Annotated in this window: 57 protein-coding genes (1 of these 57 only partly in view); 24 read left to right on the top strand and 33 right to left on the bottom strand. The window is 72.0% G+C overall.

The genetic code is table 11. The features are described from left to right. The coding region (locus tag ACFVT1_RS01945; protein ID WP_389791593.1) for a hypothetical protein at positions 1 to 707 on the bottom strand (707 nt) is incomplete at its 3' end. 495 nt (positions 708 to 1202) lie between these two features. Then, positions 1203 to 1643 carry an ATP-binding protein gene (locus tag ACFVT1_RS01950; protein ID WP_389791594.1) on the bottom strand — a complete coding sequence of 147 codons (441 nt, stop codon included), beginning with the start codon at positions 1641 to 1643 and terminating at the stop codon, positions 1203 to 1205. 157 nt (positions 1644 to 1800) lie between these two features. Between ACFVT1_RS01950 and ACFVT1_RS01955 the strand changes: the two genes are divergently transcribed. The 3 genes from ACFVT1_RS01955 to ACFVT1_RS01965 all read left to right on the top strand — a co-directional run bounded on the left by ACFVT1_RS01955 (position 1801) and on the right by ACFVT1_RS01965 (position 3697). Continuing rightward, a complete protein-coding gene (locus ACFVT1_RS01955; protein ID WP_389791596.1) occupies positions 1801 to 2679 on the top strand; it encodes a helix-turn-helix domain-containing protein in 879 nt (292 codons plus the stop codon). Beyond that, a complete protein-coding gene (locus ACFVT1_RS01960; RefSeq protein ID WP_389791598.1) occupies positions 2676 to 2885 on the top strand; it encodes a DUF397 domain-containing protein in 210 nt (69 codons plus the stop codon). Before ACFVT1_RS01955 ends, ACFVT1_RS01960 begins: the two co-directional genes overlap by 4 nt. A gap of 197 nt (positions 2886 to 3082) precedes the next feature. After that, positions 3083 to 3697, top strand: coding sequence for a flavin reductase family protein (locus ACFVT1_RS01965; RefSeq protein WP_389792229.1), 615 nt, complete (start codon positions 3083 to 3085; stop codon positions 3695 to 3697). Positions 3698 to 3922: 225 nt separating this feature from the next. On the opposite strand, the gene ACFVT1_RS01970 is transcribed toward ACFVT1_RS01965, so the two are convergent. After that, positions 3923 to 4807: a LysR family transcriptional regulator gene (locus ACFVT1_RS01970; protein ID WP_389791601.1), complete on the bottom strand. Its 885-nt coding sequence runs from the start codon at positions 4805 to 4807 to the stop codon at positions 3923 to 3925. 231 nt (positions 4808 to 5038) lie between these two features. On the opposite strand from ACFVT1_RS01970, the gene ACFVT1_RS01975 reads away from it, so the two are divergent. Next, on the top strand, positions 5039 to 6175 hold the full coding sequence (locus ACFVT1_RS01975; protein ID WP_389791603.1) for a M20 family metallopeptidase: 1137 nt from the start codon (positions 5039 to 5041) through the stop codon (positions 6173 to 6175). Next, a complete protein-coding gene (locus ACFVT1_RS01980) occupies positions 6172 to 6909 on the top strand; it encodes a DUF6585 family protein (RefSeq protein WP_389791605.1) in 738 nt (245 codons plus the stop codon). The genes ACFVT1_RS01975 and ACFVT1_RS01980 overlap by 4 nt, the downstream gene beginning before the upstream one ends. A gap of 13 nt (positions 6910 to 6922) precedes the next feature. Here the strand turns inward: ACFVT1_RS01980 and ACFVT1_RS01985 are convergent, their stop codons facing one another. Then, positions 6923 to 8272 (bottom strand): MFS transporter, encoded by a 1350-nt coding sequence (locus ACFVT1_RS01985; RefSeq protein WP_389791607.1) that lies wholly within the window; start codon positions 8270 to 8272, stop codon positions 6923 to 6925. 192 nt (positions 8273 to 8464) lie between these two features. Here ACFVT1_RS01985 and ACFVT1_RS01990 point away from each other — a divergent pair, with 192 nt between their 5' ends. Then, a complete protein-coding gene (locus tag ACFVT1_RS01990) occupies positions 8465 to 8791 on the top strand; it encodes a hypothetical protein (protein ID WP_389791609.1) in 327 nt (108 codons plus the stop codon). Here ACFVT1_RS01990 and ACFVT1_RS01995 read toward each other — a convergent pair. Together ACFVT1_RS01995 and ACFVT1_RS02000 are read right to left on the bottom strand one after the other, a co-directional pair. After that, entirely contained in the window at positions 8748 to 9146 is a 399-nt protein-coding gene (locus ACFVT1_RS01995; protein ID WP_389791611.1) for a DUF2809 domain-containing protein, read from the bottom strand. The genes ACFVT1_RS01990 and ACFVT1_RS01995 overlap by 44 nt on opposite strands. A gap of 81 nt (positions 9147 to 9227) precedes the next feature. Further along, positions 9228 to 10565, bottom strand: coding sequence for an MFS transporter (locus tag ACFVT1_RS02000; RefSeq protein WP_389791613.1), 1338 nt, complete (start codon positions 10563 to 10565; stop codon positions 9228 to 9230). A 58-nt stretch (positions 10566 to 10623) separates the two neighbouring features. On the opposite strand from ACFVT1_RS02000, the gene ACFVT1_RS02005 reads away from it, so the two are divergent. The 3 genes from ACFVT1_RS02005 to ACFVT1_RS02015 all read left to right on the top strand — a co-directional run bounded on the left by ACFVT1_RS02005 (position 10624) and on the right by ACFVT1_RS02015 (position 12357). Continuing rightward, positions 10624 to 11607: a GlxA family transcriptional regulator gene (locus tag ACFVT1_RS02005; protein WP_389791615.1), complete on the top strand. Its 984-nt coding sequence runs from the start codon at positions 10624 to 10626 to the stop codon at positions 11605 to 11607. 269 nt (positions 11608 to 11876) lie between these two features. Continuing rightward, positions 11877 to 12128, top strand: a complete 252-nt coding sequence (locus ACFVT1_RS02010) for a DUF6400 family protein (protein ID WP_389791617.1) — start codon at positions 11877 to 11879, stop codon at positions 12126 to 12128. Continuing rightward, positions 12112 to 12357, top strand: coding sequence for a hypothetical protein (locus ACFVT1_RS02015; RefSeq protein WP_389791619.1), 246 nt, complete (start codon positions 12112 to 12114; stop codon positions 12355 to 12357). Before ACFVT1_RS02010 ends, ACFVT1_RS02015 begins: the two co-directional genes overlap by 17 nt. 165 nt (positions 12358 to 12522) lie before the next feature. Here the strand turns inward: ACFVT1_RS02015 and ACFVT1_RS02020 are convergent, their stop codons facing one another. The 3 genes from ACFVT1_RS02020 to ACFVT1_RS02030 form a co-directional block, all read right to left on the bottom strand. Continuing rightward, complete coding sequence (locus tag ACFVT1_RS02020; protein WP_389791621.1) at positions 12523 to 13572, bottom strand: Zn-dependent alcohol dehydrogenase; 1050 nt, start codon at positions 13570 to 13572, stop codon at positions 12523 to 12525. Next, positions 13569 to 14765: an acyl-CoA dehydrogenase family protein gene (locus tag ACFVT1_RS02025; protein ID WP_389791623.1), complete on the bottom strand. Its 1197-nt coding sequence runs from the start codon at positions 14763 to 14765 to the stop codon at positions 13569 to 13571. The genes ACFVT1_RS02020 and ACFVT1_RS02025 overlap by 4 nt, the downstream gene beginning before the upstream one ends. Positions 14766 to 14874: 109 nt before the next feature. Then, the gene (locus ACFVT1_RS02030) at positions 14875 to 15789 is read right to left on the bottom strand and encodes an SDR family oxidoreductase (RefSeq protein ID WP_389791625.1); all 915 of its coding nucleotides are present in this window, start codon (positions 15787 to 15789) and stop codon (positions 14875 to 14877) included. 83 nt (positions 15790 to 15872) lie between these two features. Between ACFVT1_RS02030 and ACFVT1_RS02035 the strand changes: the two genes are divergently transcribed. Beyond that, on the top strand, positions 15873 to 16799 hold the full coding sequence (locus tag ACFVT1_RS02035) for a cyclase family protein (protein WP_389791627.1): 927 nt from the start codon (positions 15873 to 15875) through the stop codon (positions 16797 to 16799). Positions 16800 to 16862: 63 nt separating this feature from the next. Here ACFVT1_RS02035 and ACFVT1_RS02040 read toward each other — a convergent pair whose 3' ends face one another. The 4 genes from ACFVT1_RS02040 to ACFVT1_RS02055 form a co-directional block, all read right to left on the bottom strand. After that, positions 16863 to 17405, bottom strand: coding sequence for an ATP-binding protein (locus ACFVT1_RS02040; protein ID WP_389791629.1), 543 nt, complete (start codon positions 17403 to 17405; stop codon positions 16863 to 16865). A 517-nt stretch (positions 17406 to 17922) separates the two neighbouring features. Continuing rightward, positions 17923 to 18960: an acyl-CoA dehydrogenase family protein gene (locus ACFVT1_RS02045; RefSeq protein WP_389791631.1), complete on the bottom strand. Its 1038-nt coding sequence runs from the start codon at positions 18958 to 18960 to the stop codon at positions 17923 to 17925. 7 nt (positions 18961 to 18967) lie between these two features. Next, complete coding sequence (locus ACFVT1_RS02050; RefSeq protein WP_389791633.1) at positions 18968 to 20122, bottom strand: acyl-CoA dehydrogenase; 1155 nt, start codon at positions 20120 to 20122, stop codon at positions 18968 to 18970. A gap of 7 nt (positions 20123 to 20129) precedes the next feature. Continuing rightward, positions 20130 to 21323 (bottom strand): amidohydrolase family protein, encoded by a 1194-nt coding sequence (locus tag ACFVT1_RS02055; RefSeq protein ID WP_389791634.1) that lies wholly within the window; start codon positions 21321 to 21323, stop codon positions 20130 to 20132. Positions 21324 to 21473: 150 nt separating this feature from the next. Between ACFVT1_RS02055 and ACFVT1_RS02060 the strand changes: the two genes are divergently transcribed. Beyond that, the gene (locus ACFVT1_RS02060) at positions 21474 to 23018 is read left to right on the top strand and encodes a class I adenylate-forming enzyme family protein (RefSeq protein WP_389791635.1); all 1545 of its coding nucleotides are present in this window, start codon (positions 21474 to 21476) and stop codon (positions 23016 to 23018) included. A gap of 154 nt (positions 23019 to 23172) precedes the next feature. Here ACFVT1_RS02060 and ACFVT1_RS02065 read toward each other — a convergent pair whose 3' ends face one another. Both ACFVT1_RS02065 and ACFVT1_RS02070 read right to left on the bottom strand, forming a co-directional pair. Beyond that, positions 23173 to 23694 (bottom strand): EF-hand domain-containing protein, encoded by a 522-nt coding sequence (locus tag ACFVT1_RS02065; protein ID WP_389791637.1) that lies wholly within the window; start codon positions 23692 to 23694, stop codon positions 23173 to 23175. Positions 23695 to 23798: 104 nt separating this feature from the next. Further along, positions 23799 to 24173: an STAS domain-containing protein gene (locus ACFVT1_RS02070; RefSeq protein WP_389791639.1), complete on the bottom strand. Its 375-nt coding sequence runs from the start codon at positions 24171 to 24173 to the stop codon at positions 23799 to 23801. A 279-nt stretch (positions 24174 to 24452) separates the two neighbouring features. On the opposite strand from ACFVT1_RS02070, the gene ACFVT1_RS02075 reads away from it, so the two are divergent. Next, entirely contained in the window at positions 24453 to 25082 is a 630-nt protein-coding gene (locus ACFVT1_RS02075; RefSeq protein WP_389791641.1) for an RNA polymerase sigma factor, read from the top strand. Continuing rightward, on the top strand, positions 25079 to 26464 hold the full coding sequence (locus tag ACFVT1_RS02080) for a zf-HC2 domain-containing protein (protein WP_389791643.1): 1386 nt from the start codon (positions 25079 to 25081) through the stop codon (positions 26462 to 26464). The genes ACFVT1_RS02075 and ACFVT1_RS02080 overlap by 4 nt, the downstream gene beginning before the upstream one ends. 124 nt (positions 26465 to 26588) lie before the next feature. Here ACFVT1_RS02080 and purU read toward each other — a convergent pair whose 3' ends face one another. Together purU and ACFVT1_RS02090 are read right to left on the bottom strand one after the other, a co-directional pair. Beyond that, positions 26589 to 27467: a formyltetrahydrofolate deformylase gene (gene purU / locus ACFVT1_RS02085; RefSeq protein ID WP_389791645.1), complete on the bottom strand. Its 879-nt coding sequence runs from the start codon at positions 27465 to 27467 to the stop codon at positions 26589 to 26591. A gap of 28 nt (positions 27468 to 27495) precedes the next feature. Then, positions 27496 to 27933 (bottom strand): hypothetical protein, encoded by a 438-nt coding sequence (locus tag ACFVT1_RS02090; RefSeq protein WP_362195509.1) that lies wholly within the window; start codon positions 27931 to 27933, stop codon positions 27496 to 27498. Positions 27934 to 28116: 183 nt separating this feature from the next. Between ACFVT1_RS02090 and ACFVT1_RS02095 the strand changes: the two genes are divergently transcribed. Next, on the top strand, positions 28117 to 29406 hold the full coding sequence (locus ACFVT1_RS02095) for an ABC transporter substrate-binding protein (RefSeq protein ID WP_389791647.1): 1290 nt from the start codon (positions 28117 to 28119) through the stop codon (positions 29404 to 29406). Positions 29407 to 29502: 96 nt separating this feature from the next. On the opposite strand, the gene ACFVT1_RS02100 is transcribed toward ACFVT1_RS02095, so the two are convergent. Beyond that, complete coding sequence (locus ACFVT1_RS02100) at positions 29503 to 30951, bottom strand: hypothetical protein (protein ID WP_389791649.1); 1449 nt, start codon at positions 30949 to 30951, stop codon at positions 29503 to 29505. 174 nt (positions 30952 to 31125) lie between these two features. Next, entirely contained in the window at positions 31126 to 32508 is a 1383-nt protein-coding gene (locus ACFVT1_RS02105) for a transcriptional regulator (RefSeq protein WP_389791650.1), read from the bottom strand. A gap of 268 nt (positions 32509 to 32776) precedes the next feature. On the opposite strand from ACFVT1_RS02105, the gene ACFVT1_RS02110 reads away from it, so the two are divergent. Genes ACFVT1_RS02110 through ACFVT1_RS02120 form a run of 3 tightly spaced genes read left to right on the top strand, consistent with a single transcriptional unit; the run spans position 32777 to position 36040 of the window. Then, positions 32777 to 33496, top strand: a complete 720-nt coding sequence (locus ACFVT1_RS02110) for a bifunctional DNA primase/polymerase (protein WP_389791652.1) — start codon at positions 32777 to 32779, stop codon at positions 33494 to 33496. A 55-nt stretch (positions 33497 to 33551) separates the two neighbouring features. Next, a complete protein-coding gene (locus ACFVT1_RS02115) occupies positions 33552 to 34391 on the top strand; it encodes an ABC transporter ATP-binding protein (RefSeq protein ID WP_389791654.1) in 840 nt (279 codons plus the stop codon). Beyond that, on the top strand, positions 34388 to 36040 hold the full coding sequence (locus ACFVT1_RS02120) for a transporter (protein WP_389791656.1): 1653 nt from the start codon (positions 34388 to 34390) through the stop codon (positions 36038 to 36040). The genes ACFVT1_RS02115 and ACFVT1_RS02120 overlap by 4 nt, the downstream gene beginning before the upstream one ends. Positions 36041 to 36166: 126 nt before the next feature. Here the strand turns inward: ACFVT1_RS02120 and ACFVT1_RS02125 are convergent, their stop codons facing one another. Together ACFVT1_RS02125 and ACFVT1_RS02130 are read right to left on the bottom strand one after the other, a co-directional pair. Further along, complete coding sequence (locus ACFVT1_RS02125) at positions 36167 to 37060, bottom strand: alpha/beta fold hydrolase (RefSeq protein WP_389791658.1); 894 nt, start codon at positions 37058 to 37060, stop codon at positions 36167 to 36169. A 637-nt stretch (positions 37061 to 37697) separates the two neighbouring features. Continuing rightward, the gene (locus ACFVT1_RS02130; protein WP_362195488.1) at positions 37698 to 38390 is read right to left on the bottom strand and encodes a metal-dependent transcriptional regulator; all 693 of its coding nucleotides are present in this window, start codon (positions 38388 to 38390) and stop codon (positions 37698 to 37700) included. A 223-nt stretch (positions 38391 to 38613) separates the two neighbouring features. Here ACFVT1_RS02130 and ACFVT1_RS02135 point away from each other — a divergent pair, with 223 nt between their 5' ends. Beyond that, positions 38614 to 39369, top strand: a complete 756-nt coding sequence (locus tag ACFVT1_RS02135) for an SIS domain-containing protein (RefSeq protein ID WP_389791660.1) — start codon at positions 38614 to 38616, stop codon at positions 39367 to 39369. A gap of 16 nt (positions 39370 to 39385) precedes the next feature. On the opposite strand, the gene ACFVT1_RS02140 is transcribed toward ACFVT1_RS02135, so the two are convergent. Beyond that, on the bottom strand, positions 39386 to 40561 hold the full coding sequence (locus ACFVT1_RS02140; RefSeq protein ID WP_389791662.1) for a sensor histidine kinase: 1176 nt from the start codon (positions 40559 to 40561) through the stop codon (positions 39386 to 39388). Continuing rightward, the gene (locus ACFVT1_RS02145) at positions 40558 to 41346 is read right to left on the bottom strand and encodes a response regulator transcription factor (protein ID WP_389791664.1); all 789 of its coding nucleotides are present in this window, start codon (positions 41344 to 41346) and stop codon (positions 40558 to 40560) included. Before ACFVT1_RS02145 ends, ACFVT1_RS02140 begins: the two co-directional genes overlap by 4 nt. Before the next feature lie 127 nt (positions 41347 to 41473). Here ACFVT1_RS02145 and ACFVT1_RS02150 point away from each other — a divergent pair, with 127 nt between their 5' ends. The 4 genes from ACFVT1_RS02150 to ACFVT1_RS02165 are packed head-to-tail and all read left to right on the top strand — an operon-like array spanning position 41474 to position 45142. Next, a complete protein-coding gene (locus tag ACFVT1_RS02150) occupies positions 41474 to 42007 on the top strand; it encodes a hypothetical protein (protein WP_389791666.1) in 534 nt (177 codons plus the stop codon). Next, on the top strand, positions 41986 to 43062 hold the full coding sequence (locus tag ACFVT1_RS02155; protein WP_389791668.1) for a peptidoglycan-binding protein: 1077 nt from the start codon (positions 41986 to 41988) through the stop codon (positions 43060 to 43062). The genes ACFVT1_RS02150 and ACFVT1_RS02155 overlap by 22 nt, the downstream gene beginning before the upstream one ends. Further along, positions 43059 to 43904: an ABC transporter ATP-binding protein gene (locus tag ACFVT1_RS02160; RefSeq protein WP_389791670.1), complete on the top strand. Its 846-nt coding sequence runs from the start codon at positions 43059 to 43061 to the stop codon at positions 43902 to 43904. The genes ACFVT1_RS02155 and ACFVT1_RS02160 overlap by 4 nt, the downstream gene beginning before the upstream one ends. Continuing rightward, entirely contained in the window at positions 43901 to 45142 is a 1242-nt protein-coding gene (locus ACFVT1_RS02165; protein ID WP_389791672.1) for an ABC transporter permease, read from the top strand. The genes ACFVT1_RS02160 and ACFVT1_RS02165 overlap by 4 nt, the downstream gene beginning before the upstream one ends. A 180-nt stretch (positions 45143 to 45322) precedes the next feature. Here the strand turns inward: ACFVT1_RS02165 and ACFVT1_RS02170 are convergent, their stop codons facing one another. Continuing rightward, a complete protein-coding gene (locus ACFVT1_RS02170; protein ID WP_389791674.1) occupies positions 45323 to 45742 on the bottom strand; it encodes a hypothetical protein in 420 nt (139 codons plus the stop codon). A 53-nt stretch (positions 45743 to 45795) separates the two neighbouring features. Continuing rightward, positions 45796 to 46413, bottom strand: coding sequence for a TetR/AcrR family transcriptional regulator (locus tag ACFVT1_RS02175; RefSeq protein WP_389791676.1), 618 nt, complete (start codon positions 46411 to 46413; stop codon positions 45796 to 45798). A 68-nt stretch (positions 46414 to 46481) separates the two neighbouring features. Here ACFVT1_RS02175 and ACFVT1_RS02180 point away from each other — a divergent pair, with 68 nt between their 5' ends. Continuing rightward, positions 46482 to 47816 (top strand): alpha/beta fold hydrolase, encoded by a 1335-nt coding sequence (locus ACFVT1_RS02180; RefSeq protein WP_389791678.1) that lies wholly within the window; start codon positions 46482 to 46484, stop codon positions 47814 to 47816. Positions 47817 to 48044: 228 nt separating this feature from the next. On the opposite strand, the gene ACFVT1_RS02185 is transcribed toward ACFVT1_RS02180, so the two are convergent. The 6 genes from ACFVT1_RS02185 to pdxH form a co-directional block, all read right to left on the bottom strand. After that, positions 48045 to 48953 (bottom strand): oxygenase MpaB family protein, encoded by a 909-nt coding sequence (locus tag ACFVT1_RS02185; RefSeq protein ID WP_389791680.1) that lies wholly within the window; start codon positions 48951 to 48953, stop codon positions 48045 to 48047. Between the two features lie 18 nt (positions 48954 to 48971). Further along, positions 48972 to 49928, bottom strand: coding sequence for a 4-hydroxybenzoate octaprenyltransferase (locus ACFVT1_RS02190; protein WP_389791682.1), 957 nt, complete (start codon positions 49926 to 49928; stop codon positions 48972 to 48974). A gap of 186 nt (positions 49929 to 50114) precedes the next feature. Then, the gene (locus ACFVT1_RS02195; RefSeq protein WP_389791684.1) at positions 50115 to 51026 is read right to left on the bottom strand and encodes a phosphatase PAP2 family protein; all 912 of its coding nucleotides are present in this window, start codon (positions 51024 to 51026) and stop codon (positions 50115 to 50117) included. Positions 51027 to 51125: 99 nt separating this feature from the next. Further along, entirely contained in the window at positions 51126 to 52085 is a 960-nt protein-coding gene (locus ACFVT1_RS02200) for a hypothetical protein (RefSeq protein ID WP_389791686.1), read from the bottom strand. Further along, positions 52082 to 52426: a PadR family transcriptional regulator gene (locus ACFVT1_RS02205; RefSeq protein ID WP_389791688.1), complete on the bottom strand. Its 345-nt coding sequence runs from the start codon at positions 52424 to 52426 to the stop codon at positions 52082 to 52084. Before ACFVT1_RS02205 ends, ACFVT1_RS02200 begins: the two co-directional genes overlap by 4 nt. Positions 52427 to 52843: 417 nt before the next feature. Continuing rightward, entirely contained in the window at positions 52844 to 53470 is a 627-nt protein-coding gene (pdxH, locus tag ACFVT1_RS02210) for a pyridoxamine 5'-phosphate oxidase (protein WP_389792231.1), read from the bottom strand. A 221-nt stretch (positions 53471 to 53691) separates the two neighbouring features. Between pdxH and ACFVT1_RS02215 the strand changes: the two genes are divergently transcribed. Then, complete coding sequence (locus ACFVT1_RS02215) at positions 53692 to 54801, top strand: citrate synthase 2 (protein WP_389791690.1); 1110 nt, start codon at positions 53692 to 53694, stop codon at positions 54799 to 54801. Between the two features lie 45 nt (positions 54802 to 54846). Here ACFVT1_RS02215 and ACFVT1_RS02220 read toward each other — a convergent pair whose 3' ends face one another. Beyond that, positions 54847 to 55440, bottom strand: coding sequence for a TetR/AcrR family transcriptional regulator (locus tag ACFVT1_RS02220; protein WP_389791691.1), 594 nt, complete (start codon positions 55438 to 55440; stop codon positions 54847 to 54849). Further along, positions 55428 to 55596: the end of an enoyl-CoA hydratase family protein gene (locus ACFVT1_RS02225; RefSeq protein WP_389792233.1), read on the bottom strand. Its footprint extends 572 nt past the window's final position; 169 of the gene's 741 nt are visible here — the last part of the coding sequence; its start codon lies off the right edge, out of view; the stop codon is at positions 55428 to 55430. The genes ACFVT1_RS02220 and ACFVT1_RS02225 overlap by 13 nt, the downstream gene beginning before the upstream one ends.

Genomic DNA, 55596 nt, shown 5'->3' on the forward strand with positions numbered 1-55596 from the left:
TCCGCACGGCCCTCGTCTCGGATTTCTTCCGAAAGAGCTGACTTGTAGAAAGAAAGGTCCACGGCCACCAGGTTCCTCCACTGTTGTGCGGCCGGACGATTGCCCAGGCCCTGTGCGGTGAGTTCGACGATGGGGTCGGCGATGGTTTCCGGTACGTCCCGCAGAGCGGTCGACAGCGTTTTCAGTATGGCACCGATGTCCGGATCGCCTGCGTGTGTGATCGCCGCCAGCGTGGCCAGTGCCAGGTCCTTGCGGGCCTCGGCCACGTCGGTGATCACCGGCATGTTGTGCGGGCCCGCGACAAGGGCTCTCAGGGTGAGCACGGGCGATTGCGGGTGGCCGACCGTGAACGGGCGTGCCGCCCACTCGGCGGTGGCCCGGTCCTGGCAGACGACCAGCAGCATGGGCGGCAGTTTGTACTTCGCCTGGAGATACGACAGGTAGTACATCCAGCTCGCCGGCTTCTCCGGGTCCTTCTTGCCCTGGGCCTCGATCGCCAGGAGGTAGGACCTGTCGTCCTCCATGTCGATGCGCAGCAAGGTGTCGACACGGCGTTCGAGCGGCCGGTTCTCGGTGAGGTCCGTGGGCATGACAGTGGCCGAGGCAGGTGGGCCGATCGCCACCCCCAGTACCTCGGAGACGCGGGTGAAGAGTCCCGGGTACTCCTGAAAGATGCGGTGCATCGCCTCGTGGGACGAGCTGACCATATGGATTTCCTTGGGTTGTCGAATAGTCGGGGCGGGGTATCGGCCGGGCCGCGGAACGGCGGCGGTACGGGTGGGAGCCGGGTGGCCAGCCGATGGGCCGGGAGGCCGACGGGGCGGCGCAGCCCGTCGGGCGGAAGGTCGATGGTCGGTGCGTGTTGTACGGCAGCGGGTCCGGGCCTGGCCCCGCATTCCAGCCATGCGGCGCCCCGGTACCAGGGCGTCCACATCCGGGGCGGAGATGTTGTCAGGCCGTCGATCGACATTGCCGTCCCCGCCAGGGGCCCGTCGCATGTCCGGGCCTTGTTCGTCGCGGTGAGCATATGCCGGACAACCAGCCCGATTTCCAGCTAAGTTGTCTCAGTTCCCCCATATGGGTGACGACAGGCGGGGTGGGTCCGGAAGGAGCATTGCCCAAGTTGTTCACGGCATTCGATGTCCCACGGCGCCACGCTGCGGACCACCGGATCGCGGATGTCCGCGACCCGGTGGCGGCGGTCACGGTACGAGGTCGAGCTCGGCCCAGACGGTCTTGCGGGGGACGGGACCGGGGCTGACGCCCCAACGGTCGGCAAGCGCCTCGACGATCAGCAGGCCACGTCCGGACTCGCAGTCGTCATCCGGGACGGCCGTGCCGCCCGGACCGGGCGGCAGGCGCTCGCCACGTGCGTCGCTCACCTCGATCCGCAGGAGCGCGCCGCCGTCGTGGATCGCGAGGCCGAGCCGGAAGTCCCTGCCCGGCACGCGGCCGTGCACCATGGCGTTGGCCGCCAGTTCGGCGACGATCTGCGCGGCGGCCTCCGAGGGGATCCCCCACTCGCCGAGATGCGCAGTGGTGAGCAGCCGGGCCAGCCTGGCTCCCCGGCGAGTGGGCGAGAGCAACACGCTGAACGCGCGGCCGGCAGCGGTGGGTTGAGGGAGGGCGATTTCTTGTTTCACGTCACTCAGCGTGGCCGCGCACGCCTACGCCGACCAGTGATCAGTCGGATGCGTACGGTGACTGTCCGGTGGTTGTCCGGGGCTGTCCGGGCTGTCCGGAGCAGGCGTGCGGGTATGTGGCGCCGCAAGGGTGACGGCACGTCGGAGGTGGCGCGAGATGCGGGTGGATACGAGCAGTACGGAACGGCCCGGGAACGAGGCGGACGAGCCCGGTTGGGACGTCGACCCGGACGACGAGTCGGGTGCGGCGGTCGTCGCCACGGTGGGGCGGCAATTGAAGCTGCGGCGGGAGGCGGCCGGCATGCGGGCGGTCGAGTTCGGCGTCGCGATCGGGTACGGGGAGGACCAGGTCTACAAGGTCGAGGCCGGAAAACGGATCCCGCGCCAGGAGTATCTGGACAGAGCGGACGAGGTACTGGGGGCCGGTGGGCTGATCGCCGCGATGAAGAAGGACGTGGCCGAGGTCCGATACCCGAAGAAGATTCGGGATCTGGCACGGATGGAGGCGCGGGCGGTCGAGTTGCTGTCGTACGGAAGCCACGCCATGCACGGCCTCCTGCAAACGGAGGCCCATGCCCGAGCACTGCTACGAACACGACGTCCTGCCTACTCGGCCCCCGAGTTGGAACGAATGCTGGCAGCCCGCATGGCCCGGCAGTCCATTTTCGACCGGTCGCCTGCACCGGAACTCAGCTTTGTGCTGGAAGAGGTGACACTGCGCCGCCCGTTCGGCGGCACAATGGTGCAACGCCAGCAGCTCGAACGCCTGTTGGAGGTGGGGCAGATGCAGAACGTAGAGATCCAGGTGATGCCGACCGACCGCTGGGACCATCCCGGAACAGGCGGGAGGATCCAGGTGCTCAAGTTTGACGATGGCTCGGCAGTTGGCCGCATCGACGACGAGTTCGGCGGTCGCCCTGTCTCCGGCCCGAAGCAACTCCGGGTGCTTGAGCTGCGCTATGGCATCATCCGGGCCGAGGCTCTCACTTCACGGGAGTCGTTGGACTTCATCGAGCAAGTGCTGGGAGAGACATGATCCGCAAGCCCTCTGCCGGGGAATCCGACCAGCTCAGCTGGTTCAAGAGCAGCTACAGCGATACCAGCAATGGCAACGACTGCGTCGAGGTCGCCACCACCCTCAGCACGGTCCACGTCCGCGACTCGAAGAACACCCAGGGCCCCCGCTTCGCCATAGCCCCGGACGCCTGGGCGGACTTCGTCATGTACGCCGCCGGGAGCTGATCACCGGCAGCTCCCGGATCCCGGCCTATATCAGCATGCACGCCCCCTCCCCATGCACGTCCTCGCGCACCGGGAAGGCCCACCCCGGCCCGGCTCCGCGGCGGGACTCACTGCCCTTTTCCTCCGGAACTCTCCCCGCCCCCTTCCTATCTGACGTAGCGTCAGTTTCAATGGAAGGCGTGATGGGACACGCAGGCATGGCCGCCACCGCCGTCCGGTACCTCAGGTCCGTCGGCGCCGCCACCACCGGAGGGCCGGCGCCGGTCGATCCGCTGCCGCGCCCGGATCTGCGGGCCGTCGCGGACGATGAGCGGCTGCCGGTCGATCCGGCCGAATTCCGGCGCGTACTGGGGCACTTCGCGAGCGGTGTCACCGTCGTCACCGCACACGACCCGGACGACACACAGGGGCCGGCGGGCTTCGCCTGCCAGTCGTTCGCGTCGCTCTCCCTCGACCCGCCGCTGGTCACCTTCATGGTCGCCCGTACGTCGACGACCTGGCCACGCATCGCCCGCGCCGGGGCCTTCTGCGTCAACATCCTCGGTGCGGACCAGGGCGCGCTGTGCCGGAGCTTCGCGGTGAGCGGGGCCGACAAGTTCGCGGGGGTGGGCTACACGGCGGCCCCCGCGACCGGGTCGCCGCTGCTGGACTCCGTACCGGCCTGGGTCGACTGCCGCATCCAGGCCGTCCACACCGGCGGCGACCACCTGATCGTGGTCGGCCGGGTGGAGGCGCTGGGGGCAGCGGGCGGGGACGGTCCGCTGGTGTTCCACCGGGGCGTGTTCGGGCGGTTCGGGCCTCTGGGCGAGTGAGCGGGCACGAATCAGCGGCCCGGCCGGGCGCCGCGGGCGACGGACGATACGCGGCGGGCGATACGCGGCGGGCGACGAGAGGCAGGCAGCGGCGGCAAGCAGCAAAGGGCGAGCAGCAGAGGACCGGCGGCGAGCAGCGGGCGACCATCGACGACCGGCAAGCAGCAACCAGCGAGCGGCAACCGACAAGCCGCAAGCCGCACACACCAAGCCGGGAACCGCGGTTCAGCCGACGGCCTCGTGGAGCAGGTCCCGCAGGTCGAGTGCGGCCGGAAGCGGGGCGGCGGGCAGTGCCGCGTATACGGTCCGGCGCGGGGCGAGATCGCCGAGCCGGCAGAGGGAGAGTCCGGCCGGAACCGCCCAGGCCGCCAGCGAGGGAACCAGCGCGACGCCCAGCCCCGCGGCCACATAGCCGAACTTCCCGGTCCACTCCGCGATTCTGACGATCTTCCTCGGCCGGAAGCCGGCCCTGGCGCAGACCTCGGTGAGCATCATCGGCCGGTCGGTGGGCGCGTCCTGGAGCCAGGCCTCGTCGCGCAGTTCACGCAGGTCGATCGTCCCGGATCCGGCCAAACGATGCTCGCACGGGAGAACGACGAACAGCTCGTCCTCCAGCAGCGCCTCCGTGGTCACACCGTCGGCCGACGGGAGACCCGAGGGGTAGTCGCTGACCACGGCAAGATCGAGCGCCCCCTCGGCGAGGCGCCGCATCAGCGCATCGCTGCGTCCCTCGCTCGCGACGACCTCGACCTCCGGCCTGGACCGCAGGAACGCGCGCAGAGCGGCGGGCACCAGGGAGATGTTGGCGGTGGAGAACGCCGCCACGCGCAGCGTTCCGCCGTGTCCCGCGCGGATCGCGGTCAGCTCGTGCTCCGCCCGCGCCAGACGGTCGAGCACCTCCACGGCATGGCGGTGCAGCGCGTGCCCGGCGGGGTTCAGCCGTACGCCCCTGGCGAGCCGGTCGAACAGCGGGCCGCCCGCCCGCTTCTCCAGCGAGGCGATACGCCGGGACACCGCGGACTGCGTGTAGTCGAGACGGGCCGCGGCCTGCGTGAACGATCCGGTGTCGGCCACGGTCACCAGCAGACGCAGTGCGTCGGTCTCGAACACATTCCCCCCATGCATGGCTCACATGCAATCTAGTCGCTGGTGGCATGCCTTGTCCCGCCCTAGCGTCAATCACCCGGCCCCCGTCGGCGGGACGGGACCCGGACGCAGCCGGACGCAACCGGACGACGCCGGACGACGCCGGAGGAACGCTTCCGGCTCGCGCCTTGGTCAGGCTCAACTTCCAGGAGGAATCATGGCGTTACTGTCCACCGTCGAACCCGGGCGGGGCCGATGACCACCTGGTCCGCGCCCGCGCTTCCCGAGTTGCCCGCGCTGCTGGCCGATCTGGAGGAGCTCGTGGTCTGTGAGTCCTTCTCGGCCGACCATGCCGCGCTGGCCCGCAGCGCCGAGGTCGTCGGCGCCCTGGGTACGAGGCTGCTGGGCCGGGAGCCCGAGACCGTCGTGATCGAGGGTGTGCCTCATCTGCGCTGGGTCTTCGGCGCACCGCGGGTGCTGCTGGTGGGGCACCACGACACGGTGTGGCCCATGGGGTCGCTGGAGACGCACCCCTGGTCGGTGGCCGACGGGGTCGCCCGGGGGCCCGGGGTCCTCGACATGAAGGCGGGTCTGGTGCAGATGTTCCACGCGCTGGCCTCCCTGCCGTCCCCGGACGGCGTGTGTGTGCTGGTCAACGGGGATGAGGAGGTCGGCTCCCCGACCTCCCGGGAGCTGATCGAGGACTCCGCGCGCGGTTGCGCGGCGGCCTTCGTGCTGGAGGCGTCCGCGAACGCGCAGGGCGCCCTGAAAACCGCCCGCAAGGGCACGTCGCGCTATGAGGTCGTGGTGCACGGCAGGGCCGCTCACGCCGGTCTGGAACCGGAGAAGGGGGTCAACGCCGCGATCGAGGCCGCCCACCAGGTCCTGGCCGTCGCCGGCCTCGCGGCAGCGATGGGCACCACGGGTTGCGAGCTGGGAGCGCCGACGGTCACGCCCACCCTGGTGTCGGCCGGCACCACTCCCAACACCGTGCCCGCGCGGGCGAAGGTGTCGGTGGACGTCCGGGTGCCGACCCCGGCGGCGCAGGACCGGATAGATGTCCTCATGCGGGGGCTGACCGCCCGGACGCCCGGAGCAGAGCTGACGGTGGAGGGCGGGAAGAGGCGTCCCCCCATGGAAGCGGCGTCCTCGGCCGCCCTGTTCTCCCTCGCCTCCGCGATCGCCGCGGAGCTGGGACAGGAACCCCTGCGGGGGGTCGCCGTGGGCGGCGCCTCGGACGGCAACTACACGGCGGGCACGGGCTGCCCGACGCTGGACGGCCTGGGCGGCGTCGGCAGCGGCGCCCACGCGGACACCGAGCACGTCCTGATCGACCGGATGATCCCGCGTACCCGTCTGCTCGCCCGACTGATCGAACGGACCCGGCGATGACCGCAACCGCACCGGCACGGACCTCTCTGTCGGCCGAAGCCGCCGAGCTGGCCGCACGACACCGACTCGGCGCGCTCCAGGGCTCGTTCGCCCCCAAGCGCATGAACAAGGCCCTCTTCGCCCTCTACGTCTTCGCGACCCTCCATCTCCTGGCGCTGTTCGTCGTACCCGGTCTGGCGTTCCTCTGGTGGCTGCGCCGGACTCCGGACTTCAGCAGGAAGCAGGCCGCCAAGCGTCTCCACCTGTTCGAGAACGGAATGATCGTCCACCCGCAGTCCGGCGACGGAATGACCGCCATCCGCTGGGACTCCGTGCGGCTCTACCAGAACATCACCCAGAAGATCATCAACGGGATCCCCAGCACCACCACCCACGTGTACTCCGCGGTCGGCCCGGGGCGCGTCAGCGCGACGATCACGGAGTTCTACGAACATCCCGGAACGTGGGGACCCCATATGCAGGAGGCCGTCCTGCGCGCCCAGGGCCAGGCGGCCCTGAAAGCCGTCCTGGAGGGCGAGAAGGTCAGCTTCGGCGGCTTCTCGCTCTCCGGCACCGGCATGGCCACCACCAGGAACGGTCACCTTCCCTGGACCGACGTCCGGGGGATACGGGTCGAGGCGGGCCGGGTGCACATCACGCGGAACGGAGACTCCGGCCGCTGGTGCAGTGCCGCCGTCAGCGACATCGCGAACCTCCATGTCTTCCTGGCGGTCGCCGAGCGCCTCTCCCCCTGACCGGACGGCGCCGTCAGCCGAGTCCCGCGGCGGCGGCGCCCGAAGGCTCCCGGACCCGCCGGATCACCAGCGCCATCAGTGCCGCCGTCGCGCACAGCGCACCCGACGCGTACCAGACCACGTCGTACGAGCCGAAGGCGTCGCGCGCCACACCGCCCAGGAACGCCACCAGTGCCGCGCCCACCTGGTGGGAGGCGAGGACCCAGCCGAAGACGATGGCGCTGTCCTCGCCGTACTGCTCGCGGCACAGGGCCAGCGTCGGCGGCACCGTGGCGACCCAGTCCAGGCCGTAGAAGACGATGAAGAACACCATCGGCGGATGGACCGTCGGTGCCATCAGCATCGGCAGGAAGACCAGCGAGATGCCGCGCAGCGCGTAGTAGACGGCGAGGAGCCGGCGGGCGTCGAAGCGGTCGGTGAGCCAGCCGGAGAAGACCGTGCCGATGATGTCGAAGACTCCGATGACGGCGAGCAGCGAGGCCGCGGCGGTGATGGGCATGCCGTGGTCGTGGGCCGACGGCACGAAGTGAGTGCGGATCAGGCCGTTGGTCGAGGCGCCGCAGATCGCGAACGTGCCGGCGAGCAGCCAGAACGGTCCGGTGCGGGCGGCGTCGGCCAGTACGCGCAGGGTCCGCCTCGCCGCCCCGCGGGCGGGCGCGGGCTTCCCCGTGTAGGTGCCGCCGTACGGGGCGAGGCCCACGTCGGCCGGGTGGTCGTGCAGCAGGAGCCAGGCGAACGGGACGACGGCCAGGGCGGCGAGCGCGACGGTCACCGAGGCCGGGCGCCAGCCGTGCTCGTCGACGATCCAGGCGCACAGCGGCAGGAAGACCAGCTGGCCGGAGGCGCCCGCCGCGGTGAGGACGCCGGTGACCAGGCCGCGCCGGGCCACGAACCAGCGGTTGGTGACCGTGGCGGAGAAGGCCATCGCCATGGACCCGGTGCCGAGGCCGACGAGCAGCCCCCAATAGATCATCAGCTGCCAGGAGGCCGTCATCCAGACACTGGCCAGCGCCCCCGCCGCCACCGCGCTGAGCGCGACGACGACGACCCGGCGGATGCCGAAGCGGTCCATCAGCGCGGCGGCGAACGGCGCGGTGAGCCCGTAGAGCGCCATGTCGAGGGAGACGGCGAGTCCGATCTCCCCGCGCGACCAGCCGAATTCCGTGTGGAGCGGGTCGATGAGGAGGCCGGGCAGGGAGTTGAAGGCGGCGCCGCCGATGATCGTCACGAAGGTGACGACGGCGACGATCCAGGCGCGGTGAACGCGTCGGCGGGAGCGCGCGCCGGGGGCCGCGGGGACGGGGGCCCGCCGGTCGTCGTCCCGGGCGGCGCTTTCGGTTGTCTGGGTCACGTCACTCAGCATCCGGTGACCGCGTACGCGCCCACGAGTGGCCGGAGAGTCACCCTTCGCAGGAATCGGGCCACGGACCGCGGGCGGACCGGCCGCTTCCGGCCCGGACGGACTCGTATGCGCGTACGATCACCTGTCGGTCGGCGGCCGTGCGCCGCGCCTTCGACGCGTACCGAACCGAACCGAACCGAACCGGGGGATCTCATGCAGTGGGCGGCACGTCAGCGGTTCCACCACCATTCCGCGCTGATGCAGACCTGGGGCGCCGTGCTGCTGATCGCCGCCTGCGCCCTGTGGGTCTGGCTGGGTTTCCTGCTGGCGGACCGGCAGGGCTCGTACTGCTACCGCGCCGCGCCGTGCGAGGTGGCCACCGAGGTGCCGAAGCAGCTGACCGTCCTCGGGGCCTCCGTCCCCTTGTCCGTCCTCGGTACGGCGCTGCTCGTCGGCGGCAGTGTGCGCAGGCAGACCAGCGCCCATGTCCTCGAGGTCATCGAGATGCAGAAGTCCGAGGAGCGCGAGCGGGCGAAGTAGCCAGAGCCGCCACCGCCCAGGCGCACCCCGCCCCCACCGTGTACCAGAACAGATCGGGCGCGTTGAAGGTGGAGCCGAGCACCAGCCGCGCCGCCGTGCTGTGCCGGGAGAGGTCCGCGGGCAGCCCGGTCAGTTGCAGCAGCTCGACCGCCCAGCTGACGGCGAGCGCCGCCCCGGCCGCCGCTGCCGGGCGCGTGCGGGGCGCGATCAGGACCACCACGGCGCAGACCAGCACCGTGTAGAGGGCGTCCCCGGCGTACTTGGCCGCATCGCCGCCGGCCACCGCCCTGACACCGAGCCCGGCGGCGACGGTCAGCAGCGCCGCTCCCGCGGCTGCCACGCGTGGCACCGCCACGACCGCCTCCCTCGTCCGACCCCACCCGACCTCACTTGGCCTCACCCGACCTCACCCGGCCTCACTTGGCCTCACCCGACCTCATCCGATCCGCTCCAGCCGCCGGATCGGCCGGGCCGCCAGCAGCACCGCCACCGCCACCATGTTGATCACCGCTCCGGCCAGCAGCACCTCCGGGGCGCCCACCCGGTCCGCGACCGGTCCGGCCAGCGCCCGGCCCGCCGCCAGCATCAGCAGCGAGCCCGCCACGTCGTACGCGTGCAGCCGGTTCAGCGCCTGGGGCGGCACATGGGTCTGGACCGTCGTCGACCACATCACCAGCCAGAACGCGAACGCGGCACCGGCCACGAACTGCCCGGCCCCGAGCGCGGCCACCGGCATCCCCAGGCCCAGCACGACCAGGTTCACACAGACCGCGCTCAGCGCGACGGCCCCCGCCGCGAGGGGGCGGCGCGGCCTCAGCCGCAGCGCGAGCAGCCCGCCGACGACGCTGCCCGCGCCGTTCACCGCCATCATCACCCCGTACGTCCCCGAACCGTGCGCCTCGGTGACCTCGACCGCGGTGAGCGGGAGCATCGGGCCGAGCACCGCGAAGCCGTACACCGTCCAGATCGCGATCACCCCCCACAGCCAGCTCCGGGCGCGGAACTCCCGCCAGCCGTCGGCCAGTTCGGCGACGAAGGTGCCGCGTCGCACCTCGTCCGCCGGGGCCGGGGCGAGCCGCAGCAGGAACAGGCAGAGGCCGGAGACGAGGAAGGTCGACGCGTTCGCCGCGTAGACCGCTCCGGCGCTGGCGAGCCCGACGAGCATGCCCGCGAAGGCCGGGCCCGCCATGGTCATCAGCGCCTCGGAGACCCGGAGCACCGCATTGGCGCGCTGCACGTCCGAGGCCACCCGGGGCACGGTCGACGCCACACCCGGCTGGAAGAGCGCGGCGCCCACCCCGGCGACCGCGCTGAGCGCGTACACCGCCCACAGGGGCGGGTTGCCGACGGCGAAGGAGACCGCCAGCGCCGAGGCACCGACCAGCCGCAGCGCATCCGCGATGATCATCATCCGGCGCGGGGTGAACCGGTCCGCCAGTACGCCGCCGAAGAGCACGAAGAGGGCCAGCGGACCCATCCAGGCCGCGAGCGCGAACCCCACCGACGAGTGCGGCCGGCCCGCTCCCAGCAGGCCGGCGGTGAGCGCCACCGGGATCATGCCGTCGCCGAAGAGCGCGGCGGTCCGGGCGACGAAGAAGAGCCGGAAGTTGCGGTTCCAGAGCTGCGCGGGACGGCCGTCGCCCAGGCCGTCAGGCAGCACGCTAGGCAGCACGCCCCCCAACGGGTCCGGGCTCGGCGAACGGGGCGGCGGAGGCGGTGCGCTCTCGCGCTCCGCGGCGGGAATGTGCGCGTGCTCTGCTGACTTTTCCTTCACACCGGTGACATGTATCAGTAGAAGGTCTATACCAGCTAGAGGTGAAGGGAGTCCGCCAATGCCGCACCGCATCGCCGTCCTTGCCCTCGACGGGCTGCTCCCCTTCGAACTGGGCATCCCCCAAAGGATTTTCGGCCGTTCGCTCGGTTCCGAGCCGCGCAACAAGGGCCGCAAACTCTATGAAGTCGTGACCTGTTCCGTCCGCCCGCCGGGCCCGGTCCGCACCGACGCGGACTTCACCATCACCGTCGAACGCGGCCCCGAGACGCTGGCCACCGCCGATACGGTCGTGATCCCCGCCAGTTACGAACTGGGCCCCGTCTACACGGAGGGCAGGCTCACCGACGAACTGGCCGCCGCCTTCGCGCACATCAGGCCGGGCACCCGGATGGTCTCCATCTGCACGGGCAGCTACGTGCTGGCCGCCGCCGGATATCTCGACGGGCGCCCCGCCACCACCCACTGGTCGTCGGCCGACCACTTCCAGCAGCTCTTCCCCGAGGTCCGGGTCGACCCGGACGTCCTGTTCATCGACGACGGGGACGTCCTGACCTCCGCCGGGGTCGCCGCCGGAATCGACCTCTGCCTGCACATCGTGCGCCGGGACCACGGCACCGCCGTCGCCAATGACGTCGCCCGCCGCACGGTCGTGCCCCCGCACCGGGACGGCGGGCAGGCCCAGTACATCCAGCGCCCCGTGCCCGAGGCGCAGCTCGCGACCACGACCTCCGCGCGCACCTGGGCGCTCGGCCGGCTGGAGCGCCCGATCCTGCTGCGCGACATGGCGCAGCAGGAGTCGATGAGCGTACGGACGTTCACCCGCCGGTTCCGGGAGGAGGTCGGGGTCAGCCCCGTCCAGTGGCTGACCCGGCAGCGGGTCGAACGGGCCCGTCAACTGCTGGAGTCGACGGACCTGTCGATCGACCAGGTGGCGCGGGACGCGGGCTTCGGGACGCCCACCTCGCTGCGGCAGCATCTACAGGCGGCGCTGGGGGTGTCCCCCACGGTGTACCGGCGCACCTTTCGCGCGGGGAGGGCCTGACCGGGCACTCCGGCCACTCCCCTCCGCGTCGCCCGGATCCGGGCGACGCGGAGGGCGGCCGCATGAAGTACGTCACAGCGCCGCCCGTGGACCGCGCCCTGCTCCGGGGCCCCGGTACCGGCAACGGCCCACTCCTGCCGACCGATCCGGGGGCTCCTCCACCAGAGGCCGGGGCCCCTTCGCCCCGGAGCGACTTAGGTCACCCTTCCCTGTCGCCGGTTCCGCCTGATAAGCAGGGGGAGTTCCACCGGCACTTCGGAAGTTTCGCCATGAAAAAGGAAAATCCAGACAGCCTCATACCCTTCACGATCGATCTGACGTTCGAAGAAACTCGACGCCGGGCCGAGGTCGTGGCCGCACTCGGGCCCGACTGGGACCCGGTCGCCGCCCTCCAGGGCGAGGACGAGGCGTACGCGCTCCTCTACTCGGGCCTGGACGCCGAACAGCAGCGCACCCACGACCTGCTGGTGGCGGCCGGCGTTCTGCCGGGAAGGGGGCCGGGTCGTGCGACTTCCCATTGATCCGCAGGCGGACGTGGCCCGCCGCGCCTGGATGCCCTGCCCGGTCTGCGACGACGCCCGTCATTGCGAGAACTGCGCCGACCTCCGTACCTGCCGTGAGCACTGGCGCTATCTGATATCCAACAGCGGACCGGTCGTTCACCTCCAGTGCCCGCGGTGCACCCACATGTGGTCCGTGAACACCCGGCCCGGCGTCACCCGGCGCGACAGCAGCGCCTTCGGCGACTGACCGACGGCGACACGGCCGGGCGCGGCGCCGGGGCGCGCGGCCCCGGCGGGATCCGGACAGGAGGGCCCGGCAAAGGGCCCGGCAAAGGGCCCGGACCTCGCCGGTCCGGGAAGACGCCGGCCCCGGAGAGCCGTCGCGGGACAGGCGGGACTTCCACCACACGCCTCAGAACACCAGCACCCCCCGCGCCACCCGGCCGTGGTGCGCGTCGTCCGCCGCCTTGGCGAAGTCCTCCACCGGGTAGGTCTCGGTGACGAGTTCGTCCAGCAGCAGCCTGCCCTGCCGGTACAGCTCCGCGTAGAGGGCGATATCCCGCTGCGGGCGCGAGGAGCCGTACCGGCAGCCCAGGATCGACTTGTCCAGGAACATCGACGAGACGAGGAACGATGCCTCGGCCGTCGCCGCGGGGACGCCCAGCAGGACCGCCTGGCCGTGCCGGTCCAGCAGGTCGATCGCGGTACGGATCAGTTCCGTACGGCCCACGCACTCGAAGGCGTGGTCGGCGCCGTTCGGCAGGATCTCCCGCACGGCCTGCGCCGACGTCAGGAAGTGCGTCGCGCCGAACTGCCGCGCCATCGCCTCCTTCGCCGGGTTGGCATCGACGGCGACGATCGTCAGGGCGCCCGCGATCCGGGCACCCTGGATGACGTTGAGTCCGATGCCGCCGGTACCGATCACCACGACGGAGTCGCCCCGGTCGACCTTCGCCCGGTTGAGTACGGCTCCGACCCCCGTCACCACCCCGCAGCCGATCAGGGCCGCCGAGGTGAGCGGCAGGTCCGCGGGGATCTTCACCGCCTGCACGGCCTTGACCAGGGTCCGTTCGGCGAAGGCCGAGTTGGACGCGAACTGGTACAGCGGCTCGCCCCGCCGCGAGAACGGCTGCCGCGGCATCCCGATCGCCTTGCGGCACATCGTCGGACGCCCCCGGTCGCACTGGGCGCACGCCCCGCAGCTGGCCAGCGTCGACAGCGACACGTGGTCGCCGGGCACCACATGGCCGACGCCCGCGCCGACCGCCTCCACCACGCCCGCGCCCTCGTGCCCGAGCACCACCGGCGACGGGAACGGAATCGTCCCGTCGATCACCGACAGATCGCTGTGGCACAGCCCGGCCGCGGCCACCGCCACCAGCACCTCGCCGGGGCCCGGATCGCGTATCTCCAGGTCGTCGACGACCTCGGTCCGCTGGCCGTCGAAGACGACGCCTCTCATCTCGGCTCCCTCGGTAGGCCGAGCACCCGCTCGGCGATGATGTTCCGCTGGATCTCGTCCGAGCCGCCGTAGATGGTGTCGGACCGGGTGAACAGGAACAGCCGCTGCGCCTCGTCGAGTGCGTACGGGGACCGCGCCGACCAGTCGTCCGGGCCGACGGCGCCCGCCGCGCCCCGGACCTCCACGGCCAGCTCGCCGAGGCGCTTGTGCCAGCCGCCCCAGAGCAGCTTCGCCACGCTGGGCGCGGCGGGGTCGCCCGTGGAGCCCAGGGTGCGCAGGGCGTTCCAGCGCATGGTCTGGAGCTCCGCCCACTGCCTGACGAGGCGTTCGCGCAGTACCGGGTCGGTGACGGCGCCGCCGTCGACGGCGGCGCGGACCACCCGTTCGAGTTCGGCGGCGAAGCCGATCTGCTGGACGAGCGTGGAGACGCCGCGCTCCAGGGCCAGCAGCCCCATGGCGACCGCCCAGCCGTTGCCCTCGCCGCCGACGCACTCCTCGGCGCGCGCCCCGTCGAAGAAGACCTCGTTGAACTCGCTGGTCCCGGACATCTGCCGGATCGGCCGCACCTCGATCCTGCCCGGCTGGTCCATCGGCACGAGCAGGAACGACAGGCCGTGGTGGCGGCTGGAACCGGGCTCCGTACGGGCCAGCACGAAGCACCAGTCGGCGTCCTTCGCCAGCGACGTCCAGATCTTCTGCCCGCTCACGCGGTGGCCGCCGCGGTCCGCGTCGGGTACGGCGGCCGTCCGCACCGCGGCGAGGTCCGATCCGGCGCCCGGCTCGCTGTATCCCTGGCACCACAGTTCTTCGCCGCGTGCGACGGCGGGCAGGAAGCGGCGCCGCTGCGCGTCGGTGCCGTGGGCGATCAGGGTCGGGGCGAGGAGGTTCTCGCCGATGTGTCCGACCCGGGCGGGGGCGTCGGCGCGGGCGCACTCCTCGGCCCAGACGACCTGCTGGGTGAGGCTCGCGCGGCGGTTGCCGCAGTCGGCGCCGTGGTCGCCCCAGCCGAGGCCGATCCAGCCGCCGCGGCCGAGTTCGCGCTCCCATGCGCGGCGGATCCCGATGCCCTCGTGCTCGCTGCCCGGACCGCCGGTACCGGCGGCCTCGGCGTACGCGCCGACGAGGTGCGCCGCCAGCCAGGCGCGGGCCTCCGCACGGAAGGCAGCGTCGTCCGGGCCGAAGGTGAAGTCCACGTTGCCTCCTGTTTGCCGCTCGGGACCACGCCCGTCCGGCGATCGAGGACCGGGGTCTTCGGGGCGAAGGACCGGGGTCTTGGGGGCCGAGCCCCGGCGGGGCCGGAGGTCACGCGTTGGGCCTCGCCTTCGCCGCCGCCGCGGCCGCCATCTCCTCCAGCCGCGCCAGCATCGGCATCGGGTCCGTGCCCACCGTCCCCGGCAGGAAGTCCGCGATCCGCTCCGGGGTCCAGGCCCCCTCCGCGTACCCGGCCCGCAGCTCCCTCGGCTGGGCCCAGACCGCGATCTTCGGGCCGGCGATCGTGTACACCTGGCCGGTGATCCCCTCCTTGCGGGCCCGCTCGCTCAGCAGGTAGACGACGAGCGCCGCCACGTCCTCCGGCTCGCCGATCTCCTTGAGTTCCATGGGCACATTGGCGGACATCCGGGTGCGGGCGACGGGGGCGACGGCGTTCGCCGTGACGCCGTACTTGTGCAGGCCGAGCGCCGCGCTCCGGACCAGCGAGATGATCCCGCCCTTCGCGGCGCTGTAGTTCGCCTGGGCGACGCTGCCCTGGTGGTTGCCGCTGGTGAAGCCGATCAGCGTGCCGCCGTCCTCCTGCTTCCGCATCACCGCCGACGCGGCCCGGAAGACCGTGAAGGTGCCCTTGAGGTGGGTGGCGACCACCGGGTCCCACTCCTCCTCGGACATGTTGAACAGCATCCGTTCCCGCAGGATCCCGGCCACGCACACGACCCCGTCGATCCGCCCGTACCGCGCGAGCGCCGTGTCCACGATCCGCTGCCCGCCCGCCATCGTGGAGATGTCGTCGGCGACGGCCACCGCCGTACCGCCCGCCGCCTCGATCTCCTTGACGACGGACTCGGCCACCTCGCTGCTCGGCTCGCCGCCCCCGATGGACACGCCGTAGTCGTTGACGACGACTCTCGCCCCCTCGGCCGCCGCCGCGAGCGCGACCGCCCTCCCGATGCCGCGTCCGGCACCCGTCACGGCCACCACTCTGCCTGCCAAGAAGTTCCCCATGTCCGGCCCCTTCCCGCGGTTTCTGACGGACCGTTAGATTTTATGGGCCATCACGTCCGTGAGCACAAGCCCCGGGAGGCCCCATGTCACTGCCGGCCGAGTTCCACGACATCGCCGAGCGGGTGAACAACTGGGGCCGCTGGGGCGCCGACGACGAGATCGGCACGCTCAACCTGATCACCGACGCGGTCGTACGGGAGGCGGCCGCCACCGTCCGCACCGGGCTGCGCGTGCCGCTCGCGCTGCCCCTCCAGCAGGACGGCGTGCAGAGCGGGCTCGTCCCGGGGCGGATCAATCCACTGCACACGATGATCCAGATCAACCAGGAACTCTTCGGCCCCGGCACCGTCGCCACCAGCGACGACACGGCGGTCCTGAGCCTGCAGACGGCCACCCACTGGGACGCCCTCACGCACGCCTCCCACTCGGGGAAGATCTACAACGGCCGTCCGGCCGACACGATCACCGCCCACGACGGAGCGCGGTTCAGCGGGATCGACAAAGTGGCGCACATCGTCTCGCGCGGGGTACTGCTCGATGTGGCCCGCGCACACGGTGTGGACAGGCTGCCCGGCGGCCACGCCGTCACCCCCGAGGACCTGGACGCGGCCGAGGAGCTGGCGGGGGTCCGGGTCCGGGCCGGCGACCTCGTGCTCGTACGGACGGGGCAGGTGCAGCTCCTCCTGGCGGGCGACAAGCACGCGTACGGCTATCCGTCACCCGGCCTCTCGATCCGGACGCCCGAGTGGTTCCGGGCGCGCGATGTGGCGGCGGTCGCCAACGACACCCTGACCTTCGAGCTCTTCCCGCCCGAGATCGAGGACCTCTGGCTGGGGGTGCACGCCCTGGACCTGGTCGAGATGGGCATGCTGCAGGGCCAGAACTGGAACCTGGAGACGCTGTCCGCGGCCTGTGCGGAAGAGCGCCGCTACAGCTTCCTGCTCTCCGCGATGCCCGAGCCGTTCGTCGGCGCCACCGGCACCCCGGTCGCCCCGGTCGCGGTCCTCTGAAGACGCTCGGCCCGGTGCCGGACCGCGGTCCGGGCCAACTGCTTTAACCTTTATGCACGTTTGCTAGGCGCGATGCCTCACGGCGCGCGAAGCCCGGTACGCCTCGCAGCCCGCGTCGCCCGCACCCTGTGCGTCGAGGGCACCCTGGGCCCCCTGGGCGCCGTGCACGCCCTGCGCGGCCGGGTGCGGCACGACCTGGATCAGCGGGGCGTCCCGGTCGACCTCGCACCAGATGCGCTTCCCCGCGCCCTCCGGCTGCCAGCCCCAGCGGTCGGCGAGCCCGTCGACGAGCTCCAGACCCCGGCCGCCGGTGTCCTCGCCGGCTGCGTGGCGCTGCTGCGGCGGGCGGCAGCTGGCGTCGGCCACCTCGACCCGTACGGTCCCGGCGGCCCCGGTCGAGCCGAACAGCATGCGCAGTACGGCCGGACACCCGGTGTGGACCACCGCATTGGTGACCAGCTCCGAGATCAGCAGGATGAGCGTCTCGGCCAGCGGCTCGTCGTCCCCTATCCCGGACCCGATCAGTCTCGACCGCGCCCACCTGCGGGCCCGCCCGACCTCCGCGGGATCCGGCCCGACCTCCAGCTGAACCTGAAGCACCTGCACCGCTCACACCATCCGAACCGGCGGACACATCGCCTCGCGCCTCCTCAGGGTCACGGAACGTGATTCCCTTACGCGACAGCATGGTTGACGTACAGTCACCGCAACAAGCGCTTCGGGCATATTCCAGCGCGAAGGAGTACGCGTGGTGCATACTGTGCGACGCACGCTGCGGGGAGTCGAACAGAGGCGCACCGAGACCGTGGGAGTCGCCCCCCGGGCAGGCCCGGTGCTCCTGCGTGGAACGCGAGCAGGGCACCTCTTCCGGACCGGAGTCGCCGCACGGGCAACACCCGGATCACCCGGTTCCAGAACCTCTCGCATCCCACGGAGCGTACCCGAGCCCGGCACCGACTCCATCCCGTGACGAATCACGCAAAGGACACAACCCGGCATCGGAGTCGGACGACTGCACTGCGTAACTCCGCTGTGTGAGGCTCTCTCGCCCGCCCGTCACGTGCGCGCACCCCTCGTCCACCTGCGGCCGCGCGGACGAAGCCTGCACGGAACCCGTCCGGAATCAGCACAGGTCGGCCGCAAGGGTCTCCTCCGCCGTCGCCGCCGCCAGCCACTGCCCGGAGCGCAGCCAGGCCCGCTTGAGGTGCAGATGGACGTCTGCCTCCCAGGTGAAGCCCATCCCGCCGTGCACCTGGAGGCAGTCGCGCGCATTGCGGACGGCCGCGTCGTCGGCGAGCAGTTTGGCGCCCGCGATCTCGGCCCGGTCCGCGGTGACGGCCGCCGCGTAGACGGCGCTGCGCGCCAGTTCGGTGCGGACCAGCATCCCGGCGCACAGGTGTTTGACCGCCTGGAAGGATCCGATCGGCGAGCCGAACTGTTCACGCGCACCGGCGTGTTGGACGGCCATTTCCGTCGTGCGGGCGGCACTGCCGAGCTGTTCGGCGGCGGCGAGCAGGGCGCCCTCCTCACGCGGCCGGGCCCCGTCGGGCAGCCGCTCGGCGGGCCGGGCGGGGCCCGTGACCCGCCACAGGGGGGTGAACGGGTCGAGCGACCGTACGGGCTCGGCGGCCTCCCGGATCCGTACGACGTCCCGCAGCATCCCGCCGGCCGGGCCCCGCCCCTCCCCCGCCCCGAACCCCGCGGCCGCCCCGAGCCCCGCGTCTCCTGCTTCCCTCGCGTCCCCCGTGTCCCCCACTTCCCCCGCGTCCCACGGTCCGAGCACGAGCAGTCCGTCCGCTTCGCCCAGGTGGCCCACCGGCTGTCCCGCGTCCAGCACGGCGATCACCGCCCGGCCCTCCGCCGCCCCCTTCACCGCACCGGCGGCGAGGTGGGTGGCGATCAGCGGTCCCGGCAGCAGCGACCGCCCCACCTCCTCGAAGAGGAGCACCGACTCGGGCAGACCGAGCCCGACACCGCCCCGCGCCTCCGGCAGCCGCAGCGCGAAGAGCCCAGCCTCGCCGAGCTCCCGCCACAGGGCCCGGTCGATGCCCGTACCGCTGTCGAGGTCCGCCCGCATCCGGTCCCTGCCGAAGCGTCCGGCGAGGAGTTCGCACATCCCGGCCTTCAGGGCCCGCTGGTCGTCCGAGAGCTGGAAGTCCATGGGTGCGTCAGCGCCCCTTCGGCAGGCCGAGGATCCGCTCGGCGACGATGTTCCGCTGGATCTGCGAGGTGCCGGCGGCGATGGTGTACGAGAGCGAGGAGAGCCGGTCCAGGACCCACTCCCGGTCCAGATCGCCGCTGTCCGCGCCGAGCACCTCGGCGGCCGCCTCGTACAGCTCCTGGCGGGCCTGCGAGTAGCGCAGCTTGAAGACCGAGCCGCCGGTGCCCGGGACGCCCCCGGTGTGCTGCGCCTCGCTGACGTTCCACTGGGTGAGCCGCCACAGCGCCCGGAATTCGGCGTTGAGCCGGCCCAGCCGGCGGCGCAGGACCGGGTCGTCCCAGCGGCCGTTCGCCCGCGCTTCGGCGGCCAGGGCGGACAGTGTGCGGCGGCAGGCGACGACCTCGCCGACGAAGGCCGTACCGCGCTCGAAGGAGAGGGTGACCATGGTGACCCGCCAGCCGTCGTTCTCCGCGCCGACGCGGTGGGAGACCGGCACCCGCACCTCGTCGAGGAACATCTCGGCGAACTCGGTGGACCCGGCGAGGGTGCGCAGCGGGCGGACGGTGACGCCGGGGGCGTCCATCTCCATCGCGAGCCAGCTGATGCCGCGGTGCCTGGGCGCCGCCGGGTCCGTGCGCACCAGAAGTTCGCACCAGTCGGCGACCTCCGCGTGCGAGGTCCAGATCTTCTGCCCGCTCACCACGTAGTGGTCGCCGTCGCGCACCGCCCGGGTCCGCAGCGAGGCCAGGTCCGAACCGGCGTCGGGCTCGCTGAACCCCTGGCACCAGATCTCGTCGCCGCGCAGCACCGGCGGCAGCCAGCGGGCCCGCTGTCCGGCCGTGCCCTCGGCGGCGATGGTCGGCCCGGCGTGCAGCAGGCCGACGAAGTTCGCGCCGACGTACGGGGCTCCGGCCCGCTCCGTCTCCTCCAGGAAGATCAGATGCTGGGTCGGGGTGGCGCCCCGCCCGCCCGCGTCGGCGGTCCAGTGCAGGCCCGCGTACCCCGCGTCGTACAGCATCCGCTGCCAGGCGGTGTCGTACGCGCGCCGCCCCGGCCAGTCGTCGGGGCCGGGCTTCGCGGGCAGTCCGGGGAGCACGGCGGCCAGCCACTCGCGCAGCCGCGCCCGGAACGCTTCCTCTTCCTCCGTGTACGCGAGGTCCACCGGACTCCTACTTGTCGAGGTCGAGACCGAGCATCCGGATCGCGTTTCCGCGCATCAGTTTGTAGACGGTCTCGTCGTCCAGTCCCTTGACGTGGTCGAGCGCGACCTCCTTGGTGTGCGGGAAGGTCGAGTCGACGTGCGGGTAGTCGGTCTCGAAGGTGGCGTTGTCCCGTCCGACGACGTCGAGCGAGGCGACCCCGTGCTTGTCGCGGAAGAAGCAGCAGAAGATCTGCCGGTAGTAGTACGTGGACGGCGGCTCGGGGATCAGGCCGCGCACCCCGCCCCAGGCCCGGTGCTCCTCCCACACGTCGTCGGCGCGTTCCAGGGCGTACGGGATCCAGCCCATCTGGCCCTCGCTGTAGGCGAGCTTCAGCCGGGGGTGCTTGACCAGGACGCCGCTGAACAGGAAGTCCATCATCGAGGCCATGGCGTTGTTGAACGAGAGGCTGGCCTGTACGGCGGGCGGGGCGTCCGGCGAGGCGGCGGGCATCTGCGAGCTGGACCCGATGTGCATGTTGACGACCGTTCCGGTCGCCTGGCAGGCCGCGAAGAACGGGTCCCAGTAGCCGGTGTGGATCGACGGCAGGCCGAGGTGGGTGGGGATCTCGGAGAAGGTCACCGCGCGCACCCCGCGCGCCGCGTTCCGTTCGATCTCCGCCACCGCCAGGCCGATGTCCCAGAGCGGGATGATGCAGAGCGGGATGAGCCGGCCGCCGCTGCCGCCGCACCACTCCTCCACCATCCAGTCGTTGTAGGCGCGCACGCAGGCGAGGGCCACTTCCTTGTCGTGGGCCTCGGCGAAGGTCTGTCCGCAGAAGCGCGGGAAGGTGGGGAAGCAGAGGCTCGCCTCGACATGGTTGAGGTCCATGTCCTTCAGGCGCTCGGCCGGATCCCAGCAGCCGGGCCGCATCTCGGCCCGGGTGATCCCCTCCAGCGTCATGTCGTCGCGGTCGAAGCCGACGGCGGCGATGTTCCGCTTGTACGGGAATTTCAGGTCCTCGTAGATCCACCAGTCGGTGGGCGGCCCGTCCGGGTCCATCGTGATGACGTACTTGCCCCCCGTGTACGCCAGCTCCCCGATGCCCGCGGTGAGCGGCTGCGGGCCGCGTTCGCGGTACTTGGCGGGCAGCCAGGTCGAGAAGAGGTGCGGCGGCTCGATCACATGGTCGTCGACGCTGACGATCCGAGGCAGTTCCGTCATGGTGTCCCCTCCGGCGCGCACTCCACTGATCTGATGGTTCGTCAGATTCGGTTCGGCACTCAGGCTAGCCCCGCACCCCTGGACCGACAAGGCGCAGCGCTCTACGCTCTCCGCACTATCTGACTACCCGTCAGCTGTGAGGGGTTCGCCGTGAACGAGACCGCACACGCGCTGAGCGCATCGGGCACCTTCTGGGAGCTCGTCGAGGGCCGGGCCGCCCTGACGCCGGACCGTCCGTTCCTGATCCAGGACGACCGCACGCTGACCTTCGGCGAACTGCGCGTCCGGGGCGAGCGGGTGGCGGCCGGGCTGTGGGAGATGGGGGTGCGCCCCGGCGGCGTCGTCGCCTGGCAGCTGCCGACCCGGATCGAGACGGTGCTGCTGTCGTTCGCGCTGACCCGGATCGGGGCCGTGCAGTCGCCCGTCATCCCGTACTACCGGGACCGCGAGGCGGGGTTCGCGCTGCGCGCGTCGAAGGCCGGCTTCTTCGCCGTACCGGGCACCTGGCGCGGCTTCGACCACACGGCGATGGCGCACCGCCTGGCGGCAGCCGCGGAACCTCCGCCGCTGGTCTTCGAGGCGTACGAGTCGCTGCCGGACGGCGATCCGTCCGTGCTGCCGCCACCGCCCGCCGACGGGACGGCGGTGCGCTGGATCTACTGGACCTCGGGCACCACCTCCGACCCGAAAGGCGTCCTCCACACCGACCGCAGCCTGATCGCGGGCGGCTCCTGCCTGGCCCACGCGCTGCGGCTGTCGGCGGACGACATCGGTTCGATGGCCTTCCCGTTCGCCCATGTCGGCGGGCCGGACTACGCGGTGATGCTGCTGCTGTACGGGTTCCCCGCGGTCCTGTTCGAGCACTTCGCCCTGCCGGACGCGCTGGCGGACTACCGGCGCCACGGCGTGACGGTCGCGGGCGGGTCCACGGCGTTCTACTCGATGTTCCTGACCGAGCAGCGCGCGGACCCCGGCCGCAGGCTGATCCCCACCCTGCGGCTGCTGGCGGGCGGCGGGGCGCCCAAGCCGCCGGAGATCTACCACGCGGTGGTACGGGAGATGGGCGTCCAGCTCACCCACGGGTACGGCATGACCGAGGTCCCCATGATCACGATGGGCGCCCCCGACGACACGGCCGAACACCTCGCCGGGACGGAGGGGCGCCCGCCCGGGGGGATGGAGATACGGATCACCGACGAGGACGGCGAACCGCTGCCGTACGGCACCGACGGCGAGGTCCGGCTGCGCGGCGAGGCCGTCTGCGAGGGCTATCTGGACCCGGTGGCCTCGGCGGCGGCCTTCGACGCGGACGGGTTCCTGATCACCGGCGATGTCGGCCGTGTGGAGGCGAGCGGGCACCTGGTGCTCACCGGGCGGCTGAAGGACATCATCATCCGCAAGGGCGAGAACATCTCCGCCAAGGAGATAGAGGACCTCCTGCACCGGCACCCGGGCGTCGGCGACGCGGCGGTGATCGGGCTCCCGGACCCGGAGCGCGGCGAACGCGTCTGCGCGGTCGTGGAACAGCCGGCGGGGGCGGCCCCGCTGACGCTGCCGGACATCACGGGCTATCTGCGGGCGGAGGGGCTCTCCGTGCACAAGCTGCCGGAACAGCTGGAGGTGGTGGCGGCGCTGCCCCGCAACGAGGCGCTGCGGAAGGTACTGAAGTACCGGTTGCGGGAGCAGTTCTCCTGACAGGGAGGCCCGGCGCCGTCCTCACGCGAGGGACGGGCCCGGTCGCGGAATCCGTCCCGGCACGGAACCCGTCCCGGCACGGGGCCCGAACAGCAGGAGCCCCGGGCACGGGCGCGTGGGTCCCACACGCCCGTGCCCGGGGCGCACCGTGCTCCTACACGTCCGGGGCGATCACCGTGAAGTAGGCGGCGAACGCCGCCACCGCCTCGTCCTCGACGATCCTGCCGTCGTGGTCCGCGTCCAGGCTCCCCGCCGCGAACGCCGCCGTCTCCGGAGCCGCGCCCAGCACCCGGAGCGCCCGCTCCACGGCGGGCACGGAGGCCGCGCCCTCGTTGTCCGGGTCCGCCACGGCGATCGCGGCCCGCAGGAACGGACGGGCGATCTCCGCGAACCGCTCCGGGTTGTCGCGCAGCCGTTTCACGGCCCCGCCCACGAACTCCGCACGGGTGACGCGCTGGTCACCGTCGACGTCCGCGATGCCCGCCATGCCCTGCCAGAGGGCCTCGGCCCCGGTGTAGAGCGCCTGGCCCTTGTCGCAGCGGGCCGTCGTACCGAATTCGGTGAGCAGACGGGCCGCGGCGGCACTGAAATCCGCGCGATCGATGTATCCGTTGCCGTCCTGGTCGAAGGCGGCGAAACGGAAGGCGATCTTGCGCTCATACTCTGCGCTGTCCATGCGGGGAGCGTACGACGCCGACCGGCGCCGCGTATCACTTACGCGCACCACCGACGTGACGACCCGGTCCTCGTCGCCACTCCCGTCATTCCCGTCACCGCTGCTCACGCCGAGAGCGGCTGGGCCTCGTCGTCGACGGCCGCGTACCGGTCGGGGTAGACGTCGAAGAGACGGCGTACCCCGAGCGCGGCGAGCACCCGGTTGACGTGAGAGCCCTCCACCGCGCCCCGGGCCGGGAGGATCAGCCGCAGCCGGCCCCCGCAGGAGCGCATCAGACGGCGGGCGGCGATCAGTACGCCGACACCGCTGGAATCGCAGAACAGGACCTCGGAGAGGTCGAGCACCACGTCGTGGCGGCCGACGGCGACCGCCTCGTGGACGCAATGGCGCACGGCGGGCGACGACGCCAGATCCAGTTCGCCGCGTATCCGCAGCACCGTCCACTCGCCCTGCACGGTCTCGGCCACTTTCAGTGTCACGGGACTGGGCCTCTCGTTCCGGGGATTCCGACGATCCGGAAGTTTCCGTTCCTTCTCGCGGCTGCCCCAGCCGCAGACCCATGAAACACCGCGCCGCTCGACAGCACACAGCCGGGTTCGGGATGAAATGATCACTTCAGGTCCGATTCCGCCATCCACGGCTGACGCATTCCCTATCATCCCGGGCCTCTCGAGGGGCGTACTTGCCGCAAAGAGGCGTGCATGCTCAGCGCCGCCGACTACATTCGATGTGACGAGGGGAACAGGGCTGGGGGTCGCATGGCGAGAAACGCACCACCCCGCTGGGACCGCAAGATGCAGCAGCGGCTGGCACGCGGTGAGGCGGCTGCTCTCGGCGAGCTCTACGACCGGTTCGCCTCGCTCGTGCACAGCCAGGCCCACCGCATGCTCGACGACGAGACCGCCGCCGACCTGGTCACCCGCGAGGTCTTCGGTTACGTGTGGGAGAACCCCGACGCGTACGACCCGAAGCAGGGCTCGATGCGCTCCTGGGTGGCCCGGCTCACGCACCGCCAGTCCGTGCGGCGGCTGCGTGAGGAGGCGGACGGCCTCCGGAACGGCATGGACGGGACGGGCAGGACGGACGGGACGGGCAGGACGGGCGGCGGATCCGCAGCCGGCTCCCCGGCCGAGCTGGAGGAGCGGGTGCGCCGGGCCACGGCCGCCGCCCGCGCCGACTACATCGTCGCGTCCATGCCCGCCCCGTTGCGGGCCGCGCTGGAGCTGGCGTACGTCCAGCGCCGGGACTACCGGCAGACGGCGGCCGACCTCGGAGTCACCGAGGACGAGGCCCGCCGTCGGCTGCGGCTCGGCCTCCAGCTGCTCTCCACCGCGCACACCCGCCCGCTGGAGGGGTCGTCGCCGCCCGGATACGGACGGCCCCTGTGACCGGTGACGACGACACCGGCGGGCCCGAGGGCGGCGGACGCGGCGACGAAGTGCGGGGCGCACGGCGCATACCGGGACCGCGGGCCGCCGCGGACGACTTCGACCTCGGCGGCGTTCCCCTGCCGCCGCCCGTGCCCCCGACCCTGCCCCCGCTCTTGCTCCCGCCCGAGGAGCCGCAGCCGACCTCGCGACCGACGACACCGGAACCGGAATCTGCCGTGGCACCACCGGCCCCATCGGACCCGTCCGCCGCACCGGCCCCGGTGCTTCCCCACCGTGTCCTCAAGGCCCTCCTCGGTGCCTGGGCGCTGGCCGCCTGCTCGGCGGAGGAGACCGGGGCCGTCGAGGCGCATCTGACCGAGTGCGCCGCCTGCGCCGACGAGGCCCTCCGGCTGCGCGACGCGGTCGGGCTGCTCCAGACCGACCGCAGCCTGGACCTCGATCCGACGCTGCGTTCCCGGGTGATCGACACCTGTCTGAGCCGCCGCCCGGCCAAGATCCCGGTGCCGGACTGGGCCGCGCCGTACGACGCGGAGACCGCGCGGCTCGACGCGCTGCTGCGCGACATCGGCGGCTCGGAGTGGCACGCCCCGTTGCGGCTGAAGTGGTTCGAGGGCGAGCAGGAGGCCGGCCGCAGGACGACGGTCGCGGGTGTCATCGGCCATCTCATGGCCGTCGACGGGCTGGTCGCCGCCGCCCTCGGCCTCGACGTTCCGCTCGGCGACGGCACCACGGGCCGGGGTGACGACTGGCCGCTCCCACCCACCGCGCGGACGGAGAAGTACTGGTCCGCGTCCCGGCGACCGCCCACCCGCGCGATCCGTGAGCCGTGGCGCGAGCAGAGCCACACCCTCATCCGCACCGTGTCCTTCGCCGGCCGCGGCGTCGCCGAACTCTCCGTCTCGTACGGCGACTTCGCCCTTCCGATGCACGACGCCCTGCTGGACCGGGCCTTCGAGTGCTGGGTGCACGGCGGTGACATCGCCCATGCGGTGGACTACCCGTACGAGGCCCCGTCCGCCGCCCATCTCAACCGGATGGTCGACCTGGCGGCCCGGCTCATCCCGGCCGCCCTCGCCGAACGCCGCAGATCGGGGCTGGCCGGGCCGGCCCGCCATCTGGTGACGGCCGGTTCACCGGGCCGTTCGCTGCACCTGGAGGTCGAGGGCACGGGCGGCGGCGACTGGTACATCCCGCTGGACTCCCCCGCGGCGCTCGGCTCGGCCGCGCACACGGTGGCGCAGGTCGCGCTGGACGGCGTCGAGTTCTGCCGGCTGGTGGCCGGGCACGTGCCTCCGGTGGAAGCCGCGGCCGGTCAGGAGGGCGACCGCGAGGCGATCCGCGACGTGCTGTTCGCGGCGGCGTCCCTGAGCCGGTTGTAGCAGCGGGGCCCGGCTCCCCGGGGCCTGAACCCGGACGAAGAACCGGGCTTGAACCCGGGCGTGTTCCCGGGTCAGGACTCGGACGTGAACCCGCGCCTGAACCCGGGCGAAGTCCGGCGAAGTCCTAGGCGAAGATCACCGTACGGCGGCCGTTGAGCAGGATGCGGCGTTCCGCATGCCACTTCACCGCGCGCGCCAGCGCCTGGCACTCCACATCGCGGCCGAGGGCGACCAGCTGGTCCGGCGTGACCCCGTGGCCCACCCGCTCGACCTCCTGCTCGATGATCGGCCCCTCGTCGAGGTCCGCCGTCACATAGTGCGCCGTCGCACCGATCAGCTTCACCCCGCGGGCGTGCGCCTGGTGGTACGGCTTCGCGCCCTTGAAGCTCGGCAGGAAGGAGTGGTGGATGTTGATGATCCGGCCGCTCAGCTGCTTGCAGAGATCGTCGGAGAGGACCTGCATGTAGCGGGCGAGGACGACCAGCTCGACCCTCTCCTCGCGGACCAGCTCCAGCAGCTCCGCCTCCGCGGCGGCCTTGTTCTCCTTGGTCACCGGGATGTGCCGGAAGGGGACGTCGTACGAGGCGACGAGCTCCGCGAAGTCCGTGTGGTTGGAGACGACGGCGGCGATCTCGATCGGCAGCGCCCCGATCCGGGAGCGGAACAGCAGGTCGTTGAGGCAGTGGCCGAACTTGCTGACCATCAGCACGACCCGCATCCGGTCCGAGGAGCGGTGGATCTGCCAGTCCATCCGGAAGGAGTCGCCGACCGCGGCGAAGCTGGCCCGCAGTTTCTCCAAGGTCACCGGGCTGTCCGCCGAGAAGTGGACACGCATGAAGAACAGGCCCGTGTCGTGGTCGCCGAACTGCTGGCTGTCCTCGATGTTGCAGCCGGTCATGAAGAGATAGCTCGACACGGCATGCACGATGCCCTTCCTGTCCGGGCAGGAGAGGGTGAGGACGTACTGCTCCGGTGCGGTCTCGGCAGGCTGCGGCGCGGTCATCCCCGTAGCGTGCCACATCGGGCCGGTATCAGGCCGAACTGGTCAGAATGCGGAGCACGTCGAGGGAGCGCGGCGGGGTGTCCGGGTCCTCGCCGTCGTTGGCGGCGAGCAGCACGTGGGCCTCGCGGGCGGCCCGTACGGCCTCCGGCCAGCCATGGTGCTCCAGATACGCCGAGACGGGGGCGTCCGCGCCGACCTGGTGCATGATGCGCAGCACCCGCAGCACGGCGACGTCGACGAGAGCGGCCTCGTCGGAGTCGCGGAAGATCGTCCCGACGTACTTCTCGGCGGACCAGTTGTCCAGCCAGGTGTCCTCGACCAGGCGGTACACGGCGTCGGTGACGTCGCCGTACCCTTCCCGGCCGGCCAGCCAGCACTCGTGGTGGAAGACGGGGTCGGAGAGCATGTGCAGCGCCGAGCGCACGTTGCTGCGCCAGCGCCACCAAGGCATGTCATTCAGCGGCATGCCGCCCATGGTGGAGGAGCGACGGCCGCGACGGGAAGTGTTCTCCGAACCTTGCTGCACGGTTGTCGATCGTACGTTCCCTTTCCGGCTCCCCGCACAGGCCCCCGCAATTCACCCGGATGTCACCGAGCGTTGTGCGGAGCACACTGCGGCGTTACCCCGCGGGCGGAAATGTTCGGGTCCATGACCGGACGGCGACGCCCCACCTCCCCCCGCCCCTACGCGTTCCTCACGAGTACGGCGGCGGTCGGGGCCTTGCTGGTTGCCGGCTGCGGTGCGCTCCCTGGGGCCTCGGGGGACTCCAGGGAGCCCCTCACCGTGGTGACGTGGGCCCCCGGCGGCGCGGCGACACCGGACAACGCCAACACGGTGGACATGTCGGGCATGACCGCCATGGCGCGTACGTACGCCCGCTGGGTCAACACCAGCGGCGGGCTCGGCGGTCACGAACTGCGCGTCGTCACCTGCGACGAGTCGGACACCTCGACCGGCGCGGGGAACTGCGCCCGGCTGGCCGTCAAGGAGAAGGCGGTGGCGGTCGTCGGCTCGTACAGCCGGCACGGGTCGTCGTTCATGCCGCCGCTGGAGAACGCCGGAATCCCCTACATCGGCGGCTACGGAGCCTCCGACGAGGAGTTCACCAGCTACACCTCCTACCCCGTCAACGGCGGCCAGGCGGCACTCCTCGCGGGCAACGCCCGCCAGCTCGCCCGCACGTGCGAACGGGTGTCCGTGGTACGGCCCGACACCCTGGCGGGCGACGGCCAGTCCTGGCTTCTCAAGACCGGGCTCACCGAGGCCGGCCGGCCCGAGCCCGTCGACATCCGGGCGGCGGAGTCGGCGACTTCGTACGACGAGCCCGCCGGACGGGCGCTCGACGCTGCGGGGACGAGCGACGGCTGTGTGACGGCCGTACTCGGCGACCGTACGGGGACGTTCTTCGACTCCTTCCGGCGGCTCGGGCCGACGTCCGGGCGGGTGCGGATCTCGTCCGTCCTCGGCAGCGTCGGACAGCCGCTGATCGACAGCACCGGCGGCCGGAACAGCCCGTTCGAGGGGGCGTATCTCACCGGCTGGTACCCGGACTCGGGCGACGCCCGCTGGGACCGGATGCGGGAGGTGATCCGCAAGCACGCCTTCGGCGACAACCGGATCGACCCGGAGGACACCGGCGTCCAGACCACCTGGATCGCGTACACCGTGCTGAACGAACTCGTGAAGGCGATCGACGCCCCGCAGATCACCGCAAGGAAACTCGCCTCCGCCCTCAGCCACGGCACCCCGGCCGACACCGGCGGTCTCACGCCGGTGCTGAGCTGGCGCTTCAAGGACATGCTCGGCTCGTCCGCGTACCCGCGCGTCGTGAACACCAAGGTGACGTTCCAGGTGGTGCGGAACGGGCGGCTCGTCGCGGACAAGAAGGGCTTCGTGGACGTCACGAAGACGCTGTCGGACGCAAGCGCGAAGGGCTGAGGCGAGGGCGAAGAGCTGAGGCGAACGCGAAGGGCTGAGGTACCAGGGGGCTCCGCCCCCGGGCCCCCGCCCCCGGTCACCGGAGGGGCCCGGCCCTCAGAGCTCGGTCGCCGCCCGCCGCGTCAGCCCGTACTTCGACGCGATCGCGTTCCAGAGCCCCGCCGCCTCCTTCTTCGCCTTGCTCGCCTCACCGCTCTGCACGGTGGCCTGCTGCGTCTCATTGGTCGTACGGGCCTTGCCGTGCTTGCAGACCTTCTTGCCGTTCTTGGCCTGGCCGGCCCACGCGGCGTAGTGCTCGTCGGCGGCGGCGGACGCCTTCCATGCCCTGGTGAGGGAGGCGGTCAGCCCGTCGTGGTCCGGCAGCTTGTCGACGCTCAGCCCCTGGAGCCGGGTCACCAGATCACGGCGCTGCTGGGCCGCGCCCTTCAGATCGGTCACGGCCTGGTCCAGGTCCGTGCAGCTCTTGGTCTTCTCGACGGCCCCGATGACCGCGGCACGGCTGTTGTTGCTGTCCGCCAGCAGCTTGTCGAGCGCGTCGGCCTGCGACTTCGCCGGATCGGCCGCGGTCTTCGTGGAGGGCTGCTCACCGGATGAACTCGCGGCCGCCACCGGCTGCTTGTTGTCCTCGCCCTTGTCGTCGCCGCCGCTCAGCAGCGCACCCGCGCCGAGGCCGACGACCGCGCAGCCGGCGACGACCGCCGCGATGAGCGTGACGTGCGGCCTCTTGCGCTGCCCGGCCCGCCCCTGCGGCTCGTCGTCCACAGGCTGGTACGGCGGCTGCGGGGCCTGCGGAGGCTGATGGGCCCCCTGGTGCTGCGGCCCCGGGTCGAACCGGGGCATCTGCTGGGTGGCGCCCGAGGGCTCCTGGTTGCGGAACAGGTTGTCGAACTCGGCGGGGGGCTGCCGGTCACCGGGGGCCCCGGGCCTGATGCCGTACGGAGTGCCGCCGGGGACGGGCGGGATGTACTGGGTCGCTTCGGCGTCGCCCCCGTGCACGGGCGGCTGCTGCGGCTGGTGGTACGCCTGCGGCTGCGGCGCTCCGTGCCCGAGGAACTGGGTGGCCTGGGCGGGGCTCTCCGGCGGCAGCCCGCCCGGCCCGGGTCCGGCGGGCACCGGCGCGATGTACTGCGTGGCCTCCGCCTCCCCGCCCATACCCATACCCATGCCCATGCCCATGCCGGGCACGGTCTCGGGCGGCAGCGGCTGCGCGTACGGCTGCTGGGGCTGCTGGGGCTGTACGGGAGGCAACGGCTGGGCCTGGGGCTGCCCGTACGCCTGCGCCGGCTGTCCCTGCCCGTACTGCTGACCACCCTGCCCGTACGCCCCCTGCCCCTGAGCATGCGCCGGTGGCTGCGACAAAGCATCCTGGTGTGCCGCCTGCGGTCCCCAGGGCTGCCCCCACGGCTGGCCGCCCGCCGGGGCGGCCTGATCCACGGGCCCCCCTGGTATCCAGGGCTCACCGCCACCCGCGGGCAGCACGACACCTTCGTGCGCGGGCCGTACAGCAGGGAGCTGCTGCTCGTCACCCTGTCCGCTCTGCGTCACCGGGACTCCTACGTGTCAACCTACGGAATCGTCGGCTCACGCTATCGGGTGGCTGCCGCCGTTCGCCAAGCGCGTGCTGCCACTCACCACCCCTTCACACGAGCTGTAACACCCAGCGCTCTCAAGACGCTGTTAAGGGGCTCCTCGGGCGCGGTGCCCCCGATCCGCCCTCCGTCACGCCGCCTGGAGCTCCAGCCGCGCCCCGAACTCCCGCACCGCCGTCTCGTCCCCGTAGGGCACCAGTCGCTGCTGCAGATCCTCCAGGTACTCCGCGCCCCGGCTGGAGCGCACCGACCCCAGCAGCTCCATCGCCCGCGTGCCCGTGTGACAGGCCTGCTCCACCTCGCGCAGCTGGACCTGGGCCGTGGCGAGGAGGACCAGGCCGATGCCGCGCCGGCGGGCCCGGGACTCCGGGTGGCCGTCCAGGGACTCCTTGGCCCGGCGCGCGGCCGCCTCCGCCTGCCCGAGGTCGCGATGGCAGTGCGCCAGCTCGTCGGCGAGATACGCGTGGTCGAAGTGGGCGATCCAGTCGGGGTCGTCCCCGGTGTCCGGTTCGGCGTGCTCCATGGCCGACAGCGCCCGGCCCGTCACCGCCTGGCAGGTGCGGGCGTCGCCGAGCAGGGCGTGTCCGCGGGCCTCCGCCGCGTAGAACATCGCCTCCGCCCTCGGGGTGACCCGCCCGCGCGCACCTTCCTGCGCGGCCCGTGCCAGCTGGGCGATCTCGCGCGGGTTGCCCAGCTGCGCGGCGAGATGGCTCATCGACGCGGCCAGGACGTAGCCCCCGTACGCCCGGTCGCCCGCCGCCTGGGCCAGCCGCAGCGCCTGGATGTAGTAGCGCTGCGCGAGGCCCGGCTGGCCCGTGTCGACCGCCATGTACCCGGCGAGTTCGGTGAGCCGGGCGACCGCCGCGAAGAGCTGCCGGCCGACCGATTCGCGGTACGCCCCCGAGAGCAGCCCGGAGACCACGCTGTTCAGGTAGTGCACCAGGACCGGCCGCACATGTCCGCTGCCGAACCGGTGGTCGAGGTCGACGAGCGCGGTCGTCATCGCCCGTACCGCCGCCACGTCCGACACCCCGACGCGGGCCCCGGCGGACCGTGCCACCTGCGGGTCGGCGCCGGTGATCAGCCAGTCGCGGCTGGGTTCGACCAGCGCCGAGGAGGCGACCGTCGAACCGGACAGGAAGTCGCGGCGGCCGACGTCGCTGCGCCACAGCTCGCAGACCTGCTCGATCGCGCCGATCACGGTCGGGGCGAACTGCAGGCCGACGCCGGACGACAGGTTCTTGCCGTTGGCCATGCCGATCTCGTCGATCGTGACCGTACGGCCGAGCTTGCGGCCGAGCGCCTCGGCGATGATTCCCGGTGCCCTGCCGCGTGGTTGCTGTCCGCGCAGCCAGCGGGCCACGGAGGTCTTGTCGTACCGCAGATCGAGCCCGCGTTCCGCGCCGACCATGTTGACGCGCCGGGCAAGGCCGGCGTTGGAACATCCGGCTTCCTGAATGAGCGCCTGGAGCCGTTCGTTCGGCTGGCGGGCGACGAGAGGCCTGGCTGCCATGTTTCCCCCTGAGGCCGCAGTGATCGATGAGCGGATCACTGCCCGGCAATTCCATGGAAAATGCGCACATTCATCGTGATCGTCACGTCCGTCGTGTTCCTTGTCATTCGTGTCGGCATATGACAGAGGCCGACCGTTCCAGAGGTGCCCGTAACTGGCTACCCGCCCTGCCGGGCACCGCCTCACGCGCGCCCCCGCCCATGCATCCATGCGCCCCGCATGCCGGACCGGTACGCCGTGGCCGCGCCCGCCGCGCCCGTAACCCGGGGTGGTGGGGGCAGTTGTGCTGGACGTGGAAGAGCCCATCGGAGTCGAAGAGCGCATCGGGGTCGGGAACGCCGCGCAGATCCCCCAGCAGCGGGGCGAGCAACTGCTCGACGCCGCGGTGCGGTACGCGGAGGAGCGGCACTGGGACGTGTGCCCCGGCACCTGGCTGGAGGCCGCGGAGGGCACCGAGCGGTGCTCGTGCGAGGACGCCGGCTGCGCCTCCCCCGGCGCCCATCCCGCCGGACCCGACTGGGCGGGCCGGGCGACCGGCAGCGGTGCGGCGGCCCGCCGGATGTGGTCCGAACACCCGACGGCGTCGATCCTGCTGCCCACCGGCCGCACCTTCGACGCGATCGAGGTACCGGAGTCCGCCGGATTCCTGGCACTGGCCCGGATGGAGCGGATGGGCCTGCCGCTCGGACCCGTCACCCGCACCCCCGACCGGCGGATGTACTTCTTCGTCCTGCCCGGCGCGGCGGCCCAGGTGGACGAGCTCGTAAGGAAGTTGGGCTGGCGGGCCGCCGCGCTCGACCTCGTCGGCCGCGGTGGCGGCCACTACGTGACCGGGCCGCCGACCCGGGTCGGCGGGCGCGGAGTGGTCCAGTGGGCCCGCCGGCCCACCCACGCCAACCGGTGGCTGCCGGAGGCGGCGGAGCTCATCAGTCCGCTCGCCTACGCCTGCGCGCGGGACGCGGCCGACGCACGGGCCCGCCTTTCGTAGCGCACTCTTTCGTAGGGTGGTCCCCATATACGGGGACATCGAAAGGCAACTCATCATGCAGGACCGGACAGAAGAAGACAGATCCGCACGGGCGGAGGCAGCGGGAGAGGCGGGCGGAGCGCCCACGGCGCCGCCCGCCGTTCGCGTGCAGGGGCTGTGGAAGCGGTTCGGGGAACAGACCGCGGTCGCAGGGATCGATCTGGAGCTGCCCGCAGGCAAGTTCATCGGTCTGGTGGGCCCCAACGGCGCGGGCAAGACCACCACGCTGTCGATGGTCACCGGGCTGCTCCGCCCCGACCACGGGCTGGTCGAGATCAGCGGCCACGACGTGTGGCGCGACCCGGTCGAGGTGAAGTCCAGGATCGGCGTGCTCCCCGAGGGGCTGCGGCTCTTCGAACGCCTCTCGGGACGCGAACTCCTCGCGTACACCGGCCGGTTGCGCGGGCTGCCGGGCACCGAGGTGGACAAGCGGGCCACCCAGCTCCTCGACGTGCTCGGCCTGGCGGGCGCCCAGCACAAGCTGGTCGTCGACTACTCGACCGGCATGCGGAAGAAGATCGGGCTCGCGGCGGCGCTGCTGCACAACCCCGAAGTGCTCTTCCTCGACGAGCCGTTCGAGGGCGTCGACCCGGTGTCGGCGCAGACCATCCGCGAGGTCCTTGAGCGCTACACCCGCTCCGGGGCGACCGTCGTCTTCTCCAGCCATGTGATGGAGCTGGTGGAGTCCCTCTGCGACTGGGTGGCCGTCATGGCCGCCGGCACGATCCGGGCCCAGGGCACCTTGGCCGAGGTGCGCGGCGAGGCGTCCTCGCTGCAGAACGCCTTCCTCGAACTCGTCGGCGCGGGCTCCCGGACCACCGGCGACTCCCTGGACTGGCTGGGCGGCGACCGATGAGCGTGCTCGACACCCCCGTGGGCACCGCCACCGGCCGGGGCGCCACGAGCGGCGCCGAGGGGCTCGTCCCCGTCTTCGTACGGCTCAAACTGACCCTGCTGCGCAACGGGCTGCGGCAGTCGGCCGGCCGCCGGGCCGCCTACATCACCTCCATCGTCTGCGCCCTGCTGATCGCCGCGATCCAGCTGATCGGGCTGATCGCGCTGCGCGGGCACGCCCATGTCGCCGCCCTCGTCGTCCTGCTGACCGGGGTGCTGGCGGTGGGCTGGGCCGTGATGCCGCTGTTCTTCCCCAGCGGTGACGAGACCCTCGACCCGAGCCGCCTGGTGATGCTGCCGCTGCGGCCGCGCCCGCTGATCTCGGCGCTGCTGGCGGCGTCGCTCGTCGGGATCGGTCCGCTGTTCACGCTCTGCCTGGCGGCCGGTTCGGTGGCCGCGGTGGCGCACGGGGCGGTGGGGGCGGTGTTCGCCGTGGTGGCCGCGCCGCTCACGCTGCTCCTGTGCGTGGCGCTGACACGTGCCGTGGCCACGGCCAACACCCGGCTGCTGACGTCGCGCAAGGGCCGCGATCTCGCGGTACTGAGCGGGCTCGTGATCGCGGTGGGCTTCCAGGTCGTCAACTTCGGTGCGCAGCGGCTCGGTCAGGCGGGCGGCCTCGCCGCGCTCGAGCCGGCCGCGGACGTGGTGCGCTGGCTGCCGCCCGCCTCGGCGATCGGGGCCGTGGACTCGGCCTCGCGGGGCTCCTACGGGCAGGCCGCCGGACAGCTGTTGCTGGCCGCGGCGGCGCTGTTCGCGCTGCTGTGGCTGTGGCAGCGGAGTCTGGTGAAGCTGATGACGGCCCCGGACGGCTCGACCCTCGCTCCCGCCGGTCCGGGCCGCGAGAAGTCCGGTGCGAGCGGCTCCAGGCTCTCCGCGCTGCTGCCCTCGGGGCGTACCGGACCGGTGATGGAGCGCAGTCTGCGGTACATCGCACGCGACCCGAAGACCAAGGCCGCCTGGGTCACGGCGCTGGCGATCGGGCTGATCGTGCCGATCATCAACGCGCTGCAGGGCACCGGCTCGATGTACTTCGCCTGCTTCGCTGCCGGAATGCTCGGCATCCAGATGTACAACCAGTTCGGCCAGGACACCTCCGCGTTCTGGATGGTGGCGCTGACGATCTCCTCCACCCGGGACGCCTACCTCGAACTGCGGGCGCGGGCCCTGGCGCTGCTGCTGATCACCCTGCCGTACACGGCCCTGGTGACGGTGGTGACGGCGGCGGTGCTCGGCGACTGGGGTGCGCTGCCGGGGGTCATGGGGCTTTCGTTCGCCCTGCTGGGCGCGATGCTGGCGACGGGTGCGGTGGCGTCGGCGAACTTCCCGTACTCGATCCCGCAGGACGGGGCGTTCAAGAACGTGGCACCGGGGCAGGCCGGGCTCGCCTGGATCTCGATCTTCGGCGGCATGGTCTCGGCGGCGGTGCTCTGCGCGCCCGTGATCGCGGTGACGATCTGGCTGCACGTCGCCGATCTGGAGCAGTGGCTGTGGCTGCTGCTGCCCGCCGGGACCGGGTACGGGGCGCTGATCACCTGGGCGGGGCTGCGGCTCGCCGCTCCCCGGACGGCGAGCCGGCTCCCGGAGATCCTGGCCGCGGTCAGCAAGGGCTGAGCCTCGGCCGGCAAGGGCTGAGGAGAGCGGGGCCCGCGGGCCCGCCCCCGTACGGCCCGTGAGGCCCGCCCTCCGTGCGGCCATCCCCTCCTCATGGGGAGGCGGGTCCCGTGGGGAGGCGGCTTCCTACGGGGATACGGGCTCGCGGTACCCCTGGGGGTCCTCGGCGAACTGCTCCAGGAAGGGTTCGACCGCCGCGCGCCAGCCCTCCGGCTGGTCGTAGTGGACGAGATGACCGGCGTCGGCCACCTCCGCGTACTGCCCGCGCGGCAGTACGCGGACCATCTCCTGGGCCTCCGCCCGGCCCAGCTCGCCGTCGAGACCGCGGAGCACCAGGGTCGGGCACCGGACCTGCGCCAGCTCCTCCCAGTGCGCGTCGAACACCCAGGTCGCGCGGGACCGGAGCATCTGGCGGCGGGAGAAGACGGGGCGCCAGCCGTCGGCCCGCTCGGCCATCACCTCGGCGAAGAACTCGCCCCGGGCCGGGTTGGGCCGCTCCACCCAGGGGTCGTCCTCGCCGAACCACTTCCGTACGTCGGAGAGCGTCGCGAACGGCACCGGCCAGGACGTGAACCAGTCCTCCCACTCCCGCTGCGAGGCCGCGCCGAGCGCGGAGGCCCGCATGTCGCAGATGACCAGCGCCCGGACGAGATCGGGGCGCTTCGCGGCGAGCTGCCAGGCGGTGAGCGCTCCCATCGAGTGTCCGACGAGGGTGACGGGGGCGAGGTCGAGCTGTTCGATCGCCGCCTCGGCGTCGGCGACGTACGCCTCACGGGTGTAGGGGCCCTCGGCCGGCTTCTCGCTGCGGCCGTGCCCGCGCTGGTCGAGGCCGACGGCGCGGTGCCGCTCGGCGAGCCAGCGGGTGGTCGAGGCCCAGTGCGCGGCCCGGCCCATCAGGCCGTGGAGCAATAAGATCCCGGGGGCGCGTTCGCCCTCCGTGCGCCCTTTGGGCGGGTCGGCGAACTCCCAGGCCGCGAGGCGTACGCCGTCGGTCCCGGTCACATCGATGCGCCGCACCATATGTTCTGGCACCCCCTTCTGGTTCTCGATCACCGCTTGATCCCGCTCGATCCCCGCGTGGTCGCACCACGCCAGACTATCGAACCTTTATTCGAAAACCGGGTTCCGGCAACCAAGACCCCTCGTTCGAGTGACCGGCTCCAAGGGTTGATGGCAGCCGCGGAGGGGAGACCTTCACCGGGAGGCGGGCCACTCGGGGATGAGGGCCCGCAGGGACCGACCTCGAGAGCTCGGGGCTCCGGGTCGAAACAGGGGAGGACAGGCCCCGGCGCCGCACGGCGCCGGGGCCCTCTGCTGTCCTACGGGGCACGGTCGGCGCCGGAGCGCTTTCGGCGGCTGGCGCCGGAGCGCATGCGCGGGCGGCCGGGAGCACGGCAGCGGCCTTCCGGGGCGCGCGCCGGGCATGCCGAATACGCCGAACGAGCACGTACGACGGGCGCATGCACCTGCTCCCTCCCCGACCGCGCGGCCAGATGGCCGACACTCTCAGGTATGCCTCAGCCACAGCCTGGCACGGGATCCGCCCCGGCGCTGCGGTTCCGGACGGAAAAACAGCAAGCGGACGTCATGATTCAGCGCCCGTCGGCACCCCGTACCTTCGTTCGCGCATCTATTCGCATACCCGTTCGTATATCCGTCAGCGCTTGGCCACGAACACGTGCGAGGCGACCTCGGTGTCCAGCTCCGCCGCCTCGCCGCTGCTGCCGACCAGCACCCCGCCGGGCGACTGCGTCACGCTGACCACGGAACCGGGCTGCACACCCGCCCGCCGCAGCGTGTACATCAGCTGGGCGTCCGTCTGGATCGGCTCACCGATCCGGCGCACGACGACCGTCTTGCCCTCGGTGCCCGGATCGAGCTCCGACAGGCTCACCATGCCCTCGTCGAGGAACGGATCCGCCTCGGCCTTCTCGCCCAGCTCCTCCAGGCCCGGGATGGGATTCCCGTACGGGGACTCCGTCGGGTGGCGCAGCAGCTCCAGCACCCGCCGCTCCACGGCCTCGCTCATCACATGCTCCCAGCGGCACGCCTCGGCGTGGACCTGCTCCCACTCCAGGCCGATCACGTCGACGAGCAGGCACTCGGCGAGCCGGTGCTTGCGCATGACGCGGGTCGCGAGGCGGCGCCCCTCGTCGGTCAGCTCCAGGTGGCGGTCGCCCGCGACCTGCACCAGGCCGTCGCGCTCCATGCGCGCCACCGTCTGGCTCACCGTCGGACCGCTCTGGTCCAGCCGTTCCGCAATCCGGGCGCGCATGGGGACCACGCCTTCCTCTTCGAGTTCGAGGATGGTGCGGAGATACATCTCCGTGGTGTCGATCAGTCCGGACATTCGTGCCCCTCGATGCTGTGACAGGAAAAACGTCGTGCGCTGGCCCTCACCCAATTCTGACGCATACCGCTGACAACCGTGCCGTGCCGACCGAACACCGCGCAGCGGAGCGGCGCGGGCGGTATTGACAGGCCACTGGTCCAGACCGCAACGTGATCCGCGGCACGGACGCCTCGCGACCATTCCTCCTCGTAACTTCTTCCCCGCCGGAAAGGGCTCCTCGATGAGCGACAGCAAGCTGGCCGGTCAGTTCTTCGACGCAGCGATCGGCCTGCTGGAGCGGGTACGCGACGAGGAGTCCGGCACCATCGCGGCCGCCGGTGCCGCGATCGCCGACACCGTCGCGGCGGGCGGCAGGCTCTTCGCCTTCGGCGCCGGGCACTCCTCGCTCGCCGCCCAGGACGTCGTCTACCGGGCGGGCGGCCTCGCCCTGATGAACCTGCTGGCCGTCCCGGGGACGGTCGGCGTCGACGTCATGCCGGCGACCCTCGGTTCGGCGCTGGAGCGGGTCGACGGGCTGGCGGGCGCGGTCCTGGACTCCAGCCCCGCCAGGGCGGGCGACGTCCTCGTGATCATCTCGCTCTCCGGGCGCAACGCGCTCCCGGTGGACATGGCGATGAACGCGCGCGCGCTCGGCCTGAAGGTCATCGGCGTCACCTCGGTCGCGTACGCGGACGGCACCCGGTCCCGGCACGCCTCGGGCGGCTTCCTTCGGGACCACTGCGACATCGTGCTCGACAGCAAGATCTCCATCGGCGACGCGGAGCTGACCGTCGAGGGCATCGAGGCGCCGTTCGGACCCGCGTCGACGGTGGTCACCAGCGCGGTGATGCAGGCGATGATGGCCGCCGCGGCGGAGCAGCTCGTGGCGCGCGGGATCGAGCCGCCGATGCTGCGGTCGGGGAACGTCGACGGCGGTCACGAGTGGAACGGGCGCGTCATGACGGAGTACCGGGACCGGATCTTCTACCGGCGCTGATCGCGCCGGGCCGCCGTCAGGCGCACGTCGGCAGCACGACCCGGACCGTCAGTCCGCCGCCCGGGTTCGCCGTCGCACTCGCCTCGCCGCCGTGCGCCCTCGCGATCGACGCCACGATGGAGAGCCCCAGGCCGGCCCCCTCGCCGGGAGCGTGGCGGCGGGCCTGCGCCCGGCGGAACGGTTCGAACAGCAGCGGCACGGTCGCCGGGTCCACCACCGGCCCGGTGTTGGCGACCTCCAGACCGCCCGGCCCCACCCGGATCCGTACCGTCCCGCCGGGGTGGTTGTGGCGCAGCGCGTTGGCGACCAGGTTGTGCACGAGGTGGTCCAGCAGGACCGGGTCGCCCTCGACCGGCAGCGGCCGGACCTCCGCCTCCACGGTGATGGAGCGCGCCTTCGCCTCCGCCTCCAGCGCCTCGGTCACCGTGGCCGCGGTCGCGTCCAGTCCGACCCGCTCGCGGCGCCGCAGGCCCTCGTCGGAGACCGCGAGGAGCAGCAGTCCCTCGATGAGCTGCTCGCTGCCGACGGCGGTGTCGATGAGCTTGTCCCGGATCCAGGCGACCTTCTCGGGCGGCGGGTCGTCGGCGAGGCCGATCTCGGCTGCGGCCCGCTGCACGGCGAGCGGGGTGCGCAGCTCGTGGGCGGCGTTGGCGGCGAACCGCTGCCGGGCGGCGACCAGCTCCTCGATCCGGTCGAGCATCCCGTCGAAGGTGTCGGCCAGTTCCTTGAGCTCGCCGGGCGGGGCCTTCAGCGCGAGGCGTTCGTGCAGGTTGCTGCCGGAGAGCCGGCGGGCGCGGGCGGTGATGACGCCGACCGGCCGCAGCACCCGGCCCGCCATCCACCAGGCGAGCGCGACGGAGAGCGCCGAGTAGACGGCGAGGGAGACCCCGGAGACCGTCAGCAGCTGGTTGAGCGCGGCGTCCCCGGCGGCGGTGCTGACCCTCCGCGCCACCGCGTACTGCCCGGGTTCCATGACCTTGGTCTGCGCCCAGTACGACACGGGCGGCTCGGGCGCGGAGGCCACGCCCGACCTGATGGCGGCCCCGTCGGGGACCGCCGGGGCCACCGCGGTCAGCACACTGGCGTAGAGGCCCTCGCTGACCAGCAGGTAGACCAGGCCCATCAGCAGGGCGCCGGCCAGCACCAGCAGTCCGCCGTACAGCGCGGTGAGCCGGGCGCGCTCGCTGCTCACCGGCCCTCTCCCCACCGGTTCGCGGAGCCGTCGCCCGGCTGGTCCGCCGGCCCGTTCACCGGTCCGGTCGCGTCGCCGCCCACCGGTCCACCCGCGGGGCCGTGGTCCCCCGGCCTGTCAGCGAGGCCGTCCCCGATGCGGTAGCCGGCCCCCGGGACCGTCTCGATCACCGGAGGCGCGCCCAGTTTGGCGCGGAGCTTGGACAGGGTGACCCGGACCGCGTTGGTGCGGTAGCTGGTGTCCTCCTCCCACACCTCCTCGATCAGGTCGTCGCCGCTGACGACCGCGCCCTCGGCCCGCAGCAGGGTCTCCAGCACGGCGAACTCCTTGCGGGAGAGCGAGAGGTAGCGGCCGTCGCGGCAGACCTGGCGGCGGGCGGTGTCCAGCGTCAGCCCGGCCCGTTCCAGGACCGGCGGGAGAGCGGGGCGGGCCCGGCGGCCGAGCGCCAGGACGCGGGCGAGGAGTTCGTCGTACGCGAACGGCTTGGTCAGGTAGTCGTCGGCGCCGAGCCCGAGTCCGGCCACCCGGTCGCGTACCGTCCCGGACGCGGTGAGCATCAGGATCCGGGTCAGCAGGCGCATGCCGACGACCTGCCGGCACACCTCGTCGCCGTGCAGCCCCGGCAGATCGCGGTCGAGGATCATCACGTCGTACGCGCCGAACCGAAGCCGGTCCAGCGCCGCCCGGCCGTCCGTGGCGATGTCCACCGCGACGGCGTCGCGGCGCAGCCCCTCGGCGATCATCCCGGCCAGGAATTCCTCGTCCTCCACCACCAGCACACGCATGGGTCCTGTGTAACCGAAAGCGGTGTTTCGTCGGTGTAAACATCCGGCCTGAGAGAAACGAAACCGGCTCCTCACGCACGCTCGGGCTGTTCGTACCCGGCCTGTCAGCAACGGACGAGGAGTCCTCATGAACCCGATCATTTCCCGCCGGACCACCACCCGCTCACAAAGTCGCGGCGTCGCCGCCGCCTGCCTGATCGCCGCCGCCGTCGTCCTGTCGGCCACCGCCTGCTCGGGCGACGGGGGCGGAAGCGGAAGCGGAACCAAGAGCGCCGGATCCGCTTCGGACACCAAGAAGACGGACGCGGACCAGGCCCTGGAGCACCGCAAGTGCCTGCGGGAGCACGGCTTGGATGTCCCGGAGCCGAAGCCGGGCGAGGACGGCCGCGGAATGACCATCAACGGCGGCGGCAAGAGCAAGGAGACGATGGAGAAGGCGTTCAAGGCCTGCCAGGACAAGGCGGTCGGCGGCGGGATCAAGGAGATGACCCAGGCCCAGAAGGACAAGATGCTCGCCTTCGCCCGGTGCATGCGCAAGAACGGCATCGACATGCCCGACCCGAAGTTCGACGGCGGGATGGCGCAGGCGCCCGCGATGCAGCAGAAGGACATGAAGAAGTTCGAGAAGGCCAACGCGGCGTGCGAAAGCGCCGGGCGGTGAGGCGCGGACGGGTCGTGGTGGCCGCCGCGGCGGTGCTCGCCGTGGCGGCCGGGTCGCTGGCTCTCACCCAGTTCGGCTCCGCCGGGGAGACGGGTGGCCCGAAGAACACCGGGCTGCCCCCGGCCACCGCCGCGATCGAGCGCGGCGACCTGCGCGACAGCGCCCAGGCGGACGGGACGCTCGGCTACGACAAGCAGCGCAAGGTCAACGCGGGCGGGGCGGGCACCATGACCTGGACGCCGCGCACCGGCTCGACGGTCAAGCGGAACGAGCGGCTGTACGAGGTCGACGGCCGGGCGGTGTGGCTGATGTACGGCTCGGGGCCGATGTACCGGACGCTGAAGCCGGGCGACCGGGGCCGGGACGTGGAGCAGCTGGAGCGCAATCTCGTGGAGCTCGGCTACACCGGCTTCACCCCGGACGACGAGTACACCGAGCTGACCGCGGCCGCCGTCAAGCGCTGGCAGAAGTCCCACAACAGCAAGCGGACCGGAACGGTGGGGCCGCAGGACATCGCCTTCGCCCCGGGGGAGGTCCGGATCAAGAGCGTCGAGGCGGCCGTCGGCGAACTGGCCCAGCCCGGCGCTCCGGTCCTCACCACGACCGGCTCCGAGCGCATCGTGACGTTCGAGCTCGACGTCGCCGAGAGCCAGCTCGCCAAGGCGGGCACCAAGGTCACCGTCGATCTGCCGGACGGCAGCAGCGCGGCCGGGTCGGTCTCCTCGGTCGGCCGGACGGCGAAGCCCGGCAAGGACCCGCAGGACAACAGCCCCAAGGTCACCCTGACCGTCTCCTTCGACAAGCCGGACAAGGTCGGCGGCTTCGACCAGGCGCCGGTCACGGTGAACCTGACCGGCGAGGTGCACAAGGACGTCCTCAGCGTCCCGGTGAACGCGCTGCTCGCGCTGCCCGCCGGCGGCTTCGGCCTCCAGGTCGTCCAGGACGGCACGGCCCGCGACGTGAAGGTCGAGCTCGGCATGTTCGCCGGCGGCCGGGTCGAGGTGTCCGGCGGCGGGCTGCGCGAGGGCATGAAGGTCGGGGTGCCGAAGATATGAGCACGGTCGTCGGCCTCAGCGGCGTCACCAAGGAGTACCCGGGGCCGGTCGCCGCCCTGCGCGGGGTGGACCTCACCGTCGAGGAGGGCGAACTCCTCGGCATCGTCGGCCCGTCCGGCTCCGGCAAGTCCACGCTGCTGCACATCATCGGCACCCTGGACCGCCCCACCGCCGGGTCCGTCCACATCGCGGGGCACGACGTGGCGGCGCTCTCCGACCGCAGGCTCTCCGCGCTGCGTGCCCAGCACGTCGGCTTCGTCTTCCAGGCGTTCCACCTGGTGCCGGGCGTCAGCGCCCGCGACAACGTCGCGGAGGGGCTGCTGTACTCGGGCCTGTCCCGTGCCGTACGCCGCCGCAGGGCCGCCGACGCGCTGGAGCGGGTCGGGCTCGCCGACCGCCTCGACCACAAGCCGCACCAGCTCTCCGGCGGACAGAAGCAGCGGGTCGCCATCGCGCGGGCCGTCGTGGGGGAACCCGCGCTGCTGCTGGCCGACGAACCGACCGGGGCGCTCGACTCGTCGTCCGGGGCAGCGGTGATGGAGCTGCTGCGCGACCTCAACCGGGAGGGCGCCACCATCGCGGTCATCACGCACGACACCGAGATCGCCCGGGACCTGCCGCGCGAGGTGCGCATCCGGGACGGCCAGGTGGTCGCGGACGTACGCAATCCGTCCGCGGGCGCACTCGATGCGTCTGCTGACGTACGCGACCCGTCCGCGGGCGCACGCGATGCGTCTGCTGATGTACGCGACCCGTCCGCGGGCGTACGCGAGGGGTCCGGCAACGGCCGCTCCCCGGCCGCCACGGGAGCGGACCACGCCGCAACGGGAGCGGACCAGTGAGGGCGCGGCGCGCGGACCGCGACACCGGCGGCCGGGGCCGGGGCCGGGGACAGCTGAGAGCGGCCCGGCTCCGCCCCCGGGACGTGCTGCACGTCGGCTCGGCGGGGCTGCGCAGCCGGCCGATGCGGGTGGTGCTCTCCGCCCTGGGCATCGCCATCGGCATCGCGACGATGATCTCGGTGGTGGGCATCTCCGCCTCCAGCCAGGCCCAGTTGCTCCGGGAGCTCGACAAGCTGGGCACCAACCTGCTCGTGGCCTCCCCCGGCGACTCGATGTTCGCCGGGAAGGACGTCAAGCTGCCCGAGGCCGCGGTCGGGATGGTGGGCCGGATCAAGGGCGTCCACGAGGTGGGCGCGACCGCCGACCTCGACACGACCGCACGGCGCAACGAGAAGATCGACAAGGACGATACGGGCGGGATCACCGTCAAGGCGACCACCGGCGACCTGCTGCGGGTGCTGCGCGGCGAGATCCGCAGCGGCGCCTGGCTCAACGACGCGACCGGACGCTACCCCTCCGTCGTGCTCGGCCATGTCTCCGCGGAGCGTCTCGGCATCACCGCTCCGGGCCGGCAGGTGTGGATCGGCGACCGGTACTTCACCGTGGTCGGCATCCTCGCCCCGCTGCCGCTCGCACCGGAGATCGAGCGCTCCGCACTGGTCGGCTGGGAGGGCGCGAAGCGCCTGCTGGGCTTCGAGGGCCACCCGACGTCGGTGTACGAGCGCTCGGACGACGCGGCGGTGCAGGACGTACGCAAGGTCATGGCGGCGACGGTCGACCCGCAGAACCCGCAGAACGTGAAGGTCACCGACCCGTCGTCGGCGCTCCGGGCGAAGGCGGCGACCGAGGGGGCGTTCAGCAGCCTGCTGCTGGGCTTGGGCGGCATCGCGCTGCTCGTCGGTGGCGTCGGGGTCGCCAACACCATGATCATCTCGGTGCTGGAGCGGCGGTACGAGATCGGGCTGCGCCGCTCGCTCGGCGCGACCCGGGGCCAGATCCGCATCCAGTTCGTCACGGAGTCGCTGATGCTCTCCGGCCTGGGCGGCCTGGCGGGCGTGGCGCTCGGCGCGGCGGCGACCGGGGTGTACGCGTACTCCGGCGGGCTGCCCTGGGTGGTGCCGCCGTGGGCGGTCGGCGGCGGCTTCGGCGCGACGCTGGTGATCGGCACGATCGCGGGCCTCTACCCGGCGGTGCGGGCATCCCGCCTCTCACCGACGCTGGCGCTGCACGCGGCGTGAGGACGGGCCCCGGCCGGGGGGCGGTGCCGGGCTCCACGACGGAGCGGCCGGCACCGCCTCCCGGCCGGACCGCGTCGCCGCAAACCCGGGCGTGGTGCCGTGGCTGGTCTTCGGTGAGGAGGGGCGGGCTACGGTGTCCACCGCGACAGCGGGCACCACCAACCCGATCACCAGGAAGCCCTACCTGGACGACCGCCACAAGCCCCGCACCATCCGGACAGCAACGCTGCGATCCGCAGCTTCCACACCTTCTGGATCGAGACCGGCGACGGCCCGCTGATCAACCCAGTGCCGCTGGCGCGCTCCGAGCGCCGCCGTCCCCGCGCCCACCACAATCCGCTCGATCCGTACCGAGGCGAGGGCCGGCTCCGATACAACCCGAAAATCCCACGCCGCCGCCAGAGGCCACGCCTCATCGAGATCACCCAGAACCTCCGAGAACGTATCCGCGAGGCCCGTGCCAACGACCGGCTCGGCGAGGTCGAGTGACTCCAGGTCGGCTTCGACGCTGCGATGGCCAAGCCCAACAGCCTCAAGCGATCTCCGACCGATGGTCGGCCGCAGCTGGTCGACCTTGGCATGCCGGTCTTCACCGACCACGCACTCCGCCCCGGCAGGGACCGGGAGGGCCCGGATAACCGGCCCTGATCCTGTCAATGAGCGAGTTCGGCGTGGCGAAGGCTGCGGAACACCGCCGGGTTCGCCCATCCGCGCAACGTGGCGTGAATCGCCGATCGGAATGCCGCCTCGGCCGTGGCGGCGTCGAGGGCCCCAGCCAGTTCGAGAGTCACCAGCCCGTGCAGGGTGGCCCAGATCGACAGGGCGATCGACGTTGCCTCGCCGACGAGGACGGACGCCGCCAACGCGCGATCGATCGCCGCGAGGAGCGGACGGATCGGGTCACTGGCACCGGCCTCCCCCGACGGGTCGAAGGACTGCACACCACCGAACAGCACCGTGTACAGGTGGCTGTGTCCGCGCCCCCAACGGCGGTAGGCGACGCCCAGCGCGTAGAGGTCGGCGAGAGGGTCCGCGGAGGTCTGCGCCGCCGACAGGTCCTGGAACAGGCCGGCGACGGCTCTGTCGCGCACCGCACCGATCAGCCCGTCCTTACCACCGAACAAGGAATACACCGCCGTCGTCGACGCCTCGGCAGCAGCGGCCACGGCGCGGACGGTGAGCGACTCCCGCGGACGGGTGGCGAGCATCTCGGTCGCGCACTCCACAAGCCGCTCTTTGACGGCCTCGTCGTTTGTTCTCGGCCTACCCACGGCCAACACCCTACCTTCTTTGATAACGTCGTTTTGAAACAGCGTTCTGAAACTGCTGGAGGTCCACCGTGCCCACGTCCGCCATACGTCTCGTCCGCTTCACCGGACGCTTACTGCCGGCCCTGGCCGCCGTCGCGATGCTGGTCGTCGTCTTTCTCGCGCTGATCGCCCTCACAGACGGGGCAGGCTCGGGGCTTGCCGCATGGTTGCCGGCCCTTGGAGTCGGGGCTGCCCTCGCGATGTGGCGGGGTCGGCGCCGCAGTCGGCCGACGCGGCTCGTGCTGTTCCTGCCGGTGGTTGTCGCGGCAGCACTGACGGCGTCGGTCTGCGTTCCGACCATGCCGACGGCCCGCCGGTACCCGCCCGCCCTGCCGTTCGTGACTACGCAGCACTGGAGCCTGTCCACCGGCAGCCGGGTCGCGGTGTACCACTACCCGCCTGTGAACCCCGGCCCCCGGCATCCCGTCCCGCTCGTGTATCTCAACGGCGGACCGGTCCGCGGCATCTCGGTGCTCGACCACCGGTTCCTGCAAGCCCTGGCACGCCAGGGCTACGACGTCTACGCCTACGAACAGGCCGGTGGCGGACGAAGCGACCTGCTCCCCATGGGCCAGTACACGATCTCCAGGTCGGTCCGCGACCTCGGCGCCTTCATCGACCGCCTGGACAAGGGCAAGGCCGACATCCTCGGCTTCTCCTCAGGCGGGGCCGTGCTCACCCGAGCCCTGGCCGACCAGAGCGTCGCCGCACGCTTGCACCGGGCGATCATCGCTGAGCCCGGCCCCATGGACGGCCCGACCGCACACATCGCCGGGCACAAGGGCCGAAAATCAGCACGGGGCCTCGCGCCGGCCCCGACCGGACCGCGATCGACACACGCCCCCCGGTACGCCGTGGCATTCGGCCTCATGCGACTCGGACTCCTCAGCCCCGGCACCGGACTGATCGGACAGGCTGAAGGCGACAACGCCTTCACCGCGGCAGACCTCGGCAGCGACACCGCATCCGCCTACTGCGCGCGCGACGCGCACCGCATCCCCGCCGAGGACACCGCACAAAACTTCTCCTTCAGCCCCGCCGCCAGCCTCCGCATCCAGCAGACGGTCAAGGACTCACCCTCCGTCGCCTCACGACTGAGGCAGTCCCGGACCCCCGCGATGCTGATGATCGCCGAGTGCTCCTCCCAGGTCCGCCAATGGGAGACCACCGTCCTTGCCAATGACCCCGCCATCCAGCGCACGCAGTACATGCCCGGAGTCGGACACCACATGTGGAACGGCCTGGACGACAACAACGACCGAGCCGCCGCCGTCATCACTGCGTTCCTTCAGGGCAAGCCGGCACCCCTGCCGAACTACCCGGCCCGCGACGAGATCCCTGCCTTCCTGCGCGATCACGAATGACGACGGCGCAGCCCGTCACCGGCGACGGCCGGCGAACCCTCGAAGCTGTCCGGGCCCTGCGCCAGGTACAGCCAAGGACGACCTCTCAGTCCGGAAAAGTCCTGTCGGCCGGACGGCGGGAGGACACGCCGGGCGGAAGCCTGACCGCGCCCGGTCATGAAACCCGGTGAGCCGCCGGTTCCCCTCCACCGAAGCATGCTGCTGCCGGACGCCTCGAAGATCTCGACGTCATCCCTGCCGCGCCCCCGCCAGCCGCCCCCGTGCGGCGGCCTGGATCCGGGAGGGCCCGAGCCCCCACTGGAGGGTGCGTCCGACGACCGTCGCCAGGGGCCGGTCCCAGCCGGTGCGGACGGGGGCCGGGCGATGGATGCCGAGTTCGGTGCGGGCCCAGTCGGGGAGGAGTCCGACCGAGGCGTTCGTGAGCAGGCTTACGGCCAGCCGCTCCCGTCGTGTGCGTCCGAAGCGGCGGAGGAACAGTACCGAGTCCAACGCGGCCGGAGTGGCGTGGAGTTGGGGGCGGAGGCGAGTCAGGTACCGCTCGGCTTCGAGGGACGTGCGCGGTACGTTCCGTGCGCCCAACGCCTCGGCCATGGGGGCTACTTGGCGGTAGTAGGCGTCGCACTCGGCGGGGGTCAGCCGGAGCGGCCGGGGTGCGTAGGCCTGGTGGCCGGCGAGGAAGCTGCGTACCTCGGCGGTGTGCACCCAGGTGAGCAGGTCGGGGTCGTCCGCGCGGTACGGCCGGCCGTCGGGGGCGGTGCCGTGCACCCGGGTGTGGATCCGCCGGACGAGGTCGATCACCTCGCGGGCGGCGGGCGAGGAGCCGAAGGTGGTCGTGGTGATGAACCGTACGGTTCCGTTCAGCCGCCCGACCGGATCGGCGCGGAAGTCGGAGTGCTGGTCGACCCCCGCCATGGCCAGCGGATGCAGCGACTGGAGCATGAGCGCGGCGAACCCGCCGGTGAGCATCCCGGTGGCCTGCCCGTGCACCCGCCACACCGGATCCCCCGGCGCGATCCCGAACAGCCCGGGATCACCGGGCGGGCCCGCATACCGCTCCAGCTTGAGATCCCCGCCGTGCATGGTCGCCGTGAGTTCCGCCGCTATCCGTTCCCGCAGTCCCACCAGCACCTCCAGCACCTCCAGGATCCGTGTCCCTCAGCCGAGGGTACCGACCCTCCCGGCGAGCACGGCCACGAGGATGAGCAGTCCGCACAGAGGATTGGTGCCGAACGCCCGCCCGCAGGCTCCGACGTCCGCGGGGTCGGCCCGCCACACCTGCCATCCCAACTGCCCCGCGACCACGCACAGTCCGGGCCAGTACAGCGGCCCGAGCCCGGCCACGATCCCGAACCAGGCGAGCAGCACCACACACCCCGCGTACACGCCGCCCACCACCACCCGGCTGCGCCGCCCCAGCAGCACGGCGGCCGACCGCACCCCGGCCCGCACATCGGCCTCCCGGTCCTGGCAGGCGTAGATCACGTCCGTCCCCACGGCCCAGCAGATCAGCGCCCCGTACAGCACCCCGCCCCCGAGCCCGAGCCCTCCGGTGAGCAGGCCGTACACCAGCGGCACCGTCCAGTTGATGGTGATCCCCAGCCACACATGCGGCCAGTGGGTGACCCGCTTCATATACGGATACACCGCCGCGAGGGGCGCCCCGGCCGCCGCCCACACCACGGCCTCCACACTCCAGAACCCCATCACCAGCGGAGCGGCGGCCCCGACCGCGACACACAGCACCAGTGCCCGCCCGGCCGCCAGCCGCCCGGAGGCGACGGGCCGTTCCGCCGTACGCGGCACCTGTGCGTCGAACCGCGCGTCCAGCACGTCGTTGAGCCCGCAGGCGGCCCCTCTCGACAGCACCCCGTACACCAGGAGCAGCAGCCCGAGCAGGCCCCCGTCCCGGGGCCCGGCGATCGCTCCCAGGGCGATCCATCCGGGCACCACCAGCAGCCAGGCTCCCACCGGCCGGTCCAGCCGCAGCAACTCCAGATACGGCCGCACCCCGGCGGGGGTCCGCCCCACCAACCGGGCGGCACGGCCCTGGGCCGGGGCTTGGGCCGGGGCTTGGGCCGGGGCTTGGGCCGGGGCTTGTGAGGCGACGGTCATACCGATTCATGCCCCTTTCCAGGGGGATTGCATGCCGATCGGTCCAACCTAGCCCCGGCTGGGTGGTGCCTTCAAATGGTTGAGCGGTGGATCGTGGTCAGGGGTACGTCGACATGAACTGCCGGATGCCGGGCGGGAGTTCGTCCGGCCGCTGCTGCCCGGGTCGTTGCGGAACCGGCCGGGCGGTCACCCCCGTGCGGGGCGGGTGCGGCGTGCGGTGCGTGCGGGCCCCTCCGCTGCGGTGTACCAGAACAGGGCCGCGCACAGGAGGGCCGCTGCCGCGAAGACCAGCGACTGTGTAACGGAGTCGTCCCGTGCGCCGGCGGCGAGCGCGCCGGCCGTTGACAGTGCGAGGGCGATGGCCGGCAGCGCGCGAGGGCGCCGCGTGACGTCCGGTGCGGCGGCGGGTGGCAGGAGCCGGGCCGCGAGGCTGTAGCCGGCGCAGGCCAGCAGGGTGGAGCCCAGCACGTCGCTGGGCCGGTGGTGGTAGGCGGCCAGGACGGCGCCGGCGGTGACGGCGAGCCACAGCATGCCGGCCGCTGTCACGTAGGGGCGGACGCGAGGGGAAGCGACGAGGACGGCGCCGAGGGCCAGCCCGGCGGGGATGGCCACGTGCCCACTGGGGAAGCTCGGCTCGATGAGGCTGACGTGCGCGCCGACCAGGTCGGGGCGGGGCAGGATCGTCCTGGTGAGTTCCTTGCTCCCGAGCGTGGCCACGACGACCCCGATCGCCGCGCTCCCCTGCCACCAGCACCTCCGGACCAGGGTGACGGCCACGATGAGCGCGATGCCCACGAGCAGGGTGGGCATGGCGGTCTGGTCCAGCGGCGGCAGAGCCGGCGAATCGTAGGCCGTCCCCGACCAGTCGTAGATCCATGCCGGGTTGGCGCCGTTGTTGTTGAACAGGGCGTTCTCCGCCCGTTGCCCGAACGGGGTGCAGACGGCGATCAGGTAGACCACCAGGAACGCCACGAGGCACAGCAGAGCCGGGATCCATGGCCGTACCGTCCGCGAAGGGCTGTGTTCGGCCGTGGCTCCCGGGACCCGGCCGGAGGTGTCCGGGTGCGTGGGCAGGGTCGGGGGATCGTGCTGAGTCATCGTTTTCTTTCCATGGTCCGTCGGGGAGCAGTTCGGTCACGTGCCCGCTCCGGCACGCAAGGGGCCGTCGGGCTCGGCCGGCCCAGCGGGGACCTGCTCCTATTCGAGGAGCGCCCGGCCCTGCCGGCGCTGGGCGGCGATCGCCAGGGCCGGGAGGGGCGCGATCAGGAGGAGGAGGACGACCAGGTCCGGCAGGGACTGCATGAACCAGTCCGGCCGGACGACGATCGCCTGTGTGCGGATGAACGCGAACGCCGCGACGGGGATCAGCCACCGGTAGTCCCCGGTGGCGGCCGTCGCCACCCACGCGGCGATCAGCGCGGCGACTTCGAGGGCGAACAGGCCGCGTTGGAAGGCCGGGCCGATGGAGATGATGTGCAGGCCCCCGGCCACGAACATGGCGAGCACGACGGGGACCAGCCGGCGGTACGAGTGGCGTCGCAGCCGGCCGGGGCGGCAGACCGCCAGCACGGCGCACGCGGTGCACAGCATCCCCGACAGCATGAGGTCACGGGCCGAAATCGGGGCGCCCAGCCCGTAGTAGCCCAGGCCCGCCTTGCCCTCGTCGCCGAAGAACGTATTGCTGTTGAACGTGGCACCGGCGCAGATCATCGCCGCTGCGGCCGGCAGTGCGATCCACGGCTTGCCGCGCAGCAGGGCGATCAGGCAGACCAGCGGAAGCAGCCCGTAGGGCAGGAGCCGCGTCCGCGTGCCGGGACCTTGCGCCCACGGGTACCAGCCGGAGAAGTGGAAGGCGATGGCATGCCGGCCGGGATCGATGCGCAGTCCCCAGTGCCAGACATCCTGCAGGTACGGCACCAGCGCCAGCGCGGCGAGGACGAGAGCGGTCAGATGGATGCCGTCCAGCCACCACGGTCGGGCCGTGTCGTCGACGACGGCACGGGCGCGGGCCTGCACCCCGGCACGCGCCAAGGCCACGACCTCCTGCGGCGGGGGCCAGGAACGGCCGGGATACGCCTCGGCCAGGCAGTCCAGCAGCTCCTCACCCTGCCGGGAACGGTAGGACCTGGGGTAGGCGGCAAGCAGCAGACGGTTCATGCGCGGGCCACTCCGACATCCCGCGAGCGTCCGATGACGACGGCTGCCGCCTGCTGCATCCGCAGCGCCTCCCGGCCGAGCACCTGGGTGCCGTCGTCCGTGAGCCGGTAGTAGCGCCGCGCCCGCCCGTCCACGATCTCCTCGCGGTCGGCGGCCACCAGCCCGGCCCGCTCGAACCGCTCCAGCGCGCCGTAGAGAGTGCCGACAGCGATCCGGAGCCGCCCGTCGGTGGCCCGCTCGGCGGCCTTGATGATGCCGTAACCGTGCAACGGCCCGTCCATGAGCGCAGCAAGGATGAAGTACTGCGGTTCCGTCAGGGACGGGTTCTTCCTTGGGGTCATGCGTCGAGCATATATCGAGCTACGAAATATATCTGTCGACCCTGGGTGCTCACGGCAGCGCCTCCACGCCCGCGGCGCGCGTCACCGTCTCCGGAACCGTCCGGCTCCACGTATCCCGCTCCGTGGACAGCTGCGGCCCACCGCCGCACAGGACACCGGCTTAATTCGGTTGTGCGGTCCCGGAAGGGTTCCTAGGCTGCTGCCAGCGATGAAAGGAGGTGATCCGAGAAGTGCAGTCTTATCGGATTCGTGAGGTGGCTGCGGGCTGACAGCCCGTCGTCGCACCCAGTGCACCTCGGCAGGCTGTCTGCCGAAACCAAAGCAGTCACCGACCCGCAGGCTCGCCGGTAAGTCCGGCCGGCTCCTCCGCAAGGAGGGACCAGAGCCTGCGGGTTTCTGCGTGTCCGGAGGGGTTCGCTACGGGCACAGGCGCTCGACGCGCCAGCCCTCGCCCTCGCGCACGTACCGCAGGCGGTCGTGCAGCCGGTTCTCGTGGCCCTGCCAGAACTCGATCGTGTCGGGGACGACACGGAAGCCGCCCCAGTTCGGGGGCGCGGGGATGTGCGCGCCCTCGGGGTAGCGGGCGGCGAGTTCCTCGTAGCGCCGGATCAGCTCGTCGCGGGAGCCGATCACCGTCGACTGGGCGCTGGCCCAGGCGCCGAGCTGGGAGCCGTGCGGGCGGGTGCGGAAGTAGGCGGTGGTCTCGTCGCGGCCGACACGGGACGCCGCGCCGGTGACGATGACCTGGCGGGCCATCGGGTGCCAGGGGAAGAGCAGCGAGACCTGGGGGTTGGCGGTCAGTTCGCGGCCCTTGCGGGATTCGTAGTTGGTGAAGAAGACGAAGCCGCGTTCGTCGTACTTCTTCAGCAGCACCGTGCGTGAGGACGGCCGGCCCTCGGGGGTGGCGGTGGAGACCACCATGGCGTTGGGCTCGTGGAGCAGCCCGCCCGCGGCGACCTGCCGGAACCAGTGGGCGAACTGCTGGATCGGGTCGGCGGCCAGCGTGTCCTCGGTGAAGCCCTCGGAGCGGTACTGCTCGCGCATCGCGGCCGGATCGGTGGTGGAATCGGAGGGGGAATCGGAGGTGGGCACGGGGTCATCCTGCCGCAGCGGCCGAGTCCGCCCGGCAGGGAGGGGTGCCAACCGGTCACCGGTGAATCGGGAAGCTGTGCCGGATGTCACGCTTCCCCGCGTCGTGGGAACCCGCCAATATCTTGGGGCAGGCCACTGTGGCCTCCGTACAGCCGCCGACCGAGGGAGCCGCCATGTCCGACTTCGTACCGGGACTAGAGGGAGTCGTCGCGTTCGAGACGGAGATCGCCGAACCGGACAAGGAAGGCGGTTCGCTCCGCTACCGCGGTGTCGACATCGAGGATCTCGTCGGCCACGTGTCGTTCGGAAATGTCTGGGGACTGCTGGTCGACGGGGCGTTCAACCCCGGTCTGCCGCCCGCCGAGCCGTTCCCGATCCCGGTCCACTCGGGTGACATCCGGGTCGATGTCCAGTCCGCGCTGGCGATGCTCGCTCCTGTGTGGGGGCTGAAGCCGCTGCTCGACATCGACGAGGAGACGGCGCGCAACGATCTGGCGCGGGCCGCCGTGATGGCCCTGTCCTACGTCGCCCAGTCGGCGCGCGGGCAGGGGCTGCCGATGGTGCCGCAGAGCGAGATCGACAAGGCGCGGTCCGTGGTCGAGCGGTTCATGATCCGCTGGCGCGGTGAGCCGGACCCCCGGCACGTCAAGGCCGTCGACGCGTACTGGACGTCGGCCGCCGAGCACGGCATGAACGCGTCCACGTTCACGGCCCGCGTCATCGCCTCGACCGGCGCCGATGTGGCGGCGGCGCTGTCGGGCGCGGTGGGCGCGATGTCGGGGCCGCTGCACGGGGGCGCGCCGTCCCGGGTCCTCGGCATGATCGAGGAGATCGAGCGGACCGGCGACGCCACCGCGTATGTGAGGAAGGCCCTGGACAGGGGTGAGCGGCTGATGGGCTTCGGTCACCGGGTCTACCGGGCGGAGGACCCGCGGGCGCGCGTGCTGCGGCGTACGGCCGAGGAGCTGGGCGCGCCGCGCTTCGAGGTGGCGCTGGCGCTGGAGAAGGCCGCGCTGGAGGAGCTGCACGCACGGCGCCCGGACCGGGTGCTGGCGACGAACGTGGAGTTCTGGGCGGCGATCATGCTGGACTTCGCGGAGGTTCCGGCGCACATGTTCACGTCGATGTTCACGTGTGCGCGTACGGCGGGCTGGTCGGCGCACATCCTGGAGCAGAAGCGGACGGGGCGGCTGGTGCGGCCTTCGGCGCGGTACGTGGGGCCCGGCTCGCGGGATCCCCGGGAGATCGAGGGATACGAGCAGCTCGCGGACCTGGGGAACTGATCGGGGAACCGGGGCGGTCCGGGGCCCCGCTCCGGGCCCCGGGACTCAGCCCAGTGCCTCGTCCAGCAGCGCCGCCCACTGCGCCACGACCCTTCGGCGCCGGGCGGTGTCGTCGGTGAGGACGTTGGCCAGGCCGAGGCCGCGGGCCATGTCGAGGAGGCCCTGGACCGTTTCGCGCACGCCGGGCTCCGTCTCGTCGGCGGCGAGGAGTTCGACGGCGATGCGGTGGGTCTCGCGGCCGACGCGGGCTTCGAGTTCGGTGACGCGGGGGCGGAGCTGCTCCTCGTTGGACGCGGCGACCCAGAGCTGGAGCGCGGCGCGGAAGAGCGGGCCCGTGTAGAGGTCGACGAGGGCCGCCACGACGGCCGTGCGGCCTTGGACGGGCAGGGCGCGCAGGGCGGCGGAGCGTTCCTCGGCGACGTATTCGACGGCCGCGGTGAACAGGTCCTCGCGGGTCGGGAAGTGGTGCTGGGCGGCGCCGCGCGAGACGCCGGCGCGTTCGGCGACGACGGAGACCGTGGAGCCGGCCCAGCCGTGTTCGGCGAGGCAGGCGACCGCGGCTTCGAGGAGCCGTCGGCGGGTGGCGCGGCTGCGGTCCTGCTTGGGGGTCCGGTCGGTGGAGGGCGTCACAACACCCATGCGGGGTCCCGTCGTTCGAGAAAGGCCGTCATCCCTTCCCGGGCCTCGGCGGAGGCGAAGAGTGCTGCCGAGCGGGCGATGAGGTCTTCGGCGTACTGGTCGAAACTCCTCAGCACAGTAGCCGTGACCAGCTCCTTCGATGCCGCCAGCCCCTGC

The organism is Streptomyces sp. NPDC057963, assembly GCF_042887155.1.
GTDB lineage: Bacteria > Actinomycetota > Actinomycetes > Streptomycetales > Streptomycetaceae > Streptomyces.

Bases quoted from the DNA above. Each gene is read 5' to 3' on its own strand.
- ACFVT1_RS02045 (WP_389791631.1), bottom strand. From the start codon at position 18,960: ATGGACTTCCAGCTCTCGGACGACCAGCGGGCCCTGAAGGCCGGGATG.
- ACFVT1_RS02115 (WP_389791654.1), top strand. From the start codon at position 33,552: ATGCAGGACCGGACAGAAGAAGACAGATCCGCACGGGCGGAGGCAGCG.
- ACFVT1_RS02105 (WP_389791650.1), bottom strand. From the start codon at position 32,508: ATGGCAGCCAGGCCTCTCGTCGCCCGCCAGCCGAACGAACGGCTCCAG.
- ACFVT1_RS02095 (WP_389791647.1), top strand. From the start codon at position 28,117: ATGACCGGACGGCGACGCCCCACCTCCCCCCGCCCCTACGCGTTCCTC.
- ACFVT1_RS01960 (WP_389791598.1), top strand. From the start codon at position 2,676: ATGATCCGCAAGCCCTCTGCCGGGGAATCCGACCAGCTCAGCTGGTTC.
- ACFVT1_RS02130 (WP_362195488.1), bottom strand. From the start codon at position 38,390: ATGTCCGGACTGATCGACACCACGGAGATGTATCTCCGCACCATCCTC.
- ACFVT1_RS02020 (WP_389791621.1), bottom strand. From the start codon at position 13,572: ATGAGAGGCGTCGTCTTCGACGGCCAGCGGACCGAGGTCGTCGACGAC.
- ACFVT1_RS02195 (WP_389791684.1), bottom strand. From the start codon at position 51,026: ATGACTCAGCACGATCCCCCGACCCTGCCCACGCACCCGGACACCTCC.
- ACFVT1_RS02005 (WP_389791615.1), top strand. From the start codon at position 10,624: ATGCCGCACCGCATCGCCGTCCTTGCCCTCGACGGGCTGCTCCCCTTC.
- ACFVT1_RS01965 (WP_389792229.1), top strand. From the start codon at position 3,083: ATGGCCGCCACCGCCGTCCGGTACCTCAGGTCCGTCGGCGCCGCCACC.
- ACFVT1_RS02120 (WP_389791656.1), top strand. From the start codon at position 34,388: ATGAGCGTGCTCGACACCCCCGTGGGCACCGCCACCGGCCGGGGCGCC.
- ACFVT1_RS02200 (WP_389791686.1), bottom strand. From the start codon at position 52,085: ATGAACCGTCTGCTGCTTGCCGCCTACCCCAGGTCCTACCGTTCCCGG.
- ACFVT1_RS02145 (WP_389791664.1), bottom strand. From the start codon at position 41,346: ATGCGTGTGCTGGTGGTGGAGGACGAGGAATTCCTGGCCGGGATGATC.
- ACFVT1_RS01975 (WP_389791603.1), top strand. From the start codon at position 5,039: ATGACCACCTGGTCCGCGCCCGCGCTTCCCGAGTTGCCCGCGCTGCTG.
- ACFVT1_RS02220 (WP_389791691.1), bottom strand. From the start codon at position 55,440: ATGGGTGTTGTGACGCCCTCCACCGACCGGACCCCCAAGCAGGACCGC.
- ACFVT1_RS02090 (WP_362195509.1), bottom strand. From the start codon at position 27,933: ATGCCGCTGAATGACATGCCTTGGTGGCGCTGGCGCAGCAACGTGCGC.
- ACFVT1_RS02215 (WP_389791690.1), top strand. From the start codon at position 53,692: ATGTCCGACTTCGTACCGGGACTAGAGGGAGTCGTCGCGTTCGAGACG.
- ACFVT1_RS01980 (WP_389791605.1), top strand. From the start codon at position 6,172: ATGACCGCAACCGCACCGGCACGGACCTCTCTGTCGGCCGAAGCCGCC.
- ACFVT1_RS02075 (WP_389791641.1), top strand. From the start codon at position 24,453: ATGGCGAGAAACGCACCACCCCGCTGGGACCGCAAGATGCAGCAGCGG.
- ACFVT1_RS01985 (WP_389791607.1), bottom strand. From the start codon at position 8,272: ATGCTGAGTGACGTGACCCAGACAACCGAAAGCGCCGCCCGGGACGAC.
- pdxH (WP_389792231.1), bottom strand. From the start codon at position 53,470: ATGCGCGAGCAGTACCGCTCCGAGGGCTTCACCGAGGACACGCTGGCC.
- ACFVT1_RS02125 (WP_389791658.1), bottom strand. From the start codon at position 37,060: ATGGTGCGGCGCATCGATGTGACCGGGACCGACGGCGTACGCCTCGCG.
- ACFVT1_RS02065 (WP_389791637.1), bottom strand. From the start codon at position 23,694: ATGGACAGCGCAGAGTATGAGCGCAAGATCGCCTTCCGTTTCGCCGCC.
- ACFVT1_RS01990 (WP_389791609.1), top strand. From the start codon at position 8,465: ATGCAGTGGGCGGCACGTCAGCGGTTCCACCACCATTCCGCGCTGATG.
- ACFVT1_RS02150 (WP_389791666.1), top strand. From the start codon at position 41,474: ATGAACCCGATCATTTCCCGCCGGACCACCACCCGCTCACAAAGTCGC.
- purU (WP_389791645.1), bottom strand. From the start codon at position 27,467: ATGACCGCGCCGCAGCCTGCCGAGACCGCACCGGAGCAGTACGTCCTC.
- ACFVT1_RS02030 (WP_389791625.1), bottom strand. From the start codon at position 15,789: ATGGGGAACTTCTTGGCAGGCAGAGTGGTGGCCGTGACGGGTGCCGGA.
- ACFVT1_RS02035 (WP_389791627.1), top strand. From the start codon at position 15,873: ATGTCACTGCCGGCCGAGTTCCACGACATCGCCGAGCGGGTGAACAAC.
- ACFVT1_RS02055 (WP_389791634.1), bottom strand. From the start codon at position 21,323: ATGACGGAACTGCCTCGGATCGTCAGCGTCGACGACCATGTGATCGAG.
- ACFVT1_RS02205 (WP_389791688.1), bottom strand. From the start codon at position 52,426: ATGACCCCAAGGAAGAACCCGTCCCTGACGGAACCGCAGTACTTCATC.
- ACFVT1_RS01955 (WP_389791596.1), top strand. From the start codon at position 1,801: ATGCGGGTGGATACGAGCAGTACGGAACGGCCCGGGAACGAGGCGGAC.
- ACFVT1_RS02135 (WP_389791660.1), top strand. From the start codon at position 38,614: ATGAGCGACAGCAAGCTGGCCGGTCAGTTCTTCGACGCAGCGATCGGC.
- ACFVT1_RS02160 (WP_389791670.1), top strand. From the start codon at position 43,059: ATGAGCACGGTCGTCGGCCTCAGCGGCGTCACCAAGGAGTACCCGGGG.
- ACFVT1_RS02190 (WP_389791682.1), bottom strand. From the start codon at position 49,928: ATGACCGTCGCCTCACAAGCCCCGGCCCAAGCCCCGGCCCAAGCCCCG.
- ACFVT1_RS02010 (WP_389791617.1), top strand. From the start codon at position 11,877: ATGAAAAAGGAAAATCCAGACAGCCTCATACCCTTCACGATCGATCTG.